Annotated in this window: 42 protein-coding genes; 28 read left to right on the top strand and 14 right to left on the bottom strand. The window is 47.6% G+C overall.

Annotated elements, in window-relative coordinates; all coding sequences use genetic code 11:
- Positions 1-242: 242 nt before the first annotated feature.
- Positions 243-797 (top strand): peroxiredoxin, encoded by a 555-nt coding sequence (locus AC0QH1_RS20615; RefSeq protein ID WP_324633187.1) that lies wholly within the window; start codon positions 243-245, stop codon positions 795-797.
- 234 nt (positions 798-1,031) lie between these two features.
- Positions 1,032-1,535, top strand: coding sequence for an MntP/YtaF family protein (locus AC0QH1_RS20610; protein WP_324633186.1), 504 nt, complete (start codon positions 1,032-1,034; stop codon positions 1,533-1,535).
- A gap of 19 nt (positions 1,536-1,554) precedes the next feature.
- Here the strand turns inward: AC0QH1_RS20610 and AC0QH1_RS20605 are convergent, their stop codons facing one another.
- Positions 1,555-2,538 (bottom strand): GntR family transcriptional regulator, encoded by a 984-nt coding sequence (locus tag AC0QH1_RS20605; protein ID WP_324633185.1) that lies wholly within the window; start codon positions 2,536-2,538, stop codon positions 1,555-1,557.
- A 738-nt stretch (positions 2,539-3,276) separates the two neighbouring features.
- Here AC0QH1_RS20605 and AC0QH1_RS20600 point away from each other — a divergent pair.
- Positions 3,277-4,026: a dienelactone hydrolase family protein gene (locus tag AC0QH1_RS20600; protein WP_324633189.1), complete on the top strand. Its 750-nt coding sequence runs from the start codon at positions 3,277-3,279 to the stop codon at positions 4,024-4,026.
- Here AC0QH1_RS20600 and AC0QH1_RS20595 read toward each other — a convergent pair.
- Positions 3,997-4,128, bottom strand: coding sequence for a hypothetical protein (locus AC0QH1_RS20595; protein WP_324633184.1), 132 nt, complete (start codon positions 4,126-4,128; stop codon positions 3,997-3,999). The two genes, AC0QH1_RS20600 and AC0QH1_RS20595, sit on opposite strands and share 30 nt — an antisense overlap.
- A gap of 75 nt (positions 4,129-4,203) precedes the next feature.
- Here AC0QH1_RS20595 and AC0QH1_RS20590 point away from each other — a divergent pair, with 75 nt between their 5' ends.
- The 3 genes from AC0QH1_RS20590 (at position 4,204) to AC0QH1_RS20580 (ending at position 8,834) form a co-directional block, all read left to right on the top strand.
- Complete coding sequence (locus tag AC0QH1_RS20590; protein ID WP_324633183.1) at positions 4,204-6,492, top strand: hypothetical protein; 2,289 nt, start codon at positions 4,204-4,206, stop codon at positions 6,490-6,492.
- Positions 6,493-6,711: 219 nt separating this feature from the next.
- Positions 6,712-7,614 carry a S1 RNA-binding domain-containing protein gene (locus AC0QH1_RS20585; RefSeq protein ID WP_324633182.1) on the top strand — a complete coding sequence of 301 codons (903 nt, stop codon included), beginning with the start codon at positions 6,712-6,714 and terminating at the stop codon, positions 7,612-7,614.
- A 497-nt stretch (positions 7,615-8,111) separates the two neighbouring features.
- Complete coding sequence (locus tag AC0QH1_RS20580) at positions 8,112-8,834, top strand: PEP-CTERM sorting domain-containing protein (protein WP_324633181.1); 723 nt, start codon at positions 8,112-8,114, stop codon at positions 8,832-8,834.
- A 142-nt stretch (positions 8,835-8,976) separates the two neighbouring features.
- On the opposite strand, the gene AC0QH1_RS20575 is transcribed toward AC0QH1_RS20580, so the two are convergent.
- Entirely contained in the window at positions 8,977-11,274 is a 2,298-nt protein-coding gene (locus tag AC0QH1_RS20575) for a GumC family protein (RefSeq protein ID WP_324633180.1), read from the bottom strand.
- Positions 11,275-11,289: 15 nt separating this feature from the next.
- Positions 11,290-12,819 (bottom strand): polysaccharide biosynthesis/export family protein, encoded by a 1,530-nt coding sequence (locus AC0QH1_RS20570; RefSeq protein WP_324633179.1) that lies wholly within the window; start codon positions 12,817-12,819, stop codon positions 11,290-11,292.
- Positions 12,820-13,272: 453 nt separating this feature from the next.
- Between AC0QH1_RS20570 and AC0QH1_RS20565 the strand changes: the two genes are divergently transcribed.
- From AC0QH1_RS20565 to AC0QH1_RS20510, 12 genes are all read left to right on the top strand, one after another.
- On the top strand, positions 13,273-14,208 hold the full coding sequence (locus tag AC0QH1_RS20565; RefSeq protein ID WP_324633178.1) for a hypothetical protein: 936 nt from the start codon (positions 13,273-13,275) through the stop codon (positions 14,206-14,208).
- A gap of 159 nt (positions 14,209-14,367) precedes the next feature.
- Positions 14,368-15,834: an O-antigen ligase family protein gene (locus AC0QH1_RS20560; protein ID WP_324633177.1), complete on the top strand. Its 1,467-nt coding sequence runs from the start codon at positions 14,368-14,370 to the stop codon at positions 15,832-15,834.
- 470 nt (positions 15,835-16,304) lie between these two features.
- Positions 16,305-17,915, top strand: coding sequence for a lipopolysaccharide biosynthesis protein (locus AC0QH1_RS20555; RefSeq protein ID WP_324633176.1), 1,611 nt, complete (start codon positions 16,305-16,307; stop codon positions 17,913-17,915).
- Positions 17,916-17,948: 33 nt separating this feature from the next.
- Positions 17,949-18,821 (top strand): sulfotransferase family protein, encoded by an 873-nt coding sequence (locus AC0QH1_RS20550; RefSeq protein WP_324633175.1) that lies wholly within the window; start codon positions 17,949-17,951, stop codon positions 18,819-18,821.
- On the top strand, positions 18,818-20,116 hold the full coding sequence (locus AC0QH1_RS20545; RefSeq protein ID WP_324633174.1) for a glycosyltransferase family 61 protein: 1,299 nt from the start codon (positions 18,818-18,820) through the stop codon (positions 20,114-20,116). Before AC0QH1_RS20550 ends, AC0QH1_RS20545 begins: the two co-directional genes overlap by 4 nt.
- 127 nt (positions 20,117-20,243) lie before the next feature.
- Positions 20,244-21,176, top strand: coding sequence for a glycosyltransferase family 2 protein (locus AC0QH1_RS20540; RefSeq protein ID WP_324633173.1), 933 nt, complete (start codon positions 20,244-20,246; stop codon positions 21,174-21,176).
- A 129-nt stretch (positions 21,177-21,305) separates the two neighbouring features.
- Positions 21,306-22,445 carry a polysaccharide pyruvyl transferase family protein gene (locus AC0QH1_RS20535; protein WP_324633172.1) on the top strand — a complete coding sequence of 380 codons (1,140 nt, stop codon included), beginning with the start codon at positions 21,306-21,308 and terminating at the stop codon, positions 22,443-22,445.
- Positions 22,442-23,707, top strand: coding sequence for a glycosyltransferase family 4 protein (locus AC0QH1_RS20530; protein ID WP_324633171.1), 1,266 nt, complete (start codon positions 22,442-22,444; stop codon positions 23,705-23,707). The genes AC0QH1_RS20535 and AC0QH1_RS20530 overlap by 4 nt, the downstream gene beginning before the upstream one ends.
- Positions 23,708-23,746: 39 nt before the next feature.
- Positions 23,747-24,631, top strand: a complete 885-nt coding sequence (locus tag AC0QH1_RS20525; RefSeq protein WP_324633170.1) for a glycosyltransferase family 2 protein — start codon at positions 23,747-23,749, stop codon at positions 24,629-24,631.
- On the top strand, positions 24,624-25,751 hold the full coding sequence (locus AC0QH1_RS20520) for a glycosyltransferase family 4 protein (RefSeq protein WP_324633169.1): 1,128 nt from the start codon (positions 24,624-24,626) through the stop codon (positions 25,749-25,751). Before AC0QH1_RS20525 ends, AC0QH1_RS20520 begins: the two co-directional genes overlap by 8 nt.
- Positions 25,752-26,044: 293 nt before the next feature.
- Positions 26,045-26,695 carry a methyltransferase domain-containing protein gene (locus tag AC0QH1_RS20515; RefSeq protein WP_324633168.1) on the top strand — a complete coding sequence of 217 codons (651 nt, stop codon included), beginning with the start codon at positions 26,045-26,047 and terminating at the stop codon, positions 26,693-26,695.
- A 133-nt stretch (positions 26,696-26,828) separates the two neighbouring features.
- A complete protein-coding gene (locus tag AC0QH1_RS20510; protein WP_324633167.1) occupies positions 26,829-28,160 on the top strand; it encodes a GH39 family glycosyl hydrolase in 1,332 nt (443 codons plus the stop codon).
- Positions 28,161-28,190: 30 nt separating this feature from the next.
- On the opposite strand, the gene AC0QH1_RS20505 is transcribed toward AC0QH1_RS20510, so the two are convergent.
- Complete coding sequence (locus AC0QH1_RS20505) at positions 28,191-29,138, bottom strand: hypothetical protein (RefSeq protein ID WP_324633166.1); 948 nt, start codon at positions 29,136-29,138, stop codon at positions 28,191-28,193.
- Positions 29,113-30,618: an MBOAT family O-acyltransferase gene (locus tag AC0QH1_RS20500; RefSeq protein WP_324633165.1), complete on the bottom strand. Its 1,506-nt coding sequence runs from the start codon at positions 30,616-30,618 to the stop codon at positions 29,113-29,115. Before AC0QH1_RS20500 ends, AC0QH1_RS20505 begins: the two co-directional genes overlap by 26 nt.
- A gap of 1,252 nt (positions 30,619-31,870) precedes the next feature.
- Between AC0QH1_RS20500 and AC0QH1_RS20495 the strand changes: the two genes are divergently transcribed.
- The 5 genes from AC0QH1_RS20495 (at position 31,871) to AC0QH1_RS20475 (ending at position 38,992) form a co-directional block, all read left to right on the top strand.
- Positions 31,871-32,860 (top strand): glycosyltransferase family 4 protein, encoded by a 990-nt coding sequence (locus AC0QH1_RS20495; protein WP_324633164.1) that lies wholly within the window; start codon positions 31,871-31,873, stop codon positions 32,858-32,860.
- A gap of 688 nt (positions 32,861-33,548) precedes the next feature.
- On the top strand, positions 33,549-34,715 hold the full coding sequence (locus AC0QH1_RS20490; RefSeq protein WP_324633163.1) for a glycosyltransferase family 4 protein: 1,167 nt from the start codon (positions 33,549-33,551) through the stop codon (positions 34,713-34,715).
- Between the two features lie 111 nt (positions 34,716-34,826).
- Complete coding sequence (locus tag AC0QH1_RS20485) at positions 34,827-35,897, top strand: NAD-dependent epimerase/dehydratase family protein (protein WP_324633162.1); 1,071 nt, start codon at positions 34,827-34,829, stop codon at positions 35,895-35,897.
- A gap of 182 nt (positions 35,898-36,079) precedes the next feature.
- Positions 36,080-36,859 (top strand): WecB/TagA/CpsF family glycosyltransferase, encoded by a 780-nt coding sequence (locus AC0QH1_RS20480; RefSeq protein WP_324633161.1) that lies wholly within the window; start codon positions 36,080-36,082, stop codon positions 36,857-36,859.
- Between the two features lie 141 nt (positions 36,860-37,000).
- Positions 37,001-38,992: a DNA cytosine methyltransferase gene (locus AC0QH1_RS20475; protein ID WP_324633159.1), complete on the top strand. Its 1,992-nt coding sequence runs from the start codon at positions 37,001-37,003 to the stop codon at positions 38,990-38,992.
- A gap of 171 nt (positions 38,993-39,163) precedes the next feature.
- On the opposite strand, the gene AC0QH1_RS20470 is transcribed toward AC0QH1_RS20475, so the two are convergent.
- The 3 genes from AC0QH1_RS20470 to AC0QH1_RS20460 form a co-directional block, all read right to left on the bottom strand.
- Positions 39,164-40,978 (bottom strand): eCIS core domain-containing protein, encoded by a 1,815-nt coding sequence (locus AC0QH1_RS20470; RefSeq protein WP_324633158.1) that lies wholly within the window; start codon positions 40,976-40,978, stop codon positions 39,164-39,166.
- 619 nt (positions 40,979-41,597) lie between these two features.
- On the bottom strand, positions 41,598-42,992 hold the full coding sequence (locus tag AC0QH1_RS20465) for a hypothetical protein (protein WP_324633157.1): 1,395 nt from the start codon (positions 42,990-42,992) through the stop codon (positions 41,598-41,600).
- Between the two features lie 722 nt (positions 42,993-43,714).
- On the bottom strand, positions 43,715-44,476 hold the full coding sequence (locus AC0QH1_RS20460; protein ID WP_324633156.1) for a DsbA family protein: 762 nt from the start codon (positions 44,474-44,476) through the stop codon (positions 43,715-43,717).
- A gap of 801 nt (positions 44,477-45,277) precedes the next feature.
- On the opposite strand from AC0QH1_RS20460, the gene urtA reads away from it, so the two are divergent.
- Entirely contained in the window at positions 45,278-47,836 is a 2,559-nt protein-coding gene (urtA, locus tag AC0QH1_RS20455) for an urea ABC transporter substrate-binding protein (protein WP_324633155.1), read from the top strand.
- Between the two features lie 98 nt (positions 47,837-47,934).
- Positions 47,935-48,885, top strand: coding sequence for a WD40 repeat domain-containing protein (locus AC0QH1_RS20450; RefSeq protein ID WP_324633154.1), 951 nt, complete (start codon positions 47,935-47,937; stop codon positions 48,883-48,885).
- Between the two features lie 275 nt (positions 48,886-49,160).
- Here the strand turns inward: AC0QH1_RS20450 and AC0QH1_RS20445 are convergent, their stop codons facing one another.
- The 5 genes from AC0QH1_RS20445 to AC0QH1_RS20425 form a co-directional block, all read right to left on the bottom strand.
- Positions 49,161-49,616, bottom strand: coding sequence for a hypothetical protein (locus AC0QH1_RS20445; protein WP_324633153.1), 456 nt, complete (start codon positions 49,614-49,616; stop codon positions 49,161-49,163).
- Positions 49,617-49,857: 241 nt separating this feature from the next.
- Positions 49,858-50,376 carry a hypothetical protein gene (locus tag AC0QH1_RS20440; protein WP_324633152.1) on the bottom strand — a complete coding sequence of 173 codons (519 nt, stop codon included), beginning with the start codon at positions 50,374-50,376 and terminating at the stop codon, positions 49,858-49,860.
- A 100-nt stretch (positions 50,377-50,476) separates the two neighbouring features.
- Entirely contained in the window at positions 50,477-50,923 is a 447-nt protein-coding gene (locus AC0QH1_RS20435; RefSeq protein ID WP_324633151.1) for a hypothetical protein, read from the bottom strand.
- Between the two features lie 122 nt (positions 50,924-51,045).
- Positions 51,046-51,234: a CsbD family protein gene (locus AC0QH1_RS20430; RefSeq protein WP_324633150.1), complete on the bottom strand. Its 189-nt coding sequence runs from the start codon at positions 51,232-51,234 to the stop codon at positions 51,046-51,048.
- 433 nt (positions 51,235-51,667) lie between these two features.
- Positions 51,668-51,880 (bottom strand): CsbD family protein, encoded by a 213-nt coding sequence (locus tag AC0QH1_RS20425; RefSeq protein WP_324633149.1) that lies wholly within the window; start codon positions 51,878-51,880, stop codon positions 51,668-51,670.
- Positions 51,881-52,202: 322 nt separating this feature from the next.
- Between AC0QH1_RS20425 and uvrB the strand changes: the two genes are divergently transcribed.
- From uvrB to AC0QH1_RS20410, 3 genes are all read left to right on the top strand, one after another.
- Positions 52,203-54,212, top strand: coding sequence for an excinuclease ABC subunit UvrB (gene uvrB, locus AC0QH1_RS20420; RefSeq protein ID WP_324633147.1), 2,010 nt, complete (start codon positions 52,203-52,205; stop codon positions 54,210-54,212).
- 138 nt (positions 54,213-54,350) lie between these two features.
- Entirely contained in the window at positions 54,351-54,575 is a 225-nt protein-coding gene (locus AC0QH1_RS20415; RefSeq protein ID WP_324633146.1) for a hypothetical protein, read from the top strand.
- Between the two features lie 79 nt (positions 54,576-54,654).
- Positions 54,655-54,953 (top strand): Uma2 family endonuclease (locus AC0QH1_RS20410; protein ID WP_324633145.1); only part of this gene is annotated, 299 nt, incomplete at its 3' end.

Raw genomic sequence — 54,953 nt, 5'->3', positions numbered from 1 at the left:
TGTTGCTTGATGCGATCCGCAGCCGAATAGTCCCAACCGCGCTTGCACCTCCGAGGTAAAAAATTCGTTACCTCACCCATATCAGAACTGCTATAAGTATTTCTCGGGTAGTGTCCAGGGGAGAAAGAGGCGAGGAGTCGGTGGCGATATCGCCCCTCCCCGGATCCGATGCCAGAATCCACGCTTTGCTGAGCCAGCGTGTAAACTTATGTAAAGAAACGCTTTTCTAGGACTTAATCCCAATGTCCCGTTGCAATTTTTTCCGCATTCTGTTTGCCGGCATTCTGGCATTCCTCGCCGGGTTCACCCTTGCTCCCAGCGCCCACGCTTTGGGGGGTCAACTCCCACCCGTGGGGGAACCCGCGCCAGAATTCACCCTACCCACCAATACCGGGGAGGGGGAAATTTCCCTTTCCGACTATCGCGGGCAATGGGTGGTGTTGTACTTTTATCCGAAAGACTTTACCTCGGGTTGCACCATCGAAGCGCAGCGCTTCCAACGAGATTTGCCCAAATACCGCGATCGCAACGCTCAAATTCTCGGGGTGAGTGCCGATTCGGTAAACTCCCACGCCGAGTTTTGCGATGCGGAAGGGTTAAAATTTCCCCTATTAGCCGATACCGATGGCGCACTCAGCAAAGCTTACGGGTCTTGGATTGCGCCGATGTCCATGCGCCACACCTTTATTATTGACCCGGATGGCATTTTGCGCGAAACCTTTCTCGGGGTCAGACCGACAATTCACAGTACCGAAGTGCTGGCGCGGTTGGATGAATTGCAAAACACCGCGAGTTAATGGAGAAGAATTGAGAAGTGGGCGATTGAAATCGCGCCTTTGCATGCTTGCGATCGCCGACGCTGAGTGATTCGTTTTGCGACTATTTCTTCGGATATAATATCAATTCTCAATGTCAGCATTGCCGAGTTTCGATTTCTACTCCCCCGCCGCCTCAATTCTCAATTCTCCCCGCCCGCTAATGGGTGTGGGGGGGGGAAGGGGGCCGAGGGGGAATTGCGTTACCCTAAGATTGTGGAATTTCCTTCAAGCAATATGGAATTGGAACCGAAACCGATACCCGAACAATTGCCGGAAACCCTGGATTTTGCGGAGGATCCAGAAAGGGAACCGCTAGAACTGCTGCCGGTGCGAGAAGGTACGGTGCAGTTGGAACAACCCCGGAATACCTGCTTGCCGGTGGCGGTGAGTGACGCCAGGTCAGAGGACCTAGAGGGCGATCGGTGGGGGGTCGAGGAGATAAAATTCGCGCTAAAAAATATTACTGATGAGGAATTGCAACCCGCCCGAGTTTACGTAGGGCTAACGTTTATCGGGTTTTCGGCATTGCTACTAATGTCGCTACTGTTTTACATAAAAGCGATGCACCCCGGACTGACATTCGAGCAAGAAATGCTGCGATATTGGCATCAATATATTGGGTTTGTGTGTTTGGGGGTAGCGGGGATGATGATGGTGGGGAGAGAAGCGATGCGAGGCGATCGCAATATGGAAGAAAACACCCGGTCGCAAAAGTAGCGATCGCCCGATTATCTCATCATTCCAACCCCAATTCCCGCTTGAGCAAATTCAGCGATTCCGACCCAATGTAATTATCGGTTTTCAACACCCGAGGCGCGCGAATCAAGTCCTCGCGCGATGCTTCGATCGCCGCTTTAATCTTGTCATAACTGGGCGGATCGCAAACAATCGTATGGGCGGTGCGAACCACTGCTTTCAACTTGTACTTATCGTCCGGTTGACTGGTCATTACCAGCACATCCTCGCCGCGCAAGCTGTGGATAATGACTTCTGCCACCCGCATAATCCCGGGGCTGAGACAGACGATGCCAAAAGAACTATTGGGCGGTAATTCTTTTACCAGGGACAATTCTTCGGCATAGTCGTAGGTATCGATGGGGATAGTGCGGACTGCTTTCGGTCCAGCGATCGCCTCAGCGCGGGAGAAAAAGTAGCGACTGGTAACCACCGTCCCGGTAGGGGTTTGATCCAGGGCTTCCGCGAGTTGTTCCAGGGGCACCAACTGCACCGGAATCTTCAATTCCGCCTCAATTTCGTGCGCCATCAATTGCCCCGCGCCGATATCGTGAGTGGGAGCCGTCACCAGCACCCGGGCACTGCAGCGCAAGCGCCAGTCGATTTCGGTTAAAAACAATTCCCGCGCTTGGTTGAGAGAGCATCCCTGATGCAGTAACTCATCCAAGCTATTTTTCACCACTTGATAAGCATCGGGATACTTTTGGAACAACGGAGACGAAAGCCGCACCACCCGTTCGTGACTGTCCTCGCGAACGTAAATGCCCGAACCGGCTTGAGCTTCCACCAGTCCCAGGTCTTCGAGCTGACGGTAAACCTTGCTGATGGTATTGCGATGCAGACCCGTCTGCATGGCTAAAGCGCGGGTACTGGGCAACTTGTCTCCTGGCGGAATTTGCCGAGAGGCGATCGCAAAGCGGATTTGGTTAAACAACTGAGTCGATGCAGGAATTTCGCTATCGGTCTTGATCTGAAATTGAACCATTCTAGGCACTCCAGGGCACTGGCATAAAGCGATTAGCGAGCAGCGCTTCGATCCCGGTGGAAACCCGGGCAACGCTGCTCTATTTTATGTTCTATAAATTAAATCGGGCATTTGTCGAGCAGGGGATTCCCCCCATAGGTGACTCGCCCCCTATACCGTTCTCTGACTCACTGCAATATTCTCTTCGTGTCATTAATTTAGCCTTGACATCGGTCAATCCCCGAGAGTTCCATCCCCTTGTTTTTTCTAGATAACCCGCAACATCAAAGGGACGAATGAGGTGCTGTGCGCTAAAGCTACCGGAGCGATCGCCAATGATGAACCCCACCGAATTGCCAATAGAATTGCCTTTTGCTGAAGCCCTTGATTGCGAGCATAAAAGCCGTCAGCAACCCTTCTGTTTTTGCGGTTATTTTTGGTGAGCGACTGACCCGAAATCGAGGTTTTATTCTGGTTGAATTATAACTTAAATTCTCCGCAATAATCCCTCGACACAGAGCAGAAGTGAAGCGGGGCAGCACAGAAGTCAGGGGAAATCTACAGAAATGGTGTGGGCACAGGAGAGGAGGCGGGGAAAAATCGGCGGTGGGGCGTGACGGATGGCAGGAAAACGGCTTATTTAAAAAAATAAGTAAAAATACAGTATCGCCCCACTCTGGGGCTTATGTCATAGTAGAGCGGGTGCAAAATCGCAGTAAATTAAGAAGCGAGAGCGTAAAAAAAGCGAATGCAATGAGTATGGTAGACGTACAGATAAAAAGCGATTGGGTGAAAGTTCCCAACCAGGACTTGCTCATCTCTGCGTACCTGTCCCAACCGATGGGGGTCGGACCATTTCCTGCTGTCATCGTGTTCCAGGAAATTTTTGGCGTCAACGCCCATATTCGGGAAGTGACCGACAAAATTGCCAAAATGGGGTACGTGGCGATCGCCCCTGCCCTTTATCAACGCACCGCCCCCGACTTTGAAGTCGGCTACACCGACGAAGATCTGAAAGTGGGGCGAGAGTACAAAGAGCAAACCAAAGCCTCAGAACTGCTTAGCGACACCCAAGCTACAGTGGAATACCTCAAAACCCTGCCTTCCGTGAAAAAAGACGGCGTAGGCTGCATAGGGTTTTGCTTTGGGGGGCATGTGGCCTATCTTGCCGCCACCCTGTCCGAGATTCAAGCCACCGCCTCCTTTTACGGAGCCGGCATCGTGAATTGGTGTCCCGGGGAAAGCGAACCCACCCTAACCCGTACCGGAGAGATTAGCGGCACGATTTATCTCTTTTTCGGAACCGAAGACCCCTTAATTCCCAACGACCAACCCGATCGCATCGAAGCGGAACTTAACAAACAGGGAATTCGTCACCGGGTATTTCGATACGAAGGGGCTACACACGGTTTCATCTGCGACCAGAGAGAAAGCTACAATCCCGAAGCGGCAGCAGATGCCTGGACGCAGGTGGATCGGCTATTCGCCGAGACCCTGAAATCCGGTTAAATCCTTCATCGATATGTCCGCAGGAGTTGCGATCGCCCGGGTGGATTTGCGGCGACCCAGTGCAACACAAAAGGGCGATCGCTGTAACTCCTGTAGATTCATTCCCACAACGCCACCGAGGACGCAATTTCTCCATCCCTTCCTTTTTTTTAAATCTATCTTAAATAGGAAACAACCATGCCAGACGGTGTTCTACTCGAACAACCACTTCCCCCTCCAGAAGAAGACTTCTTCGCTCCAGAATTTTATCGGCTTGCCAATCCAGACTTGCGCGGTCTTAGCGAAGATGAGCTTTTATCCCACTTCCTAGAGCGAGGCGTGGCAGAGGGGCGCAGATTTTTACCCATTTTCGATCCGAACTTTTATCGCCGCGCCAATCCCGAGTTAGCCAACTTAACCCCTCGGGAACTGTTCGACCATTTTATCAGCGTCGGCTTAGACCAAGGACGCAGATTCTCCCCGGTTTTCGATATCGATTTCTATCGGGAAAATCTCGAAGATCTCAATCCCGAACTGATCGACCAGCTTACCCCGGAAGTCGAGCCACCGGTATCGGATTTAATCGAGTTCGACCCCAATCGACCGCTACCACCGACGCTGAATGAAAATCTATTTAATCTGTTTCTCGAAACCCAACTCAACATCGATACCGATTTAGATGTTGAAAGCTTACCTATCGAACCGGGGGAGATAGCCTCCGTTAACTATAGCCCCTATTTCGACCCGATATTTTATCTGAGCAGCAATCCCGACCTAGCCGAACTGTTTGGGCCGACCAATCGACAAAAAGCTTTAGAACATTTTGTCCTGCAAGGTATTAATGAAAATCGGCGATATTCTCTGATTTTTGACCCGACATTCTATCTGGAAAATAGCCCAGATTTGTTGGCGGCTGGTCTGTCTAGAGAAGAAGCGCTGCTCCACTTTGAATTGATAGGCGTGTTCGAGGGACGTCGCCCTTCCCTGAATTTCGATCCGGAATTTTATTTAAACGAAAATCCAGATTTGCGGGCAAGAGGATTAACCGAACAACCGGAATTAATCGAGCAATATTTACAGGAAGGATTGCAAGAGGGACGGCGATCGTCGTTGTATTTCGACCCGGTGGCGATCGATGCGTTAGTTATTCCAGCAGAAACCGCAGAAGACGCGCAAGAGACCAACGGCGAAGACACTCCTTCTGCGGCGCAGACCCTCCAAGAGGAGACATTTGTCAAGTGGAATACGCCGGTTGGGGGGGTACTGACTTACAGTTTTGTGGATACCGCTAGTGCGTTTTTATATCCAGGGCAGGAAAGTGGCGTGGGTGAAGTGAACGAGGCGATTAAAAATAACGTTCGCCAAATTATGGAGGAGTACGATAAAGTGCTGCCTTTTAGTTTGCTTGAGGTGCCCGATCGCCCGCCGAACACCGGAGAAATTCGCATTCTATTTGCTAACGATCCGCAGTATGCCTATAGCTATGCGCCGGGAATTGGAACCGGGGGTGACATTGTTTTAAGCCGCAATTTTGAAACCGATCCCCAACTGTCGTTTGCCCAAGGGGCGGGAAATTTTGGCTATCAAAGATTAGTTCACGAAATCGGCCATGCCTTGGGGTTGAGACAGCCAAATGTTTATGCAGTGCCTCCCGAGTTCGGAGTGGTTCCCCTACCGGGGCGACCGAATATTGCGATCGCCGAACGACCCACTTTTCCCATTGAAGGCACGCCCCTCCAGTTTTCAGAGGATAACAACAGCAACACGGCAATGAGTTTCAACATTGCCGGCGTAGGAGCCAGTACCCCCATGCCTTATGACATGCGGGCACTGCAATTTCTCTATGGTTTCAGTGAAGGCAACGACGGGAATAGTTTTTACGACTTTGATGGCACCAATTTTGTGGGTCTCAAGCAAACGATTTGGGATGCCGGTGGAATTGATACCCTCGACTTTTCGGATCTGCCGCCCATCGATACTTACTTCTTCGATCTGAATGAAGGGGGTCAAAATACGAATAAAAGTGTGTTAGATGCGGCGACTTACCAGGCAATTAACGATCCGAGCAATGCCGTCTATACCGCGAGCAGTTATGGGACTTATATTGGGTTTGGCACGACGATTGAAAATCTGATCGGCACGCCGGTGAATGATGACATTTTAGGCAATCCAGCAGGGAATGGAATCGTCGGCGGTGCCGGTGCGGATACGATTGTCGGTGCAGAAGGACCAGATACCTTAGCCGGCGGTCCGGGTCGCGATACCTTCGGCTATGCCCCGGGAGATGGTACGGATCTGATTAATGATTTTAATCCGGCTGAGGATGTTATTGGGTTGGCCGCTCCCCTAGAATTTGAGAGTCTCGCCGTGCAACAGGCGGGTGGGGATACCCTGGTGCGAATTGCGTCCACTGGTGAAATTTTAGCCGTGTTGGCAGGGGTGAATGCAGATGTGCTGACGCCGAATAATTTCGTCCCGTTTGGATGAGGGGTTGTTACACTGAAGGCAGGAGTGGAAAGCGCCTGACGGGGGTGAAGAAGTGGAGGGTGTTGTTGAGCGCGGGCGCTTTGGGCGCAACCACCTGGCACCCCATGACGCGCCGAGCGTCGGACAGTGGGCGGCGTCGCTTCGCTCGAATCCCACCGCCCAATCAGGGGTTAGTTAAGTGCCCCATGTATTTGATTTTTGTTTAATTTGTCAATCGCAATGAATTCCGAACAGACTCGTTCTAAGAAGACAGAAGTGTCATTTTCTGCTGAGGATTTTGCTAAAGCTTTGGAAGAACAAAGCTATGACTTTCGCAAAGGGCAGAAAGTGCGTGGGAAAGTGTTTGAATATAGTGGGGAAGGGGCTTATGTGGATATTGGTGGCAAATCCGCAGCGTTTTTGCCACTGCGGGAAGCCTCGGTGTCGCCAACGAGCGATTTAGCGGAAGTGGTTCCTTTGGAAGAGGAACGGGATTTTTTGATTGTCAGCGAACCGAATGCTGAGGGTCAGGCGATCGTCTCGATTCGCCAGATGGAGTTGAAGAAGGTCTGGGATCGATTGGCTCAATTGCAAGAGAGCAATGAATCGGTGCCGGTGCGCGTGACGGGGGTGAATAAAGGGGGCGTGACTGTTGATGTTGAGGGGTTGCGGGGGTTTATTCCGCGATCGCACCTGATCGAGCGCCATAATTTGGAGCAATTGGTGGGGGAAAATCTCAGTGCGAGTATTTTGGAAGCCGATCGCGATCGCAATAAGTTGGTGTTGTCGCAGCGGTTACAAGCTCGCGCCAAACGGATCCAATCCCTGCAAGTTGGGGACTTGGTTGAGGGGAAAGTGGTGAATATTAAGCCGTTTGGAGTGTTTGTGGAGTTAGATGGCGTCACGGCGTTGCTGCACATCAAACAGGTGAGTAAAAATTATGTGGCGTCTCTGAATGAGGTGTTTGAAATCGGTCAACCGATTAAGGCGATCGTCACCGCTGTGGATGAGTGGAAAGGCCGGATTTCCTTGTCTACTAAGGTTTTGGAGAATTATCAAGGGGAAATGCTGGAGAATATGGATGAGGTAATGGCTACTGCCGAGAAGCGCCAAGAGAAGGCTAATGCCAATCTTTTGGAGTAGGTAAAGTTACTGGTGACCTGCTGAGGGAATTTGAGTTCAAGTTCTCCTCGGCGTCGGGGCGGGTTGAGAGTCGAGGGGAAAACCTCCAAGATTTATTGGAATAACCCGCCCCTTTTGATATAGGAAGGTTTATGTCTGGGAATTTTTTAGGGCATCTCTGGCGGCGAGAGAAGGGTGGGCGATCGCGTGTTGGTGTCCCACAATGCCTTGGATAGAGCAAGGGGCGGCGTCTTTGCAGAAGCCCGGGAAATTTTGGCGAGGAGAGTTTAAATGAGCTTCACGAAGATCGGGAGAATTATGAAGAGTCTTTAAAGTTGTGATCTCGATCGTTCCACCTTAGCAGAGTTAGTGTCTAAGATAGAATCAGGAAAAGCGAGATGCCAGGATCTAAGATGAGGGTCTGGCGATCGTCCCCAGGCATCTTCTAAATTTTAAGACACACAGCCTCAATCGCACTGACAGATTTTCAATTGTAGCTAAAACAAGCGAGGGAAACAATGAACTTACAACGACGCATTATAACGGCAGCGGCTGGAGCAGCGGCGATCGGTCTGCTTTCCGCCGGCTCGGCGCAAGCTTTTACCTTTGGAAACGAGGGAATCTTGTTTGAGGAAGATACCACTCTCAACTTTGAATTCCTTCAATCTCACGGTTACTGGTACGGTGACTTTGGCGTTAAAAATCTATCGAGTGGTATGGAAACCATTCTGATTTCTGAATCACTCAATGTCGATCCGGGCAGTGGGGTAAGCAACGACAACCTGGGAACGGAAGGTGTTGATAAAGCAGTAGAATATGAAGAAGGCTTGGCCAATTTCACCTTCAGTGAAGGCACAGAATACACTTTTTTCCTAAACAGCTACGATAAAATAGATGGCACCCGTGGAGAGCTTACCCGGACCGTTTATTCCACAAGTTCACTCAATCCCAGTTGGTGGGATACCTCGAAAACCATAACAGAAAATGACTACGACGACAGTTTCAACGGTAGAACTGTAAATGCTCGCGATCGGGTCTTGTTTGAAGGGGATTTGTTCAGCGGACTGAACCTGTTCTTTGAAGATAATGGTATTGCCGGCGACAATGACTACGATGATTTTATAGTATCCGCTAGCGCAGCAGAAGTTTCAGTACCAGAACCTACCATGTTACTGGGTTTAGGAGTGGTAACTGGGGCAATGGCATTCTCCCGACGTCGTAAAGAAAAGCAAGCCTCCTAAGTTCAAGTTAGGAGAGGAGTTTATAAGCTCGGCAAGTCTTTTCTACCTACTGAATGCCTAAAGACACAGAATCGATTATAGTTATAAATGCCGCACTTTCAAAGTGCGGCATTTATTATGGAGGTGGATTCTAGCTGAAAGTTTAGCCTTTGATTTGATTGGTCACTACACCCAACACTGGAGACCCAGAAATTTTTAATCCATCTAATGCTTGCTTTACTGAAGAACGATCCGTCTTAGCCAGTCCCACCACTAAAATAAGACCGTCAGTTTGAGAAGCAAGTATGCTACCATCTGCCAGTCCGAGCAGGGGCGGACTATTATAGATTACGACATCGAAAAAGTCTTGAAATTGCTCCATCAGAGAGTGCATTTTTTTTGAAGATAGGAGCTTGATGGGATCGTGCGACAGTGAACCTGAGGTCAATACAAACAAATTGGGATTTGCATCAGACGGTCGCTGAATGATATCGTTGAGACTAATATCAGTAGAAATGGCATCGCTGAGTCCCCGGAGATTGGGTATGTTTAGTTGAGTATGGATTTGCGGAGAGCGAAGATCCGCATCCACCAGCAAGACCCTCTGACCGATCGCTGCAGCTGTATGAGCCAATTGTAAAGCCACGGAAGACTTTCCATCTCCAGGTTCGGCTGCAGCAATCACAAAAGAGTGAATAGGGAAACCTGAACTGAGCAAACGAATATTGGTATGTAAAGCTCGGAAAGCTTCCAATAATGCAGAAGCATGGTGGACTTGAGCAGTCGTTAGCAAATTACCAGCCCCCAGATGTGGTGCGGGGTGACTCGAACTGCCTAAGACCGCGTTAGCAGGAGCAAGCTTTTTGGGTTTTTTTGTAGCTTTTTTCAGTTCTTTGGCAAAAGGAATCACACCGAGTACGGGTAGTTTCGTTGCGGCTTTTACTTCGGCAGGAGTGTGGAAAACCGTGTGAAGTACCTCGACTAAAAAACCCACCCCAATCGCTAGCAGACTGCTTAAAATAACCACCACAGCTAACTGCCGCTTGGTTTGCGTAACAGTAATAGAAAGGGGGTTGCCCGCCGCGTCGCGGGGCACGTTAGGCGGATCGATGAGTTCCCAAGGTACTTCATTGCGAGCAGCATCCACGCGCAATGCTTCTCGTTTCGATAAAAAGTCCTGAAGGCTATTTGTCGCCACTTCTAATTCTCGTTGTAGATCGGCATACTGGCGTGAAACTAATGGCAATTCTCTCAGTTTTTGATTCAATGCCGTTTCAGCTTCAGCAAGACTTTGCTCCCTAGCCTCGAGTTCGCGTAATTGACTTTCAACCTGTTTGACAATCGATCGAGCAGCTTGACGCGCCTGAAGATATAAGTTATCCAGCTTCTCGCGTAGAGTCACCATTGGCTCGCTGTCGTCTAGAAAAAGGGCTGACTGCAAAGCCATCTCGGTTTCTAGCTTTTGGATTTGTCCGATTAAGGTTTCGTAGGCTTTCGGCTCTCGGGATAGAATGGTAACGGGATTGTCTTCTCTTAATTGTGTTTGTAGGTTGGCGTAGAGGGTTCGCTGCTGCTGGAGTTGTGCAATTAGGTCTACTCGCTGTCTCTGAATAATCAACGAATGTTCGTAAAGATATCTATCTGCCAAATCCGGATTCATCAAGTTGTACTGTTGGCGCAGCTTTTGCAAATCTGCTTGCAGAGTATCTACTTTTTCACGCAGCTCTGGCAAGCTATCATTAATAAATTTAATTCCCTGGCGCAGGCTTGTCATGCGCTCCTGGAGGCTGTACTCTAAATAAGCATCAACAAGGTGGTTTAAAACCACTTCAACTTTTTCTGGATTTGGATCTTGATAACTGACCACTAAAATTTTGGTACCTTGCTCGTTCGCTCCTTTTCCCACAGTAATGCGCCTCATCTTTATATTACTGACGAGAGGCCCGTATCTGATTTTTGGATATTTTGCTTGTAATTGGGCGATCGCAGGCTCCATTAGTTTTGGACTTCGCAAAACACGAATTAAAGTTTGGTAGTCCACCAAGCTCGTTTCTTCTATTCTGGCTCGTTGGAGCTCGCTCCCTGTATTTGGGCCTTGAGCCATAATGTATTGTCTGGCTAATCGACCTTCAGCAGTAATCGGCTCAACCAAAAGCTTAAAAGAGCCTTTATAGACGGGGACAATATTACGAGAACTTCGAACAATGAGCGCACCACCGAGAATGCTTAAGGCCACCGCCACAAATAGCATAATCGGCGCTCTTCTGCGGAGAACGGCAAACAGCCAAGCCACATCGAACTTCTCTTCCTCACTTTCTTCCATTCTTTCGGTGTAGACTGGAGATAATGATTGAAGCTTCTCAGTATTACGTTGGTGGGAAAACTGTTGGAAATGCTGGTTGTAATCCATATTGGCACCTTTAAATTTTTGCTTAAACTCGTCCCCCATGAAATCTTCCAACTTTTTTGCTGGCGCTCATCGCCGACGAGGCAGTCTCAGATAGTCAAATAGTCCAAAGAAGTCAAAAATTCTCAGAAATCCAGTGGCATTCGCACTAAAGCCAGTTGCCGTATTGATGGTGTCAGCAATTGTAGCTAGACCAGATCGGTTGATGACAACGATATCGTTATCGCGGAGAATCGGATTGGTTTGCTCGTTGATTCCGGCATCTAGATCCACCGGGATGATGCGTTGCGACACGGTACCGTTGGGATTAAGGCGAAACAGTTCAACCCTGTCTTGATTTGCCCGGTTGGGATCGAATCCCCCCGCTGCCAACAATGCTTGGTTTAAAGGAGTGTTGGGAGGCAAACTGATATTTCCGGTTCGGACTGCTTCTCCAATGACATTCACTTCGATGGTTTCCGGAGAAAAGTTTGTTCTGGCTAAAATCGCCGCTTCGGTGGGGTTCATTTCAATAGCAGTGGGAATAAAAATGGTATCTCCGTTTTGCAGAATCGGGTCTTGAGTGAAATCCCCCGTTTGTAAGAGTTGCCATAGATTGAGAGTCAGGATTTGGTCGCCGCCGTTGAGGGTGGGTCGGCGCAACTGGATATGACGAATATCCGCATCCGGTTTAATTCCCCCCGCTAGCTGAATGGCTCGGGTCGCAGTTGGCAGACCCGCCGCTCTGATTCCCTGTCCAGTATCCGAGCCGAGGATGGAGTAGGTTCCCGGTCGCTCCACGGCTCCCACCACCGCCACCGTGCGCGGCAGTTCCGTATCTCGGGAAAAGCTTGTGGTGGCCAGTTGGCGCGTTTGTTCCAGGTTGACTTGGGGGGCCGTGGGGACGAAGATGGCATCTCCATCTCGCAAGGTAATATCTTGACTGCGATCGCCGGTTTGTAGCATCGTCCACAGATCGAGGGTGAAAATTTGGTCTTCACCCGCTCTCGAGAAGCGCCGTACCTGGACTTGACGAATATCAGCGGCGAGCGTCACGCCCTGAGCCATTTCTAGAGCCTGCACTACAGTGGGGTATTGAACGCCGGGAATGTTTCCCGCTCCTGGAGTCAGGCGCATCGTGTAAGAACCCGGACGAGTCACTTCGCCAGACACCCAAACGTTGAGGGGACGAGGAGCCACCAGACTCACTGCAATTTTGGGACGCCTGAGTACCTGTCGGTAAGCGGCTTCGATTTTCTGACTCGCTTCTTCTAAAGTTAACCCCTCCACATTGATCGTACCAATTAGGGGCAAGTTCAGTCTGCCATCCACCGGAATTTGGTAGCGATCGCTGTACTCCGGAAGCCCTATAATATTGACATTCACCAGGTCGCCACCGCCCAGGGTGTAAGCGGGCGACGGTGGCAAAGCGGGACCCCTTTGGCTTAGCTCCGGGTAACTTTCTTCTCCCCTCGGTTGCTGCGCTACACTTGGAAAGGAGCAAGCCATCACTGCCACCGCCGACAAGGTTATTCCCATAACTGACGGGATTTTTTTGTGGGGATGTTTTACATTAAAGCGACCCTCAATCCGAGTCCCATCTAACTGTTGCTTATCCATACTTGTCTTTTGGGGTACTATCTACCTACATGACCTTGGTCTATTTAGTCTTCCGGCATCAGTTTTGTTGTTTCCTGGCTTCTTCACCTATTTTATGATAGAATTAGATATCTTGACAACCTTTTCCTGCCCGCCATCAAATATGCTGGTCAAACTGACTCCCCAAATTAGGAGGATAATCTATCTGTCAATTTAATACAAAACATCCAAACCACCGCTGACTTTTCCGCTCAATTTGCTCTTGAATACTCAAAAATAAGCGCCCTATACTGCAGGTTTAAATGGGGTTATTCGACCTTTAAAATTGAAGAATAAGTCAGAGCGATTGAAGCGGCTTTTACATCTCCAGTCAGATAGGCAACTGGTCAAGGACATACAGAAACCTCTATCTTCGGCTAAAAGACTGCATATAAATTTTTTGAACCATCATTTTTGTGAATCCTGGGAGAGCCAATGAATCCATCTACTTCTAGCAGGGTCAGACAGCGTTTTGGCTTAAACGATAGCATTCGCCCCTTGTTTCGCCCGATTTTAGTCTTTCTTTTTGTTATGACGTTCTACCACACTTTAGTGGTGAGTGGAGTGTTGCCATCTAGCGAAGGGCTGAGCATACAGCAATCTAATATCATTAAAGTAGAGCAATATGCTTATAGTCAGTCTCCTTATGAAATCCTGGTAGCAGGAAGTTCGAGGACTGCCAAAATTGAAGCTGACTACTTTGGTAAAGAGCGGGTAGCCAATGTCGGAATACGAGGGGGTTCTTCTCAAACGGGTTTAGAGCTAGTAAAACGCAGTCATAGCAAGCCGTCAATCTTGCTCTTGGAGGCAAACGGAACCCTCATTCAAGGAGTTAATCGGGAACTAATAGAGGCAGCTTATCACCCGATATTGTACTTTATTCGTCTCTATTTTCCGATGTTTAGACAAGAGTATCAGCCCGTTGCAGTCGCTATAGAAATAATCAAAAACTGGAAGGGAATAACTGCTGAAAAAATTGAAAACCAAAGAGTCAATGAGTTACGGAGAAATCCTCAGATGAGAGAAAAGAGGTTAAAGCAGGCGATCGAACAACGTCGAGAGGGGTTAAATGAAAAGCAAAAAAACAAGCTAACTCGCGTTGCCCAAAACCTTAAAAAGCAGATAGTTAAACTTGAAAAGCAAGGAGTACGAGTTATTTTATTCGATGTACCAGGAGATCCGCTTGTAGATAGAACGCCGGAAAGAAAGCAAGAAAAAGAACTGATGAGAAAGCTATTCCCTCCTGAGACTTACGAGTGGTTACCCGAACATCCTTCTAGAGATTGGATGACGACCGATGGAGTTCATTTGATTCGCGCTGATGCCAGAGATTATGCAGCTTTTATCCTCAATTATCTAGGCAGCTTTTGAACGGCTGTTAAAATTAGGAGAAGGGGTAAGCAAGTTTTACCGTTTCTCTGCTGTTAAGGTACTTGCACGAGCCTCATTTAGAGGTAGATACCCGATTCAGCAGAATATTATCAATCGGCTTAGAGCACTTTATCCCTGGCTCGCAGCCAGGGTATTTGGATGAAAGAGTTACTTTTAAACCCGGTTATTTTACTTCTTGTATTGGGGAGTGGTATCGTCTATTTTTTATTATTCTATAACGCGATAAGCTGGAATAATAAGTTGGCGAGTTTAATCGAAGATGCCGCAGTATTTATGTTTTTATTTATGATACCAGGGTTAAGCATAGAACCCTTTCCAAAACTACATCCAATCGGGCTTTATAATCGGCAAAAAACCCTTCCATCTTTAGTCGCTCAAATTGTTTTTTACGCGGCGGTTCTTTTGGTATTATCACCCCAGTTGCGTCGCACCCTGAAAGACTTAATTTATAGCTTGTCAATTATTACGGTAGGCAACCCCTTTTTGTTAGGCTTCATCTTTATGGTGTTAATGTCTGCCTTTTGGTCGGAGACGACAGACTATACTTTAAAAGCGGCGCTGTCTTTTCTATTTATTTCGGTAGTTTCTATTTATATCGGCAAGCGATATAGTTTTGAAAAACTCGATAAAATATTGCGGTTTACTCTAGCGCTCAACGGGATCGTGAGTGCTTATTACGCCCTTGTCGTTCCTTCGGTGGGAATCAATGCAACGAAAAATAGCTGGCAAGGAATCAACAGTCATGCAAATCCGTTTGCCGCGTTGATGGCTTTAAGTTCGGCTTTGTGGCTATTTGAAGCATTGAACAATCCAAAACGTCGTTGGCTTTCGATTGCATTGACTTTATTTTCATTGTATGCATTGGAAAGTGCAAAATCTGCAGGAGCAAAAGTGAACTTTCTGGCTCTAGCAAGCTTGTTATTGGTTTCGCGCTTTCTCAAGCGTTTAAATTTTAGATGGGCCATGTTTACAATCGTCATTTTTCTGGTAGTGGGGATCGGGTTATCGATTGTCGTTACAGAAAATTTGGAAGCAATTGTGGTCGATGGACTTGGCAAGGATTTAACTTTAACAGGTCGGACACCGCTTTGGGAATATTTGATTGTAGAAAAGATATCTTTAAGACCCTGGTTAGGCTATGGGTTTCACGGATTTTGGCAACCTTGGCGCGGTAAGGACAACCCAGCCGCTAACGCCCTCGATGGAAAACTCTGGATGCCTTCCGGAAATGGATATTGGGCACCTCCTCACGCGCATAATGGCTTCATGGAGATTATCTTGGATCTTGGTTTGGTGGGGTTTTCTATCTTTGCTCTATCCTTTATTATGACCTTAGTTGGTGCAGTGCGCTGTCTGGTGCAGAAAAATCCTGGATACAAACAGATTGACTCGATTCTACCAATGATTCTTTTTCTGTATGTAATTTTCCCAAACCTGACGATTAGCCGCCTGACAGAACCAACGGAAATTTGGTGCTTTTACGTGATAGTAGCAGTGGGAACCAGCCTCGACCCGATTAGAAAGCGGTTAAACCAAAAAGAAAGCAAAGAGCGGCCTGACTTACCGATTCCGAGAGAAAATTCATTCGATAGAGAAGCTCGATAACGCATCGCCCTTGGACTTCCCCGACGACCAGTGCAGTGTTCAACGAGACTCCAAGGGCGATCGCCGATGGATCTACCTATCCAACTCCAGAACAGATGCTCGCGCTTGCTTCAACATAGAATAGATGCGAGACCGGCACCTCCGAGGTATCGGGTCGGGTAGCGCGAAAAGCAACGGCACTCCAGGTGGAGACAAATTGGTAGAGATCGGACAGCTCCAAATCATAAAATTTATTTGAGGGTTTAATTTATCGTTCAAATAGATTAAGATAGAGAGCAGATGAAAAACTGCTAAGACATAGAGGGGAGCCAAGCCTCCAGCTTGCTGGAAAAAGACCCAGCAAGAAGAGCCGCTTGGTTTCAGGTGCATTGTTGAGAAGTTCCGAAGGTAGAAGCCTTCGGAAGGATTTCAGGGGCTAATACAGAGGCGATGGGTTTTGAGACCTTCAAAAAACAACAGCAATCCCCAGGGTGAGTCAACAAAGAAAAGAATGCCAATGGTTAAGAACCAAGAGGGGTAAAAAGTTCAAAAGTTTTGAAGTCAGGTTGTCAAAACCACATCAAAACACTATCGCTCATTGTAGTATTCATGGGGAGGCAATCACCAAAGTTGTGTCAGGAATGAACCTACGGCAACAGGCGCTTAAAGGAGTCCTTTGGTCTGCAATTCAGAATTGGGGCACTCAAGCCATCTCCTTTCTCGTCTTCTTTACCCTTGCTAGGTTACTCGACCCAAAGTCCTTTGGTCTGGTTGCCTTGGCTGGGGTCTTTTTTTCCTTTATGGAACTTTTTCTGAGGCAGGGATTCGCCAATGCCCTCGTCCAAAGACAGGAGCTAGAACCAGAACATCTAGACACTGCATTTTGGATTAATCTGAGCATTGGTACAATTTTGATGGCGATTGCCATCGGGTTTGCAGGGCCTATTGCTAACTGGTTCGATCAGCCCCAGCTCGCACCGATCCTGCAATGGATGTCCCCAAGCTTCTTGTTGGCGGCCTTAAGCGACGTACAGCAAACCCTTTTTCGTCGGCAACTTGCTTTTAAAGCCTTATCCATACGATCGCTCGTTGCGACCTTGGTTGGCGGTGTGGTGGGCGTCGTCATGGCGCTGCTCGGGTTTGGCGTCTGGAGTCTGGTAGGGCAACGATTGAGCAATGCTTTAGGGGGTGTTCTAGTTCTATGGTGGGCCAGTCAGTGGCGACCGGGGCTGAAATTTTCTCTCAGCCACGGTAGGGAACTGTTTAGCTTTGGGATGAATATCATGGGTTCGCAGCTCCTGACCTTCTTCGTTCTCCGTGCTGATGATTTTTTAGTGGGAAAATTTCTTGGTGCTATTGAACTAGGTTATTATACGATAGCCTACCGCGTGCTGCTGACGATCACGCAGTTGCTCTACAGCACTACCAACCAAGTCGTGCTGCCTACATTTTCCAGGCTTCAGGAAGAACCAGAACGGATGCGACGGTGGCTTTATAACGCGACCAAGCTATCTAGCCTGATTTCATTGCCACTGTGTTTTGGTATTGCAGCACTGGCTCCCGAACTGGTACTCGGTTTGTTTGGAAAGCAGTGGCTACCAAGCGTACCAACAATGCAAGTTTTAGCATTCGTTGGCCCGATGCAGTTAAGCCAAGGGATTGTCTCCAGTGCCATTACAGCCGTGGGCAAGCCAAACTGGAACCTAAAGGTCAATTTCGTGAACGCCACAGCTAGTGTGGTCGCCTTTGCGATCGCAGTGCGCTGGGGAATCGTAGCAGTAGCGGTTGGACGGGTGGCTAGCGGATATCTGGTAACACCGATTCGGGTTGGGATGCTTCGGCGGCTGATATCCATCGAGCTAACCACCTATCTCTACCAATTTGCTACACCGCTAGTGGCTTCCCTAGCAATGGTCGCCAGCATTAGCGGGGCGAAATACCTTTTGAGTGACTGGCTGAATTGGCAAGGGGTACTGGCAATTTGCATTCCGCTCTCAGCAGGAGTCTACGGGCTAATCCTGTGGTGGATAGACGCCGAACTGGTTCTCCAAGCTTTGCAGATGGGTCGTTCGGTCCTCTCCCGCAAGAAAAAGAAGCAATAAATAATCGTTTTTGTCTTTATCATCAAGTGAATCATGGATCGAAACATTCAAGGACGAATCTTTCTGGTTGGCTGCCCGCGATCGGGAACCACGTTGTTGCAAAGCATGATAGCCGCCCATCCAAACATCGCTTCTTTTCCTGAATCCCACTTTTTTGAACACCTCAATGCCTCTTGGCCTTGGGGACCGGTATTTGGATTGGCTTCGCGTCGAGCGCAATCCCAGTTTGAGAAGTTTCTCAGGGTTATCGGTCAAGAACAGATGCAGCAGCAATGCGTACCAGAAAAAGCGTGGTTTAGTCACCAGTACGCTTCTGGATTTATCAAAGTTCTCGATACCGTTACCCACCAACAAGGGAAGCGTCTATGGCTGGAAAAAACTCCGCAACACTTGCACCAGATCGATACCATAGAAAAATTTGTCAAAGATGCCAAATTTATCCACCTGATCCGCAATGGGACTGATGTGGTATCCTCCCTGTATGAGGCTTCGCGCAAACATTCAGAAAAAACCTGGGGGGGTCCTTGGAGCGTTGACCAATGCATTCAGACCTGGCTCAAGGATGTAGAAGTCTCTCGTCGCCACCTTGATAAGACAAATCATACACTTGTACGCTACGAACAGCTCGTAGAAGACCCGCAATCAGTATTGACAAAACTCTGTGGGTTCATGGGTGTAGAATTCGATGAAAGAATGCTTCAAGACTATGGGAAAGCTGCCAAGCAGGTCGTCCGCGAACACGAGTGGGCCTGGAAAGCATCGGCTGGCGAACCGATCCGAAATGCAAATGGCGAGAAATTTGCCAAGCTATTCGATGAAGGGCAAAGGGAATACATTCTCCAGCATGTTTCAGTGGTCAATGTAGAAGAATTCGCCCCAGCAATAACTCATAGTTCAGTGAATTGAACGAAGAATTTGGTAAATGCTTCATTGATATTGGCAGTAGGGGAGGAGATAAAATGTATAAAAATAGGCTCAAATATAGACTGCGTTCCTATTGGCATAGGCTCCGTAATTTTGCCAAAACCCTGAAAAAGTATTTGATTCAACCCATTAGAATGTTGCCCCTCACTTCGGAAATAATCGGACCTCCTAAAGGGGTTTATCAAACCACATGGGACTGGATTGTTAAATCGGAAAAAAATCCAACTAAAATTTCAGAAAAATACAAAGAAATTTATCCAAAAAATTGGGTTTACCGTTCTGCACCCGGAACAGTGGATGAAACGATTCACTGGAAATTCCCGCCGCAATATCAACGGGAAGCACCCGCTGCATTTGTAGCTCTGATAAAAGAGGGAAGGGTGTGCAGTGAAGGAGGTACGGTCATTACTCCTGACGATCGCATTTTAGCAGATGTTTCCAAAGAAATTGGACGCTCGATCGAGAACCATTCAATATTTTCAAAATGGAAGTTACCGTCGGTTGAGAAAATAGAAGGGACTGTAGCACTGTTATCGGCTCCTTTGGGTCAAGTTTACTTTCATTGGATGTTGAACGTATTACCTCGAATTGATTTGTTGCGAAAAAGAACCGGTAACCTTGAGGAAATCTATAAATTTTTAGTCAATGGAATTTCTCATCCTTTTCAAAGAGAAACTTTGAGTAAGTTAGGGATTCCGGAGAGCAAAATAATAGAAAGCGATCGCTATCCTCATATCAAAGCTAAAACCCTGTTGGTTCCATCGATCCCCGGAAAACCGGGTAATGCCATCCCACTTTGGGCGTGTGAGTTTTTGAGAAATGAGTTTTTAGACGCAAAACCCTTACAGGAATCTGCCCGTCCAGAACGGCTATATATTAGTCGAAGTAAAGCAACACACCGAAGAGTCATTAATGAAGCGGAGGTAGTGACCTATTTAGAAAAACGTGAATTTCAGAGCTTCCAACTAGAGTCCCTTCCCCTAGCCGAGCAAATTTTATTATTCTCATCGGCTAAAGTAATTGTAGCCCCTCATGGCGGTGGACTGACCAATATTGTATTTTGTAAACCCGGTACAAAAATCATAGAATTATTCTCACCAAACTATGTCAATGGCTGTTTTTGGACAATCAGCAACCATCTCGGTCTGGACTACTATTACGCAACGGGGAACGGAAAAAAACCGCCAGCAAATATCGATCCTCATAAAGTCGATGAAGATATTGAAATCGAACTGAATTCTTTGAAAAGCCTGATCGAATTGGCCGGAGTCAGCTAACTCCGCCCAGGAAAGCGGCAGGCGCTCGACGAGTTCCACCAAATGCTTTACAATCTATTCAGAGAATAAGCTATTCAAGAATAGGCTGAACCCAAATATCCGAAATCGCGATCGAGGAGAAGTTTAAATGGCTGATTCGCAGTTAACCACTCCAGTTGCTTTTATTATTTTTAATCGACCCGATACCACCGCAAGAGTCTTTGAGGCCATTCGCCAAGCCAAACCGCCCCAGTTGTTAGTGGTTGCTGACGGCCCTCGAGAAACCCGACCGGGTGAAGCCGAAAAATGCGCCGCCACTCGGGCCATTATCGATCGCGTAGACTGGGACTGCGAAGTCCTCAAAAATTATTCCGAAACCAATTTAGGGTGCAAGCACCGAGTTTCCAGTGGCATCGATTGGGTATTCCAAACCGTTGAGGAAGCCATCCTTCTTGAGGATGACTGCCTGCCTCAACCGGAATTTTTCCGCTACTGCGAGGAACTTCTTCAGCGCTACCGACAGGATACGCGAGTCATGCATATCGCCGGGAGCAATTTCGGCATTACTGGCAAAAATCCACAAGAAAGCTACTATTTTTCCAGACGCACTCATATTTGGGGATGGGCGAGTTGGCGTCGCGCTTGGCAGCACTACGACGTCAACATGAGTTTATGGCCCGAACTGAAAAAACAAAACCGACTGATAGACATGGTTGGCAATAAACCAGAAGCGGACAAAAAAACTGAGATTTTTGATAAAGTCTATGCCGGAGAAGTGGATACCTGGGATTATCAATGGCATTTTACCTGTTTGTGGAATGGGAATTACACAATTATTCCCAATACCAATATGGTAGAAAATATCGGATTTAAAAAAGAGGCTTCAACTCATACGGCAGAACGTCCGGGTGATTTTGGCAAATTAAAAGTCCACCAATTAAAGTTTCCAATCGTACATCCTAATTTTTTTATTAGAGAAGATGAGGCAGACACCTTGTATTTTAATAAAATGCACAATCCAAGTTTAATGACCAAAATCAAAAAGAAAATACGTAAACTGTCGAGAAAATTAACTCCCTAGGCTAATGGAGAGAAATAAATTTTGAGGAAGTCAATAGTAGAGGACAAGGAAAAGAGAAGAACTTGGTGGTGTTAATTACCGAGTATCTAGATTCGTCAACCAGGATTCGTCAACCAGGAAAAGAGGGACATGAATTTTCTGATTGTGGGAGCAAACTTTTACAATAAAGGTGCTCAGTTAATGTTGCTGAGTAGCATTGCAGCACTTAAGCAAAGATTTCCGGGGGGCCGGATTTGCGTAAGTCCCACCATTGGGACCAAAGAGGAAATAGACAGCTTAGGCGTGGAAATTTTGGACTATCCTCTGTTTCATGTCGGGGCGGGGAAAACCTTCGAGCGCTATTTCAAGTTTGGTAGCATTCTGCGATTTTTCAGAAAGGATCCACAAGGAACAATCAAATGGAAAGATGTTGACGCGATTTTTGATATTTCGGGGTTTGCATTTTCCGATCAGTGGGGCGTAAGACCCGTAAAAAATCTCAATATCCTTTTAGATGGGGCGCTGAAAAATCATAGCAAATATATCTTCATGCCACAAGCATTTGGCCCGTTTGAAAAAGAAGGCATGAAACAATATATGACTCAGGTGTTGGAGAAAGCGCATTTGGTGTTTCCCAGAGATCGAATCTCTTACGAGTATGTTATGTCTCTGGTGAACGACCCTGATAAAATTAAGATTGCTCCGGATATTACTTTAACCTATGGCAGTAAAACTAACGAATTAGACAAATATTGCTGCGTAATTCCGAATGGTCGGATTTTAGATAGAGGGTCGCAACTGTGGGTGACGAAATATAAAAAATTGCTGCATGAGGCAGTGGAGAAAATTTGTCGCGAGACGGAGTTGGAGGTTAAGGTACTCATTCACGATACTGGCAAGCTCGATAACGAACTGGCGCAAAAAATCGTCGAAAAAAACGATAGCGATCGGGTAAAAATCGTCACAGAAGAAAATCCGCTGAAACTGAAAGAAGCGATCGCTCAGAGTCAGTTCGTTATCGGTTCGCGATTCCACTCCCTTGCCTCGGCTTTATCCTCAAACGTGCCTTCACTCGCCTTGGGATGGTCCCATAAATACACCATGCTGTTTGAGAATTATGGCGTAGCCGAATATTCGTTCCTGGAACCGGATCCCAAAATTATGGAGCGTCTCGATACCCTACTGAATCCTGGAAAGCGAGCGGAGATTCGCACTCAATTGCAGCAGGTGAACGAAACGGTAAAAGCGGAGTCAGAAAAAATGTGGGCAGCGATCGGAGAAAAACTATGAAAATCTTGCATTTAAGTCAATTTGACATCGAAGGTGGTGCCGCCAGAGGAGCCTTTTGGCTGCACAATGCGCTGCAACAAGCAGGAGTCGAATCTCAGATGCTAGTGGCTTCTAAAGATAGCCACGATCCAGCGGTCTTGGGACCGGCTGGAAAAGTCAGGAAGGGATTGCAAGCCCTGCGCTGCAAAATCGATAGTTTTCCTTTATCTCTTTACCCAGAAAGAGAGCCGCTATTTTCTCTGTCTTGGTGGCCGACAAATACCCACAAAAAAGTCGCGCAGATTGCTCCGGATATTATTAACTTGCACTGGGTAGGATTGGCGTTTGTAACGCCGGAAAGTCTGTTAAAATTTAACAAGCCAATTGTCTGGACGCTGCGGGATATGTGGACTTTTACCGGCGGTTGTTATTATTCAGGAGACTGTAAAAAATATATAAACCAGTGTGGGGCTTGTCCCGCTTTAAACTCTAGTAAACCAAACGATATTTCGCGGATATTTTGGAATAAAAAGTTTAAAGCATGGGAAAAATTAAATTTTACAGGAGTCACGATTAGTCATTGGCTGGCGGACTGTGCGAGGCAAAGCAGCATTTTCAAAAACAAAAAAATACAAGTCATTCATAATGCATTGGACGAATCAAAATATAAGCCGATGCCGAAAAAAGTTGTCAGGGATATACTAGGCTTAAATCCCAACAAAAAAATTGTTTTGTTTGGCGCAGTAAACGCTACGTCAGAAAAAAGAAAAGGATTTCAATATTTAGTCCCCGCCTTGCAAAAACTGGCGCTGAGTGGTCTGAGCGAAAGCATCGAATTGGTGGTGTTCGGCTCTTCCGAACCGGAAAATCCTCCCGAGTTAGGGATGAAAACCACTTATTTGGGATGGCTGAACGATGACATCTCGTTGGCGATCCTTTATGCGGCGGCTGATGTGACGATCGTGCCTTCGTTGCAAGAAGCATTTGGAAAGACGGCGATGGAATCTTTAGCTTGTGGGACACCGGTGGTGTCTTTTGATTCGACAGGATTAAAAGATATTGTAGAACATCAGAAGAATGGCTATCGAGCGGAGTGTTTTAGTGCGGAGGATTTGGCGAATGGAATTCGTTGGGTGTTGGAGGATGAAGAACGCTGGCAAAGTTTGTCTCGTCGCGCTCGAGAAAAAGTAGAGGAAGAATTTACCCTAAAAGTTCAAGCGCGAAATTATTTGAAGCTTTATGAAGAAATTTTAGAATCTTCTAGGGAGTCGGCTAGGGGATGATAGTAGTAAGTCAATTTTGAATATCATAGGTTTGGAGAGATGAAACGGAAGAGTATAGCCGCGATCGCCACTTGTCACAACCGCAAGGATAAAACTCTGGCAAGTCTGGAAGCGCTTTTCAAGCAAAGACTCCCCGATGATGTGGAGCTTAACATCTACCTCGTGGATGATGCGAGCACCGACGGCACAGCAGAGGCGGTGGCACAAACGTATCCTCAAGTCAAAACTATCCCGGGCAACGGCAGCCTATTTTGGAACGGCGGGATGCGGGTGGCCTTTAGGGAAGCGGAAAAAGCCGATCCGGATTACTATCTCTGGTTTAACGACGATACGAAGCTTTACCCGGATGCGGTGGCAAAATTGCTCTCCACTTACCAGAATTTAGGCGATCGCGCCTCGGCGAAAAACATTCTCGTCGGTTCCACCTGCGACCCCGACACTGGCAAATTGACCTACGGCGGGATGGTGCGAAGTACCTGGTGGCATCCCCTGAAATTTCGGTTGCTCCCACCCAGCCAAGAGCCTCAACCCTGCCATACTATGAACGGTAACTGCGTACTGATTCCGCGATCGGTGGCAGAGGTGGTGGGCAACCTGGATCCCAACTTCATCCACAGCAGTGGAGACATGGACTATGGGTTGCGAGTGCGACAACAGGGGGGGCAGGTCTGGCTAGCACCTGGGTATGTTGGCACCTGCTCGACCAATTCCCCAGACAATAACATCTGGGAAAATCAAAATTTGAATTTCGCCCAACGTTTAAAAAAGGTAAGTCAGCCAAAGGGCTTGCCCGTTGGGGAGTGGAAAGTGTTCGCTCAGCGTCATGCAGGGCCGTTATGGCCATTTTATTGGGGGCTGCCCTATATCAGATTGCTTTTAGCTGCTGTCTTCGGGGAAAAAATGGGGAGTCAGATTAATGGTTAAACGAATTGCTTTGTTAACCAACTTCATTCCACCGCATCGGTTACCGCTTTATCAGGCACTAGCCGATCGCCTTCCTGACTTGCAAGTCTTTATCTCCACTCCAATGGAAGCCAATCGCCTTTGGACGCCGAATTGGGAAAGGTTGAACGTTACAGTACAGAAAAACCTGACTGTACGCCGCAGGTGGAAACATCCTCATGGATTTTCTGAAGACTTGTACGTTCACATCCCCTACGATACGCTTTGGTCGTTGTGGCAGTATCGGCCAGATGTGGTAATTTCTGGGGAAATGGGAATGCGAACCTTGCAAGCGCTGCTTTATCGCAAGTTGAATCCCGATACCCGGATGATTCTGTGGGCGACGGTTTCAGAGTATAGCGAGCAGGGGAGGGGAAAGCTGAGGGAAAGATTGCGAAGGTTTCTGGTGCCCCAGGCAGATGCTGTATTGGTGAACGGACAAAGTGGGGCGCGCTACGTCCGGCAGTTTGGGGTGGCTGACGAGAGGATTTTTTTCGCACCCTACACCACTAATATTGACCCTTTTTTGGCCGTTGCCCTTTCGAGAGCGCCGGAAGATGCCTACCGACTGTTGTATCTGGGGCAGTTGGTGCAGCGCAAGGGGGTCGAACCCTTTTTCTCAACTCTGAAACGCTGGGCAAAAGGGCATCCGGAACGGAAAGTGGAATTTTGGCTGGTGGGGGATGGGCCGTTGCGGATGAGCTTAGAGCAGCAAATGTGGCCGTCTAATTTAGGGGTGCGATTCCTGGGAAATTTGAAGTACAGCGAACTGGCGGAGGTTTACGCAAAGGGGGGGATTTTTGCATTTCCGACCTTGGCCGATGAATGGGGGGTGGTGGCAAACGAGGCGATGGCGGCTGGGTTGCCGATGTTGGGGAGTTCCTACAGCCAATCGGTAGAAGAATTAGTGGAAGAGGGGGAAACTGGGTGGCAGTTTCGTCCGGACGACCCGGAGGACATGTATTCGGCACTGGAGCGATCGCTGTCGATCCCCTATGCACAGCTGGAATCCATGAGGGTGAAAGCGCGCGATCGCATCCAACACCTGACTCCGGATTTTGTTGCCGATAACATCCTTGATGCGATTCGGTTTGTTTGCTAGCCCGGTCTGGAATCCGATTGCCAGTCTAGAGAAATGGACATCGGATTGCATTCTCTTCGGCTATATCATCTGTTGGGTTCGTTCCCTCAAAGTCGTTGATTTTTGAAAAACCCACAGGCGGTGCAAGTGCTTGACACAATCATTCGGAATTGGTAATATTGTTGAATAACTTTTTATCCTTGAGAGTCTCCCTCCTTCACAACCGGGTTTTTCTATTTTCCCTTCGATATGGGTTGAAAGTAAATAGAATCGACAACTTCCATGAATCCGTTTGCATCCGAGTAGGTCAGCCAATGAATATTCACCAAATATATCGTCCGATATTAACGTATTTTCGCCGGAAAAGATTGCAAAAGTTCTATCATTTTTTTTTCCTAGATGAATCGAGTAAGTTGTTGGATGTAGGTGGAGATTTATTTTTTTGGAATTTAGCCAAAAAAGAAGGGTACCGTTTACCCAAGGTGACTATTGTCAATTTGTATCCTAGCGAGAGTGAATTGCCGCCCAATATAAATTGGGTTGTTGCTGATGGTAAAAAACTGCCATTCAAAGATTTAGAATTTGACATAGCTTTCTCCAATTCAGTGATAGAACATTTGGAAGATTGGCAATCCCAAATTGATTTTGCCAAGGAAATTAAAAGAGTAGCTCATCAATACTTCATACAAACACCCAGCAAATATTTTCCAGTAGAGCCTCATTTTTTAACACCATTTATTCATTGGCTTCCGAAAGACCTACAGCGACCATTACTGCGAAATTTTACAGTATGGGGGCTGCTGACGCGCCCAAGCACCGAATATTGCGAAAAGTTTTTAACAGAATTAAGGTTATTGAATAAACAGGAGATGGAAGAACTTTTTCCAGAGGGAAAAATTATTGTAGAAAACTCATTAGGACTGGAAAAATCATTACTTGCTATAAAAAATACAAAAAATAGCTAAAGCGCGGGAAGAATAGGAGTAGCGAGCGGAGGGGTAGTAGGATAGAGAGGATGTACAATCGTTTCAAGTAGAGCGAGAAGATCGGTAGATGGTCGTCACCTGAGAAGAACAACTGATTAAAAGCCAAGAGAAAATGGTTTGGAATCGAATTCAGCGCCCGGTTGCCGCTTTCGTGCTGTTCTTGTTTTTCGCCGGAGGCACTGTTGTGGGGTTAAATGGCATTTCTGGGGAAGGAGGTATCAATTTAGAGGAACCTCGAACCGAGGTTCCCGCAAGCCTGTTTGGGATGCACCTGCATCACGTTGCCGCCATACCCACCTATCGCACAGACCCACCCATTACTCAACTAACCCCTTGGCCTTCCGTTGCGATCGCCAGTTGGCGCTTAGTGGCGGCTCATGTGGAGTGGTTTGCCTTAGAACCCCAGAAAGGCCAATGGAATTTTGAGATTTTGGACAAATCGTTGCAGCTAGCGCAAGAGCATCAAGTAGAGCCATTGATGTACCTTGGCTTTTCCCCGAGATGGGCTTCAAAACGACCTGAAGAGCCATCGGCGTATGGTCCGGGGAAAGCGGCACCCCCCGAAAACATAGAGGACTGGCGCAACTACGTCCGCACCGTTGCAGAGCGCTACAAAGGTCGCATTCACTACTATGAACTCTGGAACGAACCGAATGGGTACAAGCGCTTCTACACGGGTACGATGGCAGAAATGTTGGAACTGTGCCGAGAAGCGTACCAGATTCTCAAGGAAGTAGACCCGACCATCACGGTGGTTTCTCCATCGGCAACGGGGGATTGGGGTAGCAGTCCCGGGGTCGAGTGGCTGGACGAATTTTTGAGTCAAGGGGGAGGGGAGTATGCCGATATCATTGGGTATCATTTTTACGTGATGCCCGGACCTCCGGAAAACATGGTGCCGCTGATTCAAAAAGTGCAAGGGGTGATGGCGAAACACGGACAGGAGAATAAGCCACTTTGGAACACCGAGTTGGGATGGTTAGGGGATAGAACCTTTTCTTCTGAGGAAGAAGCTGCCGCTTATGTGGCTCGCTCTTACATTTTGAATTGGGCGGCGGGTGTGAAGCGCGTTTATTGGTTTGGTTGGGATTCGGGTTGGGGAGTGAGGATAAAATTAACGCGAGCGGACAATACAACCCTGACACCGGCTGGCGTTGCCTATGCTGAGGTACAAAAATGGTTGGTGGGCGCACGGATGAGTGGTTGTTACTCGAAGTGGAATGGAACCTGGGTGTGCCCCCTGGAACGCGATCGCGGCTATCAGGCTTGGATTGTCTGGAATCCAGAACGGGAGTTCTCGTTGTCAGTACCAAACCAGTGGGGGATCCAGCAGGTGCGAGAGTTGAGTGGCGATCGCCACTACTGGCAAGGAGATTCCGTAAAGATTGGTCTGAGTCCCATTTTATTGGAAAACATGGCTTCGCAGATCGGATCCGATATCTGAGCGCTCGTCCTCATAAAAGCTTTGATGATTTCACATTGCCCCTGTTTGGAAGTCTTGAGAATTCATCACTCGATCTTCGATAAATCGCGCAAATTTTTTGGCATCGGGACGAACTAAGTGAATCCCATCATAAGTGATCCAATCCTCTGTAGCGGGTTCTGGCAACCACTCAAAGGTATCTGCCGGAAATAGCGATCGAATCAGCGCTCGTTCCTGCTGTCTTTGGGGTGTTTTGGCAACCCGCACTTCCCCAGGGACATTAAATAAAACAACCCGCACGCCTTTATTCTGAATTTCAATAAGCTGTTGTTTGATGAGTTTGGATTGTTTTGCCATCTCTTTTTTTGTTTTAGGGGATAAATTATCCTGTTCTCGTTCGATGACTCTGGCGATTAATTTTTCTCTCAAATCCTGAGTGGGAATTTGAGCCGATGCCGAATCTGCGTTCCCACCGAAGTGACTTTTCAGATAATGAACCAGGACGCTGACGGGTTGGTATTCGTTTCTAAAAATTGGGAACCAGGTTTTTACGAACTGTAACAGGGGATGCTGAATCGCGCCGATGATTTCTGAATCGGTTTCTAGAGTTAGGGTATAGTTAAGTTCAACTAACAAAATTTCGGGTTTTTTGTTTTTTAGGGCAACCAATTTTAATCCGGTTTGACTGCTTTCTCCCGATAAAGCGATATTCGTCACTTGAGGATAATCAAAGTATTTTTCTTGGAGTACCGCCGTCATCGAACTGCCGACGAGAACCAGGTTAGGGTCGCGAACGCTATACATGTAGCGTTCTGCTTTGATCTGGTTCACTTGACGTTGATTGATGCCATCACTCGCGGGAATGACTCCACCCACAACTAAGGTGTAATACAACACCAAGAAAAACAGACATACTACGAGGGGGCGCAGCAGCGATCGCATCGGTTGTTTGAGGCAAAATGTCACAGAAACCTTAGAATTGGAAGTAGATAAACTCATTAGCGCTACCACTGTTGAGAAACAAAAGTACGAGCATTATTCCGAATATCAGGTCGTTACACCACCTCCCAATTCGCTTTGTGGAGTAGCGATCTCCATAAACTTCTATCGCTTTTTGGAACGGAGGAAAATGCGGAAGATGATAAAGCATCACCGGCAATGAAAAAATCATCACGGGAACGATGTAGGTTAATCCCGGTTTGATGTTGACGTTCCGAAACAAGGTGACGATAAAATCGATGGCGTGACTAAAATGCGGCAATTTGAACAACAGCCATCCCATTGAAACAAAGCAAAAAACTCCAATAACTCTTAAGAAATCGACGAGACACTGCTGCCAAAATGGTTTGGGTGTTAACCTAGGATGTTTGACTTTCTTATCGATTCCCACTAATCTTTCTACTGCTAACCCTACACCATGAAAAATTCCCCAGACGGCATAACTCCAAGCGGCTCCATGCCACAGTCCCCCCAAAGTCATCACCAGCATCAGGTTAAAATAAGTTCTCGTTTTTCCCTTCCGATTGCCACCCAATGGAATATATAAGTAATCTCGCAACCAGGTCGATAAAGAAATGTGCCAGCGTCTCCAAAATTCGGTAATCGAACGAGAAATGTAGGGAAAATTGAAGTTGTCGGGGAGACGGTATCCAAAAGCTGCGGCAATGCCGATCGCGATTAGGGAGTACCCTGCAAAATCGGCAAATATTTGCATCGAGTAGCCAAACAACAAGACTAGGTTGGTTACCGTTCCCAAACCTTGGTAATAAGGATAGTCGATCCAGAACGTATAGTCTTTCAAATTATCGGCTATCACCATTTTGAGAAAATAGCCAGTGACGAGAGAGCGGAAGACCAGATTCCATTGAATTTCTTGCCAATATTTAGGTTGTATCTGAGGGTAAAAATCTTTGGCTTTCACAATTGGTCCGGCCACGAGCTGAGGAAAGAACGAAATAAAGAAGGAAGTTTTAAACAGATATTCTTTGAAATTTTCAGGAGCAACTGCCTGTGGGTTTGAAATGGCTTCTGCCCCCATCTCTTCCTCCCGGAAAACGTCTATCACCAAGCTAATCCCCTGAAAGGTGTAGAACGAAATTCCAATTGGCAAGGGTAAGTGTAAAATTAAGGAGATAATGCCCTTTGGTGGATTGGCAACATTAAAAAAGGTTAGACCCAGGTTGGTTAGCAAGGAACCATATTTGAACAGACTGAGGATTGTTAAGTTGCTAAAAACTCCCAAAGTGGCCCACAACAAACGCCTTTTTTTACAAGAAGTTTGGGCAACTTTGAAGCTGGTGATAGCGTTAATGAATATCGACAACCATAACAGCAGCAGTAACAAGGGAGAACTCCACCCATAAAACACAAAGCTAGCAACAATGAGAATGGGAACCTGAACCCTTTGAAATCGCGGCAGGTAGTAAATCGAAAAAGTTAGGAGAACTAACAGTAAAAAAGGAAGACTGTTGAATAACATCAGTTGATAGCTATAATCTGCTAGAATCAGAAAAAATAATCTATCGCTCCCTAAGACTCCCCCCGAGACGAGAATGCAAATACCCTTCCGAATTAGGGGTTTAGCGAGGTTAAGGAGTTGAGGGAGATAGGGATTCGAGATTTCCCTCCAAAAACCGAGTTCGGCGTGAGTTCCTGAAGATCTGTGCTGTGTATTCTATCAATTTTAGTTGGGGTGTGGGGATTTGGAACCATAATTTTACAAAAACTACACAATTAGCCAAGGAGTGGGAGAAAGGCGAGGGGCACAAGTACGGATCGGCGCGTCAGGGTGCGGATCGGGGAGTGAAGAGGCGATCGCTTTTCACTTAGACGATTGAAAGCATCCTTCGCAACCAGGCGAAAGGTCGAGCGCTTGGGAAAAGGGTAAGAGGCCCTTGACGGAAGCTGACTTGGGCGCTCGTCCAAGAAAACTCTAGGTGTTGGGTCAGTTAAAATCGAGATGAACTCGTCACCCTTATTCACCAACAGCGTCGCCCAATGAGAATCTTACTACTCGATAACCTTTACAAAATTCCTGCTGGCGAGGATATTATAGTTTGGTGGGAAAAATAGTGCCTCGGTTGCCACGGGAATCCTCTTCTCTCCCGGGGATTCACACAACCTGGGCGATCTGGTAACGTTGATTTTAGCCAATCCACAAGAAGTGAAGAAGATGCTTCAAGAGGTCACAATGAGGTTGAACTCCAATTACACTGCAACACAAAACTAGAAGCAGCTCATGGATATTTACGAAAAGGCTTGTTATTAGGGGATTGGGATTCTACCGCGCTGGTGTCGCCGTAATGGAGTCTAAATTTGAGTGCCAACATAGACGAAAATAATCTTACAGATTAAAAAAATCACAGCTTTTGTGAAAGATAGCAGGTCTCAAATTGATGTGGTACGCAACGGTTTCTGTCATTCCGGCGCAGGCAACGAATCCAGAAAAATTCTCTACTTCACCAATATGAGAATCGCTATAATAGAAGCCGGGACTTATTTTACTCAATGCAAGCAGCATGTCTGATTCTTCTTTGAACCTACTTTACACGATTACTGCCTATCCCCCCGCCATTGGCGGTGCTCAACTCCACACTCATAAAATTGTCTCGACATTAGCTAAAGAAAATCGGGTTAGAGTCCTCACTCAATGGACGGAGAATCGCACGGATTGGTTGCTGGGAACAACCCTTAGATCCCCCCAACAAATTAAAGAATATGAAATCGAGGGAGTGGATGTTAAACAAATCACCTTGACTCAGCAAGAACGAAACGCTTTGATTCCCTTTGTTTGGGGATATTATGCTTTCAAAAAAAAGTCCATTGATAAAATCTCTAACATTCTGGCTCCAAAAATAGAACGATATGCCCATAATCCCGATCTAATTCAAAACGTCAGGATGGGTCGAGAAGGCTTTAGTTATGCTTCATTTAAAGTGGCAAGAAAAATGAACGTTCCCTTCGTATTCGTCCCGCTACATCATCCGCGATGGGTGGGATTTAATTATCGGGAATACATCAATCTTTACCGTGAAGCAGATGGCGTAATTGCCCTAACAAACGTAGAAAAGCAAACGTTAATTCACCTGGGAGTAAAAGAAGAAAAAATATTTGTCACGGGAATCGGACCCCTGCTAGCAGAAAAAGCAGATGCCGCTCGCTTCCGGGAAAAATACTCAATCGGTGAAAATCCTGTCGTATTATTTTTGGGGCAGCAATATCAATACAAAGGAGTAGAATATCTCTTAAAATCTGCTGAAACAGTATGGCAAAAACATGCTGATGTCCGGTTTGTATTTATCGGCCCGCGCACCGATTTTTCTAAAAAACTGTTTGCCGAAGTCAAGGAACCAAGGATCCTGGAACTCGGAAGCGTCAGTTTAGAAGACAAAACCGATGCCATTGCCGCTAGCGATATTTTATGCGTTCCCTCAATGCAGGAAAGTTTTGGTGGGGTTTACACGGAAGGATGGATGATGAAAAAACCAGTCATTGGCGGAGATATTCCTGCCGTTCGAGAAGTCATCAATGAGGGTAGCAATGGTTTTTTAGTCACACAGGATGCCCCTCAAATTGCCGAAAAAATTATCGAGCTAATGGATAACCCTTCCCGACGCCATGAAATGGGTGAAGCAGGATATCATAAAGTGCTGGAAAAATACACTTGGGAAAAACTGGCGGAAAAAATGAAATTTGCTTATCATAAAGTCTTGAAATGCTAAACCATAAAGGGTGAGGGGGGAAAGAGCTATTCTCGATCGCCAACCCGGTTAAGCAGACAACTGGATACCCTGGCTCCCTGGTGAAGAGAAACACCCACCTGCCTATAATCTAGGGGAAGAATTTACCCGAGCAACAGGGCTGAGGGGTTGCCAAACACACCCAGACAACAGCAGACTGCAATGTCTGTAGTCACCGTAACCCATTAAGGGGGGTTAAGTTGCGTGGAAATCTGCCGTACTTTATAGAAAAAAAACGGGTTGCAAACAAGAGCTTTTAGGAGGTATGCAATGGGCTGGGAATTGCTCTAAATCTAGGAGATGGTGGGCATTGCCTACCCTACAAATCGGTGGGTTGGGTAAGTCCCGAGCGTTCACTGTTAATAATCCGGGAAAAAAAATACAAATTATGCTAGGCGAGCTTTATTTCAGGAAAGGCTCTTAGTCTATGCAAGATTAATACTTTGAAAAATTATTATGAGATAGATGATGAGGTGAATTACTAAATAGTGAGTTAAAAAAGTGTCAATTAAAAAAAATCTTCGGGGAAAAACCTGCCTAAATGGGGAGTAAAATTATGTGGAGAAACTTTTACTAGAGTGTTGGCAATGCTGTAAATTCAGGGGCTTAAAAAATACCTCAATATGTAGGGTATTTATTCCATTTTTAAAATTAACAGGAGATTGATAAAGTGAACATTCTCAGCATACATAATCGCTATCAGATTCGCGGTGGAGAAGACGAGTCCCGAGAAGCGGAAGAACGGCTTTTACGGGAAAACAACCATACAGTGGATGTTTACGAAGACCACAACGATCGCGTAGCGCAACTGGGAAATCTGCGCGTTGCCCTCCGGACCGTCTGGTCGATGGAAAGCTATCAAAGTGTCAGAGAACGACTCAAAAAAAATCCCTACGATCTGATTCACGTTCAAAATTTTTTCCCCCTGATTTCGCCCTCGGTCTACTATGCCGCTAAAGCGGAAGGCATTCCCGTGGTTCAAAGCTTGCGGAATTACCGTCTGTTGTGCGCGAATTCTTTCTTTTTCCGCGAGGGACGAGTCTGCGAAGACTGTATGGGTAAGGTAATTCCTTGGCCGGGAGTCGTTCACGCTTGCTATCGGGACAATAGTGCGGGTTCGGCGACGGTGGTGGCAATGCAGACGGTACACCGAGCCTTGCAGACTTGGACAAAAATGGTGGATGTTTACGTGACCCTCACCCATTTTGCCCGCAGTAAGTTTATCGAAGCGGGTTTACCCGCCGAGAAAATTGTGGTCAAACCCAACTTTGTCTCCGCCGATCCTGGAGTGGGTGAGGGAAAAGGCGGGTATGCTTTTTTTGTGGGTAGACTCTCCCCTGAAAAAGGATTGGAGACGATGCTAGCGGCCTGGGAACGTTTGGACAAGCGGATTCCCCTAAAAATTGTCGGAGATGGACCCTTAGCTGCCCTGGTAGAACAGGCAGTACAGAGACTGCCAAATGTGGAATGGTTGGGTCGCCGTCCTTTGTCGGAAGTTTACGATCTGATGGGGGAAGCCAAATTTATTATCTTTCCATCGGAATGGTACGAGACGTTTGGCCGGGTTGCGATAGAAGCGTTTGCCAAGGGAACGCCAGCGATCGCAGCAAATATCGGAGCGATCGCCGAATTGGTGGATCGGGGACGGACGGGTCTTTTCTTTCGTCCCGGGGATGCCAATGACCTAGTAAGGCAAGTGGAGTTCGCATTGGATCGTCCCCGTGAACTTGCCGAAATGCGCCGTGAAGCGAGGGCAGAATTCGAGGCGAAATACACTGCTGAACGCAATTATCAGCTATTGATGAAAATTTACACCCGCGCTAAAGATTTCCACTAACCGATGAAAATCTGTTGCGATCGCTTTACCTGCCTATAATCTAGGGGAAGAATTCACCCCAGCAATCGGGGGGACGGGTTGCCACGCAAAGCAAAACCACAGGAGAAAACAATGTCTGTAGTCATCGTCACCGGGTCGGGCGGACTCATTGGTTCGGAAGCTGCCCTGTTTTACGGCAAAGCTGGTTACAAGGTGGTGGGCATCGATAACGATATGCGCCAATACTTCTTCGGGCAAGACGCCTCTACCAATTGGAATCGGGAACGAGTCGGTAAAGAACTCGGCGATAAGTACGAACATTACGAAGCCGATATCCGCAATACCGAAAGCATTAACGAGATTTTTTCGAAATACAAATCGGATATCGTCACCATTGTCCATACGGCGGCGCAACCGTCCCACGACTGGGCGGCTAAGGAGCCATTTACGGATTTCACCATTAATGCCAATGGTACTCTGGTACTGCTGGAGGCGACGCGGCAGTTCTGTCCGGAAGCGGTATTCGCTCACTGTTCCACCAATAAGGTGTATGGCGATCGCCCCAACACTCTCCCCTTGGTCGAACTGGAAACTCGCTGGGAAATCAACCCCAACCATGCCTACCAAAACGGGATCCCGGAAGAGATGAGCATCGACCAAAGCATGCACTCCCTGTTTGGGGCCTCCAAAGCGGCGGGGGATCTCCTCGTCCAAGAATACGGGCGCTATTTCAACATCAAAAGTGCCGTGTTTCGGGGCGGCGTGCTCAGTGGGCCGCAGCACTCGGGTGCCCAATTGCACGGGTTCCCTTCGTACCTGATGAGATGCGCCATGACCGGCACCCCGTACACCGTTATCGGTTACAAGGGCAAGCAGGTCCGGGACGTGATCCACTGCACTGATGTGATCCGCGCGATCGATGCATTTGTCCAAAAACCCCGCATTGCTGAAGTGTACAACCTCGGCGGCGGTCGCGAGAGCAATACCTCGGTTCTCGAAGGGATCCACATGTGCGAGGAAATTACGGGTAAGAAAATGGAAACGAGCTACACCGAGACCAATCGCATGGGGGATCATATCTGGTACATCAGCGATTTAACTAAGTTCAAATCCCACTATCCGGAATGGAAACTAAGCTATCCTAGTGTCAGGGACATTTTCCAAGAAATCTACGACTTTAACAAAACTCGCTGGAGCGCTTGAACGGCTTTATTGTTTCACCGATCGCGTCTCCAACAGCTATCAAAATCCAGGGTGTTCTACTAATTTTTTCAAGTTTCCTCCTTAGCAATTAGCCAGGGTGCTAATTGCTAAGAATAGAATCCATAAAAATTCCTTACATAAATGAGGGGGTTGGGGTGATTAATGAAGGACAATACCCCGTTTTGGGTGTAAAAATATCGGCCATCGATTACGAACATGGTGTTGATGCGATTATTCGGGCGGCGAAGGAGCGATCGCCTCTGGCAATGACGGCGTTGGCGGTTCATGGGGTGATGACCGGGTTCTACGATCCGGTGCATCGTCGCCGCCTGAATGCCTTGGATATGGTGACGCCGGATGGTCAACCCGTGCGTTGGGCGCTCAACTGGATCCACGGGATTAAACTGCCCGATCGCGTCTATGGTCCGACCCTGACATTAAAAGTCTTGGAAGCAGCCGCAAAAGAAGGGCTACCCGTCTATTTTTACGGCAGCAAACCGGAGACTTTAGATCGCCTATTAGACAATTTGCACCGCAAGGAACCCGAGTTAAAAGTTGCCGGTGCGGAACCCTCTAAGTTTCGTCGGTTAACAGCGGATGAGAAAGAGGAAGTGATTAACCGGATTAAAAATAGTGGCGCGGCGATCGCCTTTGTTGGGTTAGGTTGTCCCCGTCAGGAAGTCTGGGTTTACGAATACCGAAATCATTTACCCATGCCATTGATGGCGGTGGGAGCAGCGTTTGACTTTCATGCCGGTACGGTATCCCAGGCACCCCCTTGGATGCAACAACGGGGACTGGAATGGTTTTACCGATTGACTCAGGAACCGGGTCGCTTGTGGAAGCGATATTTGTTGTTAAATCCGGTTTATCTGACCTTTGCCTTTTTAGAAACCCTGTCGATTTCCAAACGACCCGTTTTGATGCCCACGGGAACGGAACCCGAGGAGTCCTACGGGTAATTTGTCAGGAGAAGTAGGGTGGACAATGTCCACCCTACCGCATCATAAAAACCTAGAATAAAACAGAGTCCTCTTCAGAGGACTTTAGCTATTAGTCAGGGATTTTAATCCCTGGCGGGTATTTTGCATTCAATTTAACCCATGAAACAACTGTCTCTACCATTAGAACTGCCCGATACTGCAGGCGATGAAAGTTGGTTTAAACAGATGTTAACTGCATTGGCAATCAGTGGCGAACCGGGATGGTGCGATCGCTTTGGCAAATCTATCCGCCAATGGCTTATCAAAACCGGGCATACTCCTATCAAAACCCTCAGCTTATTTTCCGGGGGCGGGGGACTGGATATCGCCTTCCATGACTGTGGGTTTGATATGGTGCAGATGGTGGAGGTGGAAGGGAAATACATTCAAACGTTAACCCACAATTCTCAACCGGGAAAATGGTTGGAAAAGGCGCAACCCGTTTGCATTGATATCCGCGAATTTTATCCGAGTCCGGAACTGAAAGTCGATTTTATCGTGGGTGGGCCACCCTGTCAATCTTTTTCTGCTGCAGGGCGTAGGGCGGCGGGGGTGGCGGGAACCCATGATGCCAGAGGAACCCTATTTCAAGAGTACGTCCGGTTACTGAAAACCCTGCAACCGAAAGGCTTTTTATTTGAGAACGTTTCGGGAATTACTGGGGCGCAAAAGGGAGACGCTTGGCAAGAAATTCAGCAGGCATTTCAAGCGGCGGGTTATCAGCTTTTCTATCGCGTTTTGGATGCGGCAGACTATGGAGTACCGCAGCATCGAGAGCGGTTGTTTATTGTGGGATTAAAATCCGGAAACTATTTATTTCCCTATCCAACGCATGGTCTTGATTCTCCAGGAAAAGAACCGTTTTATACCGCTGGGGAAGCGGTGGCGGGTGCGGAGAATTTTGAGGCAAAATGGGAGCTTGGGGGACGGTACGGCTATTTATTAAAGGATATTCCGCCGGGGTTGAATTACAGTTTTTACACGGAACGGATGGGTCATCCGCAGCCGATTTTTAGTTGGCGAGCGAAGTTTTCGGATTTTCTTTATAAGGCGGATCCGGAACTGCCGGTGCGAACGATTAAAGCGAAAGGGGGACAATATACCGGCCCGTTTAGCTGGGAAAATCGGCGGTTTTCGGTGGCGGAATTAAAGCGGTTGCAAACGTTTCCGGATGAGTATGAGTTGGTGGGAACTGATGCGGTTTGTCGGGAACAAATTGGCAATTCGGTGCCGCCGCAATTGGGGCGGATGTTGGGGCTGAGTTTGTTGCATCAGGTGATGGGATATGAGTTGCCGTTTCCGATGCAGTATTTGCCGACAAATAAGCGGTTGGGATTTCGACGGCGCAAGCGCCAGTTGACGAAACGATACGAACAAAAGGCGAGGGAGGCGATCGCATTGCTTCCGAAAAAACCCCCCAAACCATTGACATTATCTCGGCATTGTGGTAAGGGAAAGAGGCGGCGATTTTTGTCGGTGGATTTTGGTTGGAGTGAAGCAGAAATCCTGGATAGCGTGCGGGTTGAGATTGAGTATGCGTTGACGCCGAAGTGTTGGCGGATTACAGCGGGAATTGGGGAGATTGGGGAGGGGGAAAATGACTATGCGATCGCCATTTTTCCCGCTGACAATCATCACTGTTGGGGATTGGGTACCGAGAAAGTCTGCTTGTCAGGGCAAGGATTGGACAAGCGAGTCTTTACGGCGTTGTGGAAAGGATTTGAGGAAAAACTAATTGAAATAACTGGTAAAGCGGATTTGGTTCAGCTTTCGGGTTATTATCAGTACGCGCCGAAAATTAGCGCCAAATTGTCTTTTCACCCGGGGTTGGAAGTGACGGATTTCTGGCGGGTGGTTGAATCGGTGGTGGCGGGAATCGGGGTGGCAAAACAATTGCCAGCAACAGAGATGGCGTGGTTATGGGGAGTTGAGGTGGCGGAGGTGTTCGATCGCCTTCAGGGTTTGCGTCGCATGGGGTATGAAGTCAGGAGTCACAACACGAATTCTCAAATCCCGAAGGGTGTGTTTTTAATTCCCTATCGGTTTCCGACCCTAACGCCGCGAAGCGTACAATTGCGGAAAGAGTTGGGGGAGTGTGGGTGGGCAGTTTGAGGGCGATCGCGAATTGCGGCGAATTAGACAATCCGATCGCACTGTCGCGATCGCCACTATCGCAGAAAGGGTCAAAGACATTATTGCGACGCCATACAGGAGTCGATTGCGCGGGATTGCGAACTCTATCATCAGATGCTTTTAACTTGTTGCAATCTTTTCGTTCGATGTTTAATGTGTCGGCTTCTTTTTTGGGAAACCTCCTCGTTGAAGCACAGCTAATATTTTTGGACCCTCAGTCATGTTTTTCAAAACTTTACTCAGCTCATTGCCTTTCTCTTCATTCCAATTGCTATACTCATAAGCTACCTCATATAGCTTCTTGTACAGTTCATAATATTTGTCAATGTCATTTTCTGGAATAGCAGGTTTTTGTTTATTCGGATCTTTGCTGTTCTTATATGCCTCCCACGCTTGCTTCTGCTCATAAAGGTAATGATCCAATGGTAAGGTAGTGTCAGTGGGTAGCTCCTTTATTAAATCTTGAGCTTTTTTTCTAACTGTTTCCAATCTTGCTACATAATTTTTGTCGCTTGCTTCAGTATTTTCATTCATCATTTTTTCGTTACATCTGGCAATTATTTTTTCCAAAAATTCTTTGGCTTTAAATTTTTTGGTGTCACCTGAAACTTCTATAAAGCTCCATTTACGCTTTTCTTCAGGTACGGTTTTAGTCTTTTCGTCGTAGTCGGGTTCAGCCTGGTCGTATAGCGCTCCCTCTTTCACTACTAATCCCACTCCTACATGGAATTGCACTTCTACTGGAATGAAATCAGCAAGATGCGTACATAGGAAAGGGCGATTATTTTTGTCCTTTTCCCACCCGGGTGGTTTGATTCCGAAGACTAATTTTGCATCTCTATAACCGGATTTTTTTTGTTGGCCTTTTTCAAAAGTTGATTCAACTTTAATGATTCTGTCTATCATTTTCCAGTCCTCCATTGTATTAATGATTTTTAGATATCCCTCTGACAATTTTTCAAAAGTTGAATAAACAATAGAACTCCGCAAAACATCTTTGATGTCTTTGATTACATTGGTAATATCTGTCTTATTCTCGCAGCTAATTTTTGTCTGGGCTTTGAGGAATATTCGCTCGTCTGCTTTCACGTCTGCAAATACTAATTTGCCGCCAGTATCTCTTGCCATATTATTCAGTATGCCGTTGACTGTATCCTTCCACTCGCGACAAAGCTTGGTGAATTGCGTTATGGTTTCATTCAATATTTCTTTATTTCTGGTGCTTGTTGTAGGTTCATTTCGTTGAATCTTGGGTTCAGTTTTTTGCTGAACTGTGGAGCCACCTTGCTGCACTACATGGGTTAATTCGTGGGCGAGTAATTCCTTTCCTCCTTGGCTTTCGGGTTGGTATTCTCCCTGGCGGAAGAAAATATCTTGACCGGTGGTAAAGGCTTTGGCTTGAATGGATTGGTTGAGCCGATCGCTTTGAGAATTGGCATGAATTCTGACGCTGCTAAAATCTGCGCCAAAGGCTCGTTCCATCGGTTGGCGAATGGTGGGGGAAATCGGTTGTCCGCTACCGCGCGCTTGTTGGATAGAAGATTCCACATCCCGGGGGGCTTCTGTTTCCCGGCGCTGTAGCGTTGATTTGGGCAAAATTGAGATTTTGGGCTGAATGGATTCGCCCACAGAGGTTTGTTCGGGTTGCGGGGCGCGCAGGGAAGGCGAATTCATTTGACTGACCACTTTGCGCGCTACGGTATCTGCTTCTCGCTCGTATTTATCCCCGGGTGCGCCGATGGTGAGTTTCGGTTGGATGGGGTTGGGTGGGGTAATCTCGATTCGAGACAGGCGATCGCTGCTGGGAATTTCTTCAGGAGTCTGGTTTGGCTCTGGGTTTTTTGGCTCGGATTTTGCCTGCACTTCCGGTGTGGGTGCTGGCGCAAAGGGACGAGAAGCAAATTGGTTTTTGCCTTCACCGCTGTGGTGCGAATTATTTTTGCGAGAAATAAATTTTTTACTCATCGTTCCATTCCTCAATCTGCCAATACGCTTACTTTTCTACTCAACACAGGTTGCGTTCGATGCTCGCTGAGTGGCAAGTTCGATGGCGTTTCCGAGTGGTTTGAGGTGCGTTTTTCCTGCGTTATTAACACCGGATTTGCCGCCCATAGCGACTAGGAACTGAGACCTTTGCACTTGCTTATCCCGAGCAGATGCCTCACCCAGTCGCACGAGAAAAGGCTATCTCGATATCTGTGTTTGGAGCTTTTGCTTCCAGGTTAAGCAGGCTGCCCTAATCTGTCAATGCATAAAAGTTGATAAAAGTTGATAAGTTGAGGGAAGAATTTTGTCAAGATTTGTTAACCTTTCGACCGAAAGTTGATAAAAACTCATAAAAGTTGATATCTTTTGGCCAAGCTATTGACAAAATACACTTGTTGTGGTTATGAAACTGTTAGTTTATCATTTGTTAACAATATGCAATAACCGAGCTTCGAGAAGGGGTGAGGAGGGATGGGGATGAAGCTAGCAGAGTGGGACTGATGGAGCGGAGCGATCGCCCCAGGGGTTTCCCAGGGGTCTCGCTTTCTGGGGCGGTTTTGGATTGTTTCGGATTGAGGGATTCGAGTTGGGAGGGGTTTTAAGCCAAATTTCCCGACTCCGCCGGAAGGTTTTCTTCCAAAGCGTTTGAATTCGACCCATTTTCCATGAGTGCGATTTTTTCTTGCAGTCGTTTTTTAACAAAGGAAAAAATTCGATATTCTTCTTCGTCACTATCCGACGGATTATTGCAGGAGGGTTTATCGAGTTTTACCACAGTGTATTCCACATTATCGGCATAAATCGCGAAGGTAATTCGCACGACTTCCAAGAAGTAAATGAACCATCGACATTCCGATTGAGTTCTTTCTTCATAGTAGCGAATTAAGCTAGCCAAACAGGCTTCGAGATGGGGATAACTTTTTTCGCAAATCAGAACGATTTTTAGCAGCACGATCGCCAAGGTTAAGGGATTGCCATTGTTGAGCAACAGCACAAATAAGAGGGACGGCTCTTGCTGATTTTCGGTGGTCAGGTATTCGATGACTTTTTGGCAAGTATTTTGCTTCAGGGGCTCGGTGAGGGTTTCCGATTCGGATTCGGTATTTAGGTCGTTGAGCTTGGCAGATAATTGGGTGTTGAGGGTTTTGACAAAGCCTTGGTGTTCTACGGAAAATATCAAATATTTTTTTAACGCTTGTTTGAAGGCTTTGTAGCTTACCCCTTCGGTTTGATTGACGAAAATATTCGCAAAGTTAATATAGCTAAAAGCGCCGCGTTTTGTGACCACAGTTTTGATGAGACGCAGCACGTCTTCGCCTAGCTGGGTGGGGTTTTCCGTGGGAGTGGCATCGGTGCGATCGCCGCCGCCCGATTTAGAACGGGCGGTGTACATGGCGAGGTCAAACTTAAAGCGCTCTTTAATTTGCTGGGAAAGCGCTCTAGCGGCTTCTTGCTGTTCTTTAGACTTGCCAAAAATGTATTGATGGGTGAGCAAATAAGAAGAATAGCGATGACTCCACGGTCCGTCATCATCTCTGGAAGTAAACAGCTTGAGTTCCTTGTAGTCTTGGCTCTGAGAAAAGTTTTTCACCCAAGCGCGAATGCGCTCCAAGCTCATGGAAGTGGTTTCGTAATCGAGGGTTTTGTCTTCAAAAACTTGAATCAGGTTTTGAATTGCCCCATAATTTCGCGCTGACTGCCAGTTGTTGACCAAAATGTAGCAACAGCGATTAAGTAATTTATGGAATTTTTCCTCGTCATTTTCATAAATTACGCGAAACAAGGCATTGAGAGCTTCTGAATTACTTTCTTCATCATTGATAAAATACAAAAACAAGTTTTTGAACTTTTCTACAACGATTTGCGAAGAATCATTTCTAACTAAATCTAAGAAATAATTGTAAATGACTTGTTCGTATTCGGTGGTTTGATTGAATTCAGGTTCGGCAATTCTAGGGGAAGAATCTACATAGGTGGGTTTTTGATAAGTCATGGTTGTCTCATCCGCTCCGATATCTATTGAGGTTAACTCTGGGTGAATCTTGCTAGAGAACGAGTCTAAAATTCTCTGGAAAACTAATTTTTAGCGTAAAAGGAGACTCTCGCGAGTCTGCTTGTAGATGCAGTTTGTAATTTTTTTACAAGTGATGGATTTTCCTGGGGACTTTCCTTTGCCCTTGGGAAGTTGGTGGTTGGACGCGAAACGTCAGACAGTGGAAGGCTGTCTTCTTTATACCAGATAATTTCCGGATCGTTCCACACTCCGAATCGGTGCGCGATCGCCCCTGTTGCTCCTGTTGCTCTAGCATCCAACACCGACGGCGATCGGAGTTGGCGTTTGGCGATGACTTAAGAAACTCCAGAGAAGCTTTTATCTTTAATTATAGAAAAAATTGAAGCCTACCAACAGGTCTTGCCAAGGCGATGAGGATCGATTAGGCTCGTGTTTTCAGCCAAAGGCTGGAGTGGATATAAAAAAAGTCGGGGTCGAGCCTGGATGACTTACTGCAAGGATAACGCGAATTCTGTGGCACTAACTTCTTTCAAAAGTTATATTTTCAGGGAGTTTATCCAGTTAATTAAATCGAGCTTTTGATATAAAAAAGCCACCTTTGTTGCCGGAAGGCATCGCCGAGATTGGCCGAGATTGACCAGAAAGCGGAGGCTTAGGGGGGAGGAACGCATTCCCAGCATGGGCTGGGAATTAGTTCGCTTTTAGCTGGCGGGGCGCTTGACTTCAGAAAGAACTCTCTCCATTTGCGAGAGATCCACTGCACCGGAGAAGACTTGCCCGTTCATAATAAAGAAGGGGGTGCCGGAAATCCCGAGACGGCGAGCGAGTTCCAAATCTTCTTGAATGGCGGTTTCGGCGGCGGGACTGGTGCGATCGCGGTTAAACTGTTCCAGGTCTAAATTCAAGTCTTCAGCGATCGCCAGATACAACGCTTCCCCAAGCTTATCTTGCTGCTGGAAGAGGGCGTCGTAATAGTCCCAGAATTGCCCTTGTTGCTGAGCGGCCCATGCGGCTTTAGCGGCGGGTAATGCTTCCGGATGAATCTGAGTCAGGGGCAAATGCTTGTACGCCAACGTCACCTCATCCTGATGTTTTTGCATAAATTGTTTTACCGTGTCGTGCGCCCGGGCACAAAACGGACATTGAAAGTCGGAGAATTCTAGCAGAACGATTTGCTTATCCGCAGCACCCTTGGTAGGAGAATCCCCGATCGCCGTGGATGGATTTTCTACCATTTGGGTTAAAAAATTCTGCTGGGCTTGGGCCATTTCCTCTTGTCTTTGCTGCTGGTACGCCTGTACCGACTCCACGATCGCTTGTGGGTTCTCCCGGATAATTTGCAACACTTGTTCTTCCAGTTGGGGATTGGCCACCGTTCCCTCGGTATTGGTACAGCCGACCAATCCGAGACCAAACAGGATAACGCTAACAAAAGCTATAAAAACTAAACGAAATCGGGGCATGGATAACCTCTTGAATTTACACAATTGGCAGTTACGACATCCGAGGGGCGGTTTGATGAAGCGATCGCGAACGGTGCAATCTGCCAAATAAAGAATTTTTTCGCTTCATCCTTGCATTTCTCGATGTTGTGCGGATTTACGATAACAAACAATCGAGAAACCATGAGTGACCGCATGATTCGGCTTTGGATCTGTTCCTGGACTCGAACCCAGTTTATCTGTCCATTCGCTCAATTTATTTTAGCAGCACTGGGCTAGCACAGATGCGAAGATTCTCGTTCGGAGGGTTTATCCTGCAAGCAGAGGTTTGATTGCAGGATAGACCCTCCCCGCTGGGGGACGCCGGAAGAAGTGGGGGATTGACTCTTGTTTCTGTTGGTTCGATTCCACTGCATTATCGCCAATTTGAAATCCTCAATTCACCCTAACTTTTTAGCCGATTATTTTTTCTAAAAAAACATCCATTTTCAGGCGGTATTATTTATTTGGGTCATTTAACTGGTAATTCTGGATTTGGATAATGTTTGGGTTTAGTCAATTCCCAATTAATTTATCTAAACTGATGGATTTTTGCAGATACATGAAACAATCGTCCGACCATGCATTGCAATATTTGCCTTTATTTCATATGAAATTTATTGGAATTTTGTAGGTTATGAATTGTCAAAATTTTATCGAGGAAACCGACTCAAACAAGAGAATATGCTAAGAGTTGTGGCAGAATTGGGATAGAAAGGATCTGGAACAGAGGTAACAGCGTTAGCAGATCGGGACTAAGTGCTTGCGGAAAAATTAACTCAAATGAACAGTTTCCCAACTTTTACCCAAACCTTGATGAGTCGCAGGATTGCGAGAGCAGGAGAGTCCGTGGAGAAAGGGAATGCGCCCCTGAAAGTCGGGGTGCTGCATTCCCTGACCGGCACCATGTCCATCAGCGAGGTATCGGTCAAAGATGCCACCTTGCTAGCTATCGAGGAAATCAATGCAGCCGGTGGGGTATTAGGGCGTCCGCTGGAAGCGGCGATCGAGGATGGGGCGAGCGATTTACAAATTTTTGCCCAGAAGGCGAAAAAACTACTTTTAGAAGATAAGGTAGAAGTGATTTTTGGCTGCTGGACCAGTGCCTCGCGCAAGGCGGTGCTACCGATACTGGAGGAATTGAATGGATTGCTCTTTTACCCCCTGCAGTATGAAGGACTCGAACAGTCGCCGAATATTTTTTATTTGGGAGCAGCGCCCAATCAACAGATTATTCCGGCAGTAGAGTATTTGCTTTCCCAAGGGAAGCGAAATATTTATTTACTCGGTTCGGATTATATTTTTCCGCGTACTGCGAATCAGATTATCAAGGCGCAATTAGTAGCGCAGGGGGGGGAATTAGCGGGGGAGGAATACATTCCCCTGGGGTCGAGAAAAGTCAGCGCGGCGATCGCCCATATCGAAGCCGTGCAACCGGATGCCATCCTCAATACCCTCAACGGCGACAGCAATATCGCCTTTTTCCAAGAATTTCGCGAAGCCGGTTTTACCCCAGAAAAATTGCCCGTGATGTCCGCGAGCGTTGCCGAGGAAGAAATCGCCACCATCGGGTCAGAGAACGTGGCCGGTCATTGGGTGGTGTGGAACTATTTCCAAACCGTGGATACGCCGCAAAACCATCAATTTGTCAGCGCCTATAAAGCGAAATACGGCGAAAATCGGGTAACAGATGACCCCATAGAAGCGGGCTATATGGCGGTTTATTTGTGGAAAGAAGCAGTAGAAAAAGCTGGTTGTACGGATATAAAAAAAGTGAAAGCGGCGGCGAAAAGACTGGAGTTTTTCGCACCGGAAGGAGTGGTAAAAGTCGATGGGAAAACCCAACATTTGTGGAAAACCGTGCGAATCGGCCAGGTTCAATCCGATGGGGCGATCGCCGAAATTTGGAATTCTGGCGAACCGATTGCACCGGATCCGTTTCTGAAAAACTATCCCTGGGCGGCGGGATTGTCTCCCCAGGGGTTCCGCCGGGGAATCCGCACCTCATTAATCTCCCTGTTTAGCCTGTTGGTGGCAATCTCCTGGATAGCGGTGGGGGTGGGATGGTTCAGCGCGATCGCCGTGCAACAGAATATGAGGGCGTTAGTGGAGACCCTGGGCGAAACCCCTCTGCCCCGGGAGCAAATCCTCCAGTGGAGTGAAACGGCGATCGCGGTGGCGACGCGCACTCAATCTTGGTCGATCGCCCTGTTGCTGCTAAGTCTGTTGTCGGTCCCGATCGCCTGGGTGGGCATTACCCGCATCGCCCGGGCATTGGATGGACTCACCCACACCGCCCAATTGCTTGCCAGTGGGGATTTAACTGCGCGATCGCCCCTTACTTCCGCCGATGAAATTGGCGTCTTGTCTTCCACCCTCAACACGATGGGGCAGCAAGTCAGTTGCTTGCTCAAAGGATTGGACGTGCGAAGAGAACAACTCGAACAACGCTCTCGCGAATTAGAAGCGGCGGTGTCTGCGGCGGAAGCGGCAAACCGCGCCAAAAGTACCTTTCTCGCCAACATGAGTCACGAACTTCGCACCCCCCTGAATGCCATTATCGGCTATAGCGAACTGCTGCAAGAAGAGGCAGAAGATCTCCTCGAAAACGAAGCCTTTACCGACGACCTGCAAAATATCAATCGCGCCGGAAAGCACCTCCTCTCCCTGATTGGCGATATTCTCGATATTTCTAAAATTGAAGCGGGCCGCATGGACCTGTGCCTGGAACCCTTTGACGTTCCCACATTAGTTGAAGATGTGGTCAAAACCATCGAACCGCTGGTGGAAAAAAATGACAATCATTTAATTGTGAAATGTCCGCCGGATATTGGTACGATGGAAGCAGATCTGACGAAGGTAAGGCAGGCACTCTTAAACTTGCTCAGTAATGCGGCTAAGTTTAGCGATCGCGGTCAAGTCACTTTAGAAGTCACCCGCTACTCACCTTCGCCTCCCAATTCTGTCGGGACTATTTTTTCTGATGTGAAAGCCAACTTGCCTCTGTGTATGGAAAATTGTTTGGAATGTAACGATAATCAAGTGCTGTGCTACCTTGGGCTTTCCAATTCACCCTTGGATTGGATTGTATTTCGCGTCACCGATACCGGAATTGGCATGAGTTTTGAACAAATTGACAAACTGTTTGCGGCATTCGTGCAGGCCGATACTTCCACCACGCGCAAGTATGGCGGCACCGGTTTGGGGTTGGCCATCAGTCAGAAATTTTGTCAAATGATGGGCGGCGAAATTACCGTGGAAAGTGAACTGGGGCGCGGTTCGACCTTTACAATTCGCCTGCCGATGACGGTACGGGAAGAAAAACAAACGCCGAATCTGTAATTATGTAAAATTTCGGCTTTCAGGGATGCATTCTGATGACGCTCTGGTGCTGAAGCGTAGCACCTGAAAATCAAGCAATCGCGAAGGATAAAAAAGTGATGGGGAATCCAAAGAAATGGGAGTGCGTCCAAACCCTGAAAGGACATTCAGACCGGATTGCTACGGTGGCGATCGCCCCGGATGGTAGCCGTCTGGCCAGTGGCAGTTGGGACGAAACGATTGCCCTGTGGAATCTCTCTTCTGGAGAAAAAATTACCAGCTTTTGCGGACATCAAGGGTCGGTTTTGTCCGTGGGATTTACGCCGGATGGTCGGCAATTAATGAGTGGCAGTGCTGATAAGAAACTTTGTTTATGGGATGTGGCGAAGGGCAAGAAAATTCGCCAGTTTGGACGGTGGTTTTCCGGTCATTCTCTCTCGATTTTGGCGATCGCGATGAGTGCGGATGGCGGTTTTTTTGCCAGTTGTAGCGGCGATGGTACGGTTAAGTTATGGGATATTTCCACGGGGAAAAATATCCGCACCTTTGAGCCAAATTCCTCGGAGGTGGGGGAGGTGCAATCGGTGGCGATCGCCCCAAATGGCACGATTTTAGCCGGCGGTCGGGTGGATGGCACGATTCAGTTGTGGAATATTCGCCTCGGGCGGGAAATCAGCACCCTCACCGGCCATTCCGGCGGGGTGAATTCGGTGAGGTTTAGTCCCGATGGTTCTCGGTTGGCCAGTGGCAGTTGGGATAGTACGATAAAACTGTGGGATGTGGCGCACAATCGGGAAATTTGTACGTTTTCCGGTCACTCGGAGGCGGTGAATGCGGTGGCGTTTAGTCCCGATGGGCGGACGATCGCCAGTGGGAGTTCGGATAACAGGGTGAAACTCTGGAATCTGGCCACCGGTGAGGAAATCATCGCCCTCCTCGGTCATTCCGATGCGGTTCGATCTGTGGCGATCGCACCGGATAACCGTCGAATTGTCTCCGGAAGTTGGGACCATACGATTAAAATTTGGCAGGATGCTTCCCCATGCATCCCCGTTTCACTCGATGGCTAATTACCACAAAATTTGACCTTTGTCAAGCCTTTTCCGGAAATTTTGTGGAAATCCTCTGCAAACGGTAGGCGGTTTTTTATCATAAACCAGGCCATTTGTCAATCCTTTAAAACAATGCGTAAATTGCACTAAGGGCCGAACTGTCCCCTGCTTGTCCCCCGGGCGGGGAAGCTTAACGGGTTGCCGGGTTGAAATCTGAAAGGGCGCTTCGTTCGGTCGTTCCCAGGCAAAGCCCAGGAACGAGATAACAAGAACCAAGCCGGAAAACACTAAATTTAATCCAGGTACCCCATCAACTTTTCGCTATCATCAATCTGATTAGAAGCGATCGGGCGGTTGCCCATCAAGGTGTCATAAATTACGAGATTGCTAGTGGAGATGGGACGGGTTCCCGATACGCTGAGGCTATTGACCAAGGTAATGGTACTCGATCCGATCGGGCGCACTCCAGAAGCAGAGAGGGTATCGGTGACTTCAAAATCGCTGACCCCTACCGGGCGATTACCAGATAAGTGAATCGTTTCGGAGAATTTGAGGGGGCTGGTGCCGATCGGACGGTTATTTGGGAGGCGATGGGTGCTATGGAGCTGAATCTCTCCTTTTTTTTGTGGCTTTTTGTCTTGAATAGAGGAATCAGTCACTTTGGTCTCCTGGTTGCTCTGAGAATTTGGGTCGGTTTCACTGCGATCGGTTGCAGTTTCGTTTTCGTTAATCGTGGCATTATCGCTCATAAATCTTTCCCAATTTGCGTTCGAGCGAAGGAAAATGCGGGCACGTTCCTCGCTGCTTTAGGTCGCGCGATGGTTAAAAGGGTTTTGACTTACGTATTATTATAAAGGGACATGGATCGCTGAGCGCATATCCCCCCGGATTGCTTGATGTAAATTTTTGTGAATAAGCCGGTGGTGGGCTGATGATTGCGATCGAAAAAAATCGGGGCGATCGCCCCGATTTTTCTATGCTAGAGAACGCTTACCGACGAGAGCTAAGCCACTTCGCCGCTGCGATTCCGAGAATGCCGGCCACTACAGGATTACTCAAGAACTTGACAATCCAGGGTTTATCCGCTAGTACATCGCGGAAAATATCCGGGTGAGAGTGATAGGCGAAGGATGCCAATTTCGCCACATCGTCGGCGTTCATTTTGCTGGCGTGATGTGTGGAAAGCACCAGTCGGCTTTCTAAATCGCGATCGCTGAGTCCTATGTGCTTAAAATGCTTGAGAAATTCTCGCGCTACGTCATCTCGTTCGTTGGGTTTAATCTGTTCGATCGCCTTTCTCAGTTCCGGTTCCATCTGCGCCGGTGGAATGCGATCGTGCTGTAGGGAATCGCTGAATAACCGATGACGCTCTTCGCGGGTGGAACGGTTGGCAAAATCGTCAAACGATTGGTATTTCGCCTCTACCGGTTGCTCTTCTGGCAGTTTCTCCACACTCCCGCGCGAGAGATCCTGCATGATTTCTCGTTTATATTCTTCACTTGTAGCCATTTTATTTTTTCTCCGTTTTATTGCTGCTCTATCGGAGGCGATTCGGTCAATTCCGGGCTGTTTAAACCCTTGCTTTTTTTAACCTTTTGCCTCAAGCAATTTAGGCTGCTTTATAATTGATTCGATTGGACTGCACGTCATATTCGGCAGTCATAATGAGTTGTTTGTCCGGCGCGTACATCAACACTTTTAAGTCGCGATCGGGAAAATTTTTATGAAACCCTTGGGCTAAAGAACGGGCTAAATCTTTCACTTCGTTGGGACGCACTTGCGGCGTAATAACTACTCCCAATTTGTTGTTATCCCGCACGTAGGCATCTTGCACTAAACCTTTCGCCGTGGTCACTACCCAATTGCCAAAACTTTGACCGGATTGGGTATTTCCCCGCTCCAATTGCGAGTAACTGCGGGTATTCGTCAGGGTGGGGGTGATGGCATTCGGCTTTTGCGCCTGGGGCGTTCCACCACCGCAAGCAGTCAGCACCGCGATCGCGCCCACTAATAGGAATGCCGTTAGCGCTTTCCGAATTCGCTGGAATCCAGGCATTATTATTTTCTCCAAATTGCTAATGAATCGAACCACCAGATTTCCTCTTCGCTCTGGCGAGACAATCGAGAAGGTCTGGGTCAACCTTCCGGTTCCCAGACCCTCTCAAATCAAATGATTAATTAGGCGCGATCGATATGCTCTTTTGCCTTATCTTTGATATCTTCTTTCGCATGTTGAGCTTGAGCTTCGGTCTGCTTCATTTTTCCTTCTGATTTTTGTTGGGGATCGCCCGTAACGTCGCCCATCATTTCTTTGGTTTTACCTTCAATATTTTTAGCAGTGGCATTAACTCTTTCTTCGGTACCCATAAATTTTTTCTCCTTTTGTTTTGCTATGGTTTCTTTAACCTTCTCCTACCTTAACGAGTTTTTACCGGGGATCGCATCTACCGGAAGAGTGATTAAAGAGTTGGTCATTGGTCATTGGTCATTAGTCATTTGTGGTTGGTCATTGGTCATTTGTTTTGGTAGGGTTGCCAGACGAATGATACTCGATAATTGATGGCTCATCACCAATCACCTATTCCCAATGACTTATGTCCAATTATTTATACGCAATGACTTATGTCTAATGACGTATCAATAATAGTGAAGGAGAAACGATTCACCGCCAACAACCAATGACCAATGACCAGTGACCAGTGACCAATGACCAATGACCAATAACCAATAACCAATGACCAATGACCAATGAAAACAGAGAGGAACCCCGGCAGTTCCCCTCTGTATTGCTTAGAAGCCGTTAGACTTCTTTGTATTCTTTTTCTTTAATCTTTTCTTTCTTGTCTTCCATTTCTTCTTTCAAGTTTTCTGCCGCATGTTCCGTGGCAGCTTCAGCTTGTTTGGCTTTACCTTCTATCTTTTGTTCCGGATCGCCAGTCACTTCCGCCATCATTTCTTCGGCTTTTCCTTCCAGATTCTTAGCGGTTGCGCGAAATTTATTCTCAACACTCATGTGATATCCTCCAGTGTTGTGACTGCGTGCTTTTAAAATTTGGGTAAACTTTAAAATAGCGTTATTTTTATAGTAGCGCGGGATCGAGCTACATGCCTCTATCTAAAGGTATATTCATGCGCCAGAGGCGTCTACATTTTTATATAGGGGGTTGAAGTGGGTAAAGCCTAGGCAATTGTACCGCATCGAGTCGCCGAGTGTAGGTGGAAGTGGGGATTGAGCGGAGGATAATTCATCGTTTCCAGAGTGGACAGAGGCGGTGAATTCTTGCCGCTGAAAGTTCGCTCTAAAATAGAGAAGAGAATCCACCGCAGATCTGACAATGGTGCAATTTAGTCTGGAAGCTCCGTTTAAACCCAGTGGCGATCAACCGCAAGCGATCGCCCAACTTGTCGCCGGTACTCGGGAAGGGAAACAGTATCAAACCCTTCTCGGGGCCACGGGAACCGGCAAAACCTACACGATCGCCGCGACGATCGAGAAACTGGGCCGACCCACCCTAGTGCTCGCCCATAACAAAACCCTCGCCGCGCAACTGTGTAACGAATTGCGGCAATTTTTTCCCAATAACGCAGTCGAATACTTTATTAGTTATTACGACTACTACCAACCGGAAGCCTACATCGCCGTCACCGACACCTACATCGAAAAAAGCGCCTCGATTAACGATGAAATCGATATGTTGCGCCATTCGGCGACGCGATCGCTATTTGAACGGCGCGATGCGATCGTGGTTGCCTCAATTAGTTGCATTTACGGATTGGGGATGCCGGCAGAATATCTCAACGCCGCGATTCCCTTGCAAGTGGGTGCGGAAATCGACCAACGTCAGCTCTTGCGAGACCTGGCCTCGATTCAGTACAATCGCAACGACACCAACCTGACCCGGGGCAACTTCCGGGTGAAAGGGGATGTGGTGGAAATCGGGCCGGCTTATGAAGATCGGATTATCCGCGTGGAGTTTTTCGGCGATGAAATCGAAGCGATCCGCTACGTGGATCCGGTCAGCGGGGGCACCCTGCAGAGTGCAGATACCCTGAGCATTTATCCCGCCCGTCACTTCGTCACCCCAGGCGATCGCTTAGAATCTGCCTGTGAAGCGATCGAACTCGAACTCGAAGCGCGTCTGGAAGAATTGGAAAAAGCCGGCAAATTAGTAGAAGCGCAACGGTTGGAACAGCGCACCCGCTACGACTTGGAATTGCTGCGCGAAGTCGGTTACTGCAATGGGGTGGAAAACTATTCCCGCCACCTCGCCGGACGCCAAGCGGGAGAACCGCCGGAATGTTTGATCGATTATTTTCCCCCCGATTGGCTGCTGGTGGTGGATGAATCTCACGTAACCGTCCCGCAAATTCGCGGCATGTATAACGGCGACCAGTCCCGCAAGCGAGTGCTGATCGAACATGGATTTCGCCTTCCTTCCGCCGCAGATAACCGTCCCCTGAAAGCCGAAGAATTTTGGGCGAAAGTGAATCAATGTATGTTCGTCTCTGCAACCCCGGGAGACTGGGAAATCGAGCAATCCGGGGGAGAAATTGTGGAACAAATCGTGCGACCCACCGGGGTGCTGGATCCGGAAATCTTCGTGCGACCCACCGAGGGACAAGTGGACGATTTGTTAGGGGAAATCAAACAGCGGGTGGCGCGCCAAGAACGAGTGCTGGTCACGACCCTGACCAAGCGGATGGCGGAGGATCTGACCGAGTATTTGCAAGAACGAGAGATTCGCGTGCGTTACCTGCATTCGGATATTAATTCGATCGAGCGGATCGAGATTCTTCAGGATTTGCGCGAGGGACAGTTTGATGTGTTGATTGGGGTGAATTTGTTGCGCGAAGGATTGGATTTGCCAGAGGTGTCTCTGGTGGCAATTCTGGATGCGGATAAGGAAGGATTTTTGCGAACCGAGCGATCGCTGGTGCAAACTATCGGTCGCGCCGCCCGTCACATTTGCGGTCAGGCGATTATGTATGCGGATAATCTGACCGAAAGCATGGCAAAAGCGATCGCCGAAACCGAACGTCGTCGCGCCATTCAACTGGAATACAACGAAAAACACGGCATCACCCCGACGGCGATCGTGAAAAAATCAAGCAATGCAATTTTGGCATTTTTGGATGTGTCTCGCCGCTTGAATGCAGTGGTGGAAGGGGCGGCGCTGGATAAATTCGCGATCGCGGAGGATTTACCTTTGGAGGAAATTCCGCAGTTAATCGCTCAGTTAGAAGCGCAGATGAAAGATGCGGCGAAGAAGCTGGAATTTGAAGAAGCCGCCCAGTTGCGCGATCGCATCAAACAACTGCGCGATAAAATGGTCGGTCGGGGCTAAATTATCCGGTTGGGCATCAGTAGTCCGGTGGGCATGCCTACCACTCAAGCTGAACCCTAGCTCACTTGAAGATTAAACCTCTGAGCCAGCGGATTTTTTAGACCGCCGACTTAGCAATCGAAACGGAGAACAAAACCGATGAATAAATCAACAGAACGCGAGCAACTGAACGAAACGCTCACCGCGATCGCCTCCAAACATGGTTTGAAAGTAGTGGCTGAAGAATTGCGCGATTATGCCGTTCGCAGTCGCAATCAAATTGGACTGCCCGAAGCCCTAGAAACCTGCTGGGAAAACACGGCGCGAAACCTCGAAAACATCATCGAGGACTGGGAAAAAGCGGAAGAAGAAACCAAACCGTAATCTCAAGAGGGCTATGTGCCCTCTTCCACCCGATCGGTGGCTAGAATCGGGTAAAAAATGAGGCAAGGAGAAAACCGCGATGAATGCTATTGAGTTAACTATTCCCCATCTAACCCCCGAAGGATTTGAGAAACTCTGTCAAGCCAATCGGGACTTAAAACTGGAACGAAATGCGTCTGGAGAAGTGATAATTATGCCACCGACAACCCCCTGGACGGGACATCAAAATTTTGGATTGCTCGGTCAGTTATGGGCGTGGATTGAAACAACCGGATTGGGAAAAGGGTTTGACTCCTCCACGGGTTTTACGTTACCCAATGGTGCGGTGCGATCGCCCGATGTCAGTTGGGTAAGTAACGAGCGCTGGGAGGGGTTAAA

This window comes from Phormidium sp. CCY1219, from assembly GCF_055795085.1.
The sequence above is the reverse complement of the archived record's forward strand: the minus strand, read 5'-3'. Positions and strand labels throughout refer to the sequence as shown.

Bases quoted from the DNA above. Each gene is read 5' to 3' on its own strand.
- AC0QH1_RS20615 (WP_324633187.1), top strand. From the start codon at position 243: ATGTCCCGTTGCAATTTTTTCCGCATTCTGTTTGCCGGCATTCTGGCA.
- AC0QH1_RS20605 (WP_324633185.1), bottom strand. From the start codon at position 2,538: ATGGTTCAATTTCAGATCAAGACCGATAGCGAAATTCCTGCATCGACT.
- AC0QH1_RS20600 (WP_324633189.1), top strand. From the start codon at position 3,277: ATGGTAGACGTACAGATAAAAAGCGATTGGGTGAAAGTTCCCAACCAG.
- AC0QH1_RS20595 (WP_324633184.1), bottom strand. From the start codon at position 4,128: ATGAATCTACAGGAGTTACAGCGATCGCCCTTTTGTGTTGCACTGGGT.
- AC0QH1_RS20590 (WP_324633183.1), top strand. From the start codon at position 4,204: ATGCCAGACGGTGTTCTACTCGAACAACCACTTCCCCCTCCAGAAGAA.
- AC0QH1_RS20585 (WP_324633182.1), top strand. From the start codon at position 6,712: ATGAATTCCGAACAGACTCGTTCTAAGAAGACAGAAGTGTCATTTTCT.
- AC0QH1_RS20580 (WP_324633181.1), top strand. From the start codon at position 8,112: ATGAACTTACAACGACGCATTATAACGGCAGCGGCTGGAGCAGCGGCG.
- AC0QH1_RS20570 (WP_324633179.1), bottom strand. From the start codon at position 12,819: ATGGATAAGCAACAGTTAGATGGGACTCGGATTGAGGGTCGCTTTAAT.
- AC0QH1_RS20565 (WP_324633178.1), top strand. From the start codon at position 13,273: ATGAATCCATCTACTTCTAGCAGGGTCAGACAGCGTTTTGGCTTAAAC.
- AC0QH1_RS20560 (WP_324633177.1), top strand. From the start codon at position 14,368: ATGAAAGAGTTACTTTTAAACCCGGTTATTTTACTTCTTGTATTGGGG.
- AC0QH1_RS20550 (WP_324633175.1), top strand. From the start codon at position 17,949: ATGGATCGAAACATTCAAGGACGAATCTTTCTGGTTGGCTGCCCGCGA.
- AC0QH1_RS20540 (WP_324633173.1), top strand. From the start codon at position 20,244: ATGGCTGATTCGCAGTTAACCACTCCAGTTGCTTTTATTATTTTTAAT.
- AC0QH1_RS20535 (WP_324633172.1), top strand. From the start codon at position 21,306: ATGAATTTTCTGATTGTGGGAGCAAACTTTTACAATAAAGGTGCTCAG.
- AC0QH1_RS20530 (WP_324633171.1), top strand. From the start codon at position 22,442: ATGAAAATCTTGCATTTAAGTCAATTTGACATCGAAGGTGGTGCCGCC.
- AC0QH1_RS20525 (WP_324633170.1), top strand. From the start codon at position 23,747: ATGAAACGGAAGAGTATAGCCGCGATCGCCACTTGTCACAACCGCAAG.
- AC0QH1_RS20520 (WP_324633169.1), top strand. From the start codon at position 24,624: ATGGTTAAACGAATTGCTTTGTTAACCAACTTCATTCCACCGCATCGG.
- AC0QH1_RS20515 (WP_324633168.1), top strand. From the start codon at position 26,045: ATGAATATTCACCAAATATATCGTCCGATATTAACGTATTTTCGCCGG.
- AC0QH1_RS20510 (WP_324633167.1), top strand. From the start codon at position 26,829: ATGGTTTGGAATCGAATTCAGCGCCCGGTTGCCGCTTTCGTGCTGTTC.
- AC0QH1_RS20505 (WP_324633166.1), bottom strand. From the start codon at position 29,138: ATGAGTTTATCTACTTCCAATTCTAAGGTTTCTGTGACATTTTGCCTC.
- AC0QH1_RS20500 (WP_324633165.1), bottom strand. From the start codon at position 30,618: ATGTTATTCAACAGTCTTCCTTTTTTACTGTTAGTTCTCCTAACTTTT.
- AC0QH1_RS20485 (WP_324633162.1), top strand. From the start codon at position 34,827: ATGTCTGTAGTCATCGTCACCGGGTCGGGCGGACTCATTGGTTCGGAA.
- AC0QH1_RS20475 (WP_324633159.1), top strand. From the start codon at position 37,001: ATGAAACAACTGTCTCTACCATTAGAACTGCCCGATACTGCAGGCGAT.
- AC0QH1_RS20470 (WP_324633158.1), bottom strand. From the start codon at position 40,978: ATGAGTAAAAAATTTATTTCTCGCAAAAATAATTCGCACCACAGCGGT.
- AC0QH1_RS20465 (WP_324633157.1), bottom strand. From the start codon at position 42,992: ATGACTTATCAAAAACCCACCTATGTAGATTCTTCCCCTAGAATTGCC.
- AC0QH1_RS20460 (WP_324633156.1), bottom strand. From the start codon at position 44,476: ATGCCCCGATTTCGTTTAGTTTTTATAGCTTTTGTTAGCGTTATCCTG.
- urtA (WP_324633155.1), top strand. From the start codon at position 45,278: ATGAACAGTTTCCCAACTTTTACCCAAACCTTGATGAGTCGCAGGATT.
- AC0QH1_RS20450 (WP_324633154.1), top strand. From the start codon at position 47,935: ATGGGGAATCCAAAGAAATGGGAGTGCGTCCAAACCCTGAAAGGACAT.
- AC0QH1_RS20445 (WP_324633153.1), bottom strand. From the start codon at position 49,616: ATGAGCGATAATGCCACGATTAACGAAAACGAAACTGCAACCGATCGC.
- AC0QH1_RS20440 (WP_324633152.1), bottom strand. From the start codon at position 50,376: ATGGCTACAAGTGAAGAATATAAACGAGAAATCATGCAGGATCTCTCG.
- AC0QH1_RS20435 (WP_324633151.1), bottom strand. From the start codon at position 50,923: ATGCCTGGATTCCAGCGAATTCGGAAAGCGCTAACGGCATTCCTATTA.
- AC0QH1_RS20430 (WP_324633150.1), bottom strand. From the start codon at position 51,234: ATGGGTACCGAAGAAAGAGTTAATGCCACTGCTAAAAATATTGAAGGT.
- AC0QH1_RS20425 (WP_324633149.1), bottom strand. From the start codon at position 51,880: ATGAGTGTTGAGAATAAATTTCGCGCAACCGCTAAGAATCTGGAAGGA.
- uvrB (WP_324633147.1), top strand. From the start codon at position 52,203: ATGGTGCAATTTAGTCTGGAAGCTCCGTTTAAACCCAGTGGCGATCAA.
- AC0QH1_RS20415 (WP_324633146.1), top strand. From the start codon at position 54,351: ATGAATAAATCAACAGAACGCGAGCAACTGAACGAAACGCTCACCGCG.